The sequence below is a fragment of the Chryseobacterium gilvum genome, assembly GCF_025628965.1.
Taxonomy (GTDB): Bacteria; Bacteroidota; Bacteroidia; order Flavobacteriales; family Weeksellaceae; genus Chryseobacterium; species Chryseobacterium gilvum.
Genome location: NZ_JAOTEN010000004.1, coordinates 115,344 through 173,014 on the forward strand (window position 1 = coordinate 115,344; position 57,671 = coordinate 173,014).

Annotated in this window: 47 protein-coding genes and 2 tRNA genes (2 of these 49 cut by a window edge); 24 read left to right on the plus strand and 25 right to left on the minus strand. The window is 36.4% G+C overall.

Features of this window, described 5'->3' with window-relative positions; all coding sequences use genetic code 11:
* Positions 1-1,142: the 3' end of a gluzincin family metallopeptidase gene (locus N0B16_RS12460; RefSeq protein WP_262991274.1), read on the plus strand. The gene continues 1,678 nt to the left of window position 1, outside the view; only the last 1,142 of its 2,820 coding nucleotides appear in the window; its start codon lies beyond the left edge, outside the window; the stop codon is at positions 1,140-1,142.
* A gap of 57 nt (positions 1,143-1,199) precedes the next feature.
* Here the strand turns inward: N0B16_RS12460 and N0B16_RS12465 are convergent, their stop codons facing one another.
* Both N0B16_RS12465 and N0B16_RS12470 read right to left on the minus strand, forming a co-directional pair.
* Positions 1,200-2,057 carry a lamin tail domain-containing protein gene (locus N0B16_RS12465; protein ID WP_262991275.1) on the minus strand — a complete coding sequence of 286 codons (858 nt, stop codon included), beginning with the start codon at positions 2,055-2,057 and terminating at the stop codon, positions 1,200-1,202.
* A 196-nt stretch (positions 2,058-2,253) separates the two neighbouring features.
* Positions 2,254-3,111: a lamin tail domain-containing protein gene (locus N0B16_RS12470; RefSeq protein ID WP_262991276.1), complete on the minus strand. Its 858-nt coding sequence runs from the start codon at positions 3,109-3,111 to the stop codon at positions 2,254-2,256.
* Between the two features lie 319 nt (positions 3,112-3,430).
* Here N0B16_RS12470 and N0B16_RS12475 point away from each other — a divergent pair, with 319 nt between their 5' ends.
* Both N0B16_RS12475 and dusB read left to right on the plus strand, forming a co-directional pair.
* Positions 3,431-6,502 (plus strand): DUF8818 domain-containing protein, encoded by a 3,072-nt coding sequence (locus tag N0B16_RS12475; RefSeq protein WP_438265277.1) that lies wholly within the window; start codon positions 3,431-3,433, stop codon positions 6,500-6,502.
* A 97-nt stretch (positions 6,503-6,599) separates the two neighbouring features.
* Entirely contained in the window at positions 6,600-7,595 is a 996-nt protein-coding gene (dusB, locus tag N0B16_RS12480) for a tRNA dihydrouridine synthase DusB (RefSeq protein WP_262991277.1), read from the plus strand.
* Positions 7,596-7,646: 51 nt separating this feature from the next.
* On the opposite strand, the gene deoC is transcribed toward dusB, so the two are convergent.
* The 5 genes from deoC to N0B16_RS12505 form a co-directional block, all read right to left on the minus strand.
* Positions 7,647-8,390, minus strand: coding sequence for a deoxyribose-phosphate aldolase (deoC, locus tag N0B16_RS12485; protein WP_262991278.1), 744 nt, complete (start codon positions 8,388-8,390; stop codon positions 7,647-7,649).
* Positions 8,391-8,395: 5 nt separating this feature from the next.
* Positions 8,396-8,866, minus strand: coding sequence for an Lrp/AsnC ligand binding domain-containing protein (locus N0B16_RS12490; RefSeq protein WP_262991279.1), 471 nt, complete (start codon positions 8,864-8,866; stop codon positions 8,396-8,398).
* Positions 8,867-8,896: 30 nt separating this feature from the next.
* The gene (locus N0B16_RS12495; protein ID WP_262991280.1) at positions 8,897-9,829 is read right to left on the minus strand and encodes an endonuclease/exonuclease/phosphatase family protein; all 933 of its coding nucleotides are present in this window, start codon (positions 9,827-9,829) and stop codon (positions 8,897-8,899) included.
* 245 nt (positions 9,830-10,074) lie between these two features.
* Positions 10,075-10,746 (minus strand): tRNA (guanosine(37)-N1)-methyltransferase TrmD, encoded by a 672-nt coding sequence (gene trmD / locus N0B16_RS12500; protein ID WP_262991281.1) that lies wholly within the window; start codon positions 10,744-10,746, stop codon positions 10,075-10,077.
* Positions 10,743-12,005: an NAD(P)/FAD-dependent oxidoreductase gene (locus tag N0B16_RS12505; RefSeq protein ID WP_262991282.1), complete on the minus strand. Its 1,263-nt coding sequence runs from the start codon at positions 12,003-12,005 to the stop codon at positions 10,743-10,745. The genes trmD and N0B16_RS12505 overlap by 4 nt, the downstream gene beginning before the upstream one ends.
* 66 nt (positions 12,006-12,071) lie before the next feature.
* Here N0B16_RS12505 and N0B16_RS12510 point away from each other — a divergent pair, with 66 nt between their 5' ends.
* Positions 12,072-12,935: a glycoside hydrolase family 25 protein gene (locus tag N0B16_RS12510; RefSeq protein WP_262991283.1), complete on the plus strand. Its 864-nt coding sequence runs from the start codon at positions 12,072-12,074 to the stop codon at positions 12,933-12,935.
* On the opposite strand, the gene N0B16_RS12515 is transcribed toward N0B16_RS12510, so the two are convergent.
* Entirely contained in the window at positions 12,932-14,065 is a 1,134-nt protein-coding gene (locus N0B16_RS12515) for an 8-amino-7-oxononanoate synthase (protein WP_262991284.1), read from the minus strand. The genes N0B16_RS12510 and N0B16_RS12515 overlap by 4 nt on opposite strands.
* 45 nt (positions 14,066-14,110) lie before the next feature.
* A complete protein-coding gene (locus N0B16_RS12520; RefSeq protein ID WP_303647456.1) occupies positions 14,111-14,629 on the minus strand; it encodes a DUF1761 domain-containing protein in 519 nt (172 codons plus the stop codon).
* 115 nt (positions 14,630-14,744) lie between these two features.
* On the opposite strand from N0B16_RS12520, the gene N0B16_RS12525 reads away from it, so the two are divergent.
* The gene (locus N0B16_RS12525) at positions 14,745-16,637 is read left to right on the plus strand and encodes an ABC-F family ATP-binding cassette domain-containing protein (protein ID WP_262991285.1); all 1,893 of its coding nucleotides are present in this window, start codon (positions 14,745-14,747) and stop codon (positions 16,635-16,637) included.
* 89 nt (positions 16,638-16,726) lie between these two features.
* Here N0B16_RS12525 and N0B16_RS12530 read toward each other — a convergent pair whose 3' ends face one another.
* Positions 16,727-16,882, minus strand: coding sequence for a hypothetical protein (locus tag N0B16_RS12530; RefSeq protein ID WP_262991286.1), 156 nt, complete (start codon positions 16,880-16,882; stop codon positions 16,727-16,729).
* A gap of 24 nt (positions 16,883-16,906) precedes the next feature.
* Positions 16,907-17,962 carry a Gfo/Idh/MocA family oxidoreductase gene (locus N0B16_RS12535; RefSeq protein WP_262991287.1) on the minus strand — a complete coding sequence of 352 codons (1,056 nt, stop codon included), beginning with the start codon at positions 17,960-17,962 and terminating at the stop codon, positions 16,907-16,909.
* 183 nt (positions 17,963-18,145) lie between these two features.
* On the opposite strand from N0B16_RS12535, the gene N0B16_RS12540 reads away from it, so the two are divergent.
* From N0B16_RS12540 to N0B16_RS12550, 3 genes are all read left to right on the plus strand, one after another.
* Entirely contained in the window at positions 18,146-20,422 is a 2,277-nt protein-coding gene (locus N0B16_RS12540) for a TonB-dependent siderophore receptor (RefSeq protein WP_262991288.1), read from the plus strand.
* A 77-nt stretch (positions 20,423-20,499) separates the two neighbouring features.
* On the plus strand, positions 20,500-21,015 hold the full coding sequence (locus N0B16_RS12545; protein WP_262991289.1) for a hypothetical protein: 516 nt from the start codon (positions 20,500-20,502) through the stop codon (positions 21,013-21,015).
* A 134-nt stretch (positions 21,016-21,149) separates the two neighbouring features.
* Positions 21,150-21,740 (plus strand): hypothetical protein, encoded by a 591-nt coding sequence (locus N0B16_RS12550; protein ID WP_262991290.1) that lies wholly within the window; start codon positions 21,150-21,152, stop codon positions 21,738-21,740.
* A 93-nt stretch (positions 21,741-21,833) separates the two neighbouring features.
* Here N0B16_RS12550 and N0B16_RS12555 read toward each other — a convergent pair whose 3' ends face one another.
* Positions 21,834-22,469 (minus strand): peroxiredoxin, encoded by a 636-nt coding sequence (locus N0B16_RS12555; RefSeq protein ID WP_262991291.1) that lies wholly within the window; start codon positions 22,467-22,469, stop codon positions 21,834-21,836.
* 94 nt (positions 22,470-22,563) lie between these two features.
* Here N0B16_RS12555 and N0B16_RS12560 point away from each other — a divergent pair, with 94 nt between their 5' ends.
* Positions 22,564-23,454 carry a mechanosensitive ion channel family protein gene (locus tag N0B16_RS12560; protein ID WP_262991292.1) on the plus strand — a complete coding sequence of 297 codons (891 nt, stop codon included), beginning with the start codon at positions 22,564-22,566 and terminating at the stop codon, positions 23,452-23,454.
* Positions 23,455-23,476: 22 nt separating this feature from the next.
* On the opposite strand, the gene N0B16_RS12565 is transcribed toward N0B16_RS12560, so the two are convergent.
* The 4 genes from N0B16_RS12565 to N0B16_RS12580 form a co-directional block, all read right to left on the minus strand.
* Positions 23,477-23,968 (minus strand): hypothetical protein, encoded by a 492-nt coding sequence (locus N0B16_RS12565; RefSeq protein WP_262991293.1) that lies wholly within the window; start codon positions 23,966-23,968, stop codon positions 23,477-23,479.
* Between the two features lie 76 nt (positions 23,969-24,044).
* Entirely contained in the window at positions 24,045-25,235 is a 1,191-nt protein-coding gene (sucC, locus tag N0B16_RS12570; protein WP_262991294.1) for an ADP-forming succinate--CoA ligase subunit beta, read from the minus strand.
* Positions 25,236-25,478: 243 nt separating this feature from the next.
* Positions 25,479-25,871 (minus strand): DUF423 domain-containing protein, encoded by a 393-nt coding sequence (locus N0B16_RS12575; protein ID WP_262991295.1) that lies wholly within the window; start codon positions 25,869-25,871, stop codon positions 25,479-25,481.
* A 191-nt stretch (positions 25,872-26,062) separates the two neighbouring features.
* Positions 26,063-27,391, minus strand: coding sequence for a hydroxymethylglutaryl-CoA reductase, degradative (locus N0B16_RS12580; RefSeq protein ID WP_262991296.1), 1,329 nt, complete (start codon positions 27,389-27,391; stop codon positions 26,063-26,065).
* Positions 27,392-27,591: 200 nt separating this feature from the next.
* Between N0B16_RS12580 and N0B16_RS12585 the strand changes: the two genes are divergently transcribed.
* From N0B16_RS12585 to htpG, 8 genes are all read left to right on the plus strand, one after another.
* Entirely contained in the window at positions 27,592-28,851 is a 1,260-nt protein-coding gene (locus tag N0B16_RS12585; RefSeq protein ID WP_262991297.1) for a putative DNA modification/repair radical SAM protein, read from the plus strand.
* On the plus strand, positions 28,851-29,609 hold the full coding sequence (locus N0B16_RS12590) for a TIGR03915 family putative DNA repair protein (protein WP_262991298.1): 759 nt from the start codon (positions 28,851-28,853) through the stop codon (positions 29,607-29,609). The genes N0B16_RS12585 and N0B16_RS12590 overlap by 1 nt, the downstream gene beginning before the upstream one ends.
* 113 nt (positions 29,610-29,722) lie before the next feature.
* Positions 29,723-30,709 (plus strand): 6-phosphofructokinase, encoded by a 987-nt coding sequence (pfkA, locus tag N0B16_RS12595; protein ID WP_262991299.1) that lies wholly within the window; start codon positions 29,723-29,725, stop codon positions 30,707-30,709.
* A gap of 32 nt (positions 30,710-30,741) precedes the next feature.
* Positions 30,742-31,752: a type I glyceraldehyde-3-phosphate dehydrogenase gene (gene gap / locus N0B16_RS12600; protein WP_262991300.1), complete on the plus strand. Its 1,011-nt coding sequence runs from the start codon at positions 30,742-30,744 to the stop codon at positions 31,750-31,752.
* A 74-nt stretch (positions 31,753-31,826) separates the two neighbouring features.
* Positions 31,827-32,459, plus strand: coding sequence for a hypothetical protein (locus N0B16_RS12605; protein ID WP_262991301.1), 633 nt, complete (start codon positions 31,827-31,829; stop codon positions 32,457-32,459).
* Positions 32,460-32,701: 242 nt separating this feature from the next.
* On the plus strand, positions 32,702-33,889 hold the full coding sequence (locus N0B16_RS12610) for an oxygenase MpaB family protein (RefSeq protein WP_262991302.1): 1,188 nt from the start codon (positions 32,702-32,704) through the stop codon (positions 33,887-33,889).
* A gap of 144 nt (positions 33,890-34,033) precedes the next feature.
* A complete protein-coding gene (recA, locus tag N0B16_RS12615) occupies positions 34,034-35,041 on the plus strand; it encodes a recombinase RecA (RefSeq protein ID WP_262991303.1) in 1,008 nt (335 codons plus the stop codon).
* Between the two features lie 139 nt (positions 35,042-35,180).
* Positions 35,181-37,073, plus strand: coding sequence for a molecular chaperone HtpG (gene htpG, locus N0B16_RS12620; RefSeq protein ID WP_262991304.1), 1,893 nt, complete (start codon positions 35,181-35,183; stop codon positions 37,071-37,073).
* A gap of 126 nt (positions 37,074-37,199) precedes the next feature.
* On the opposite strand, the gene N0B16_RS12625 is transcribed toward htpG, so the two are convergent.
* Positions 37,200-37,709, minus strand: a complete 510-nt coding sequence (locus N0B16_RS12625; protein WP_262991305.1) for a hypothetical protein — start codon at positions 37,707-37,709, stop codon at positions 37,200-37,202.
* Positions 37,710-37,719: 10 nt separating this feature from the next.
* On the minus strand, positions 37,720-38,016 hold the full coding sequence (locus N0B16_RS12630) for an MGMT family protein (protein ID WP_262991306.1): 297 nt from the start codon (positions 38,014-38,016) through the stop codon (positions 37,720-37,722).
* Between the two features lie 81 nt (positions 38,017-38,097).
* Here N0B16_RS12630 and N0B16_RS12635 point away from each other — a divergent pair, with 81 nt between their 5' ends.
* Positions 38,098-38,244, plus strand: a complete 147-nt coding sequence (locus N0B16_RS12635) for a hypothetical protein (protein ID WP_262991307.1) — start codon at positions 38,098-38,100, stop codon at positions 38,242-38,244.
* A gap of 185 nt (positions 38,245-38,429) precedes the next feature.
* Here the strand turns inward: N0B16_RS12635 and N0B16_RS12640 are convergent, their stop codons facing one another.
* The 4 genes from N0B16_RS12640 to N0B16_RS12655 are packed head-to-tail and all read right to left on the minus strand — an operon-like array spanning position 38,430 to position 41,592.
* Entirely contained in the window at positions 38,430-39,401 is a 972-nt protein-coding gene (locus N0B16_RS12640) for a deoxyhypusine synthase family protein (RefSeq protein WP_262991308.1), read from the minus strand.
* A 27-nt stretch (positions 39,402-39,428) separates the two neighbouring features.
* On the minus strand, positions 39,429-40,091 hold the full coding sequence (locus N0B16_RS12645; RefSeq protein ID WP_262991309.1) for a hypothetical protein: 663 nt from the start codon (positions 40,089-40,091) through the stop codon (positions 39,429-39,431).
* A 45-nt stretch (positions 40,092-40,136) separates the two neighbouring features.
* Positions 40,137-40,529 (minus strand): alternative ribosome rescue aminoacyl-tRNA hydrolase ArfB, encoded by a 393-nt coding sequence (gene arfB / locus N0B16_RS12650; protein ID WP_262991310.1) that lies wholly within the window; start codon positions 40,527-40,529, stop codon positions 40,137-40,139.
* A 25-nt stretch (positions 40,530-40,554) separates the two neighbouring features.
* Complete coding sequence (locus N0B16_RS12655; RefSeq protein ID WP_262991311.1) at positions 40,555-41,592, minus strand: AMP-binding protein; 1,038 nt, start codon at positions 41,590-41,592, stop codon at positions 40,555-40,557.
* Positions 41,593-41,689: 97 nt separating this feature from the next.
* On the opposite strand from N0B16_RS12655, the gene N0B16_RS12660 reads away from it, so the two are divergent.
* The 5 genes from N0B16_RS12660 (at position 41,690) to N0B16_RS12680 (ending at position 50,534) form a co-directional block, all read left to right on the plus strand.
* Positions 41,690-41,760 (plus strand) — tRNA-Gln (locus tag N0B16_RS12660).
* A 134-nt stretch (positions 41,761-41,894) separates the two neighbouring features.
* Positions 41,895-41,965, plus strand: a tRNA-Gln gene (locus N0B16_RS12665).
* A 265-nt stretch (positions 41,966-42,230) separates the two neighbouring features.
* Positions 42,231-47,255: a translocation/assembly module TamB domain-containing protein gene (locus N0B16_RS12670; protein ID WP_262991312.1), complete on the plus strand. Its 5,025-nt coding sequence runs from the start codon at positions 42,231-42,233 to the stop codon at positions 47,253-47,255.
* 19 nt (positions 47,256-47,274) lie between these two features.
* A complete protein-coding gene (gene tamL, locus N0B16_RS12675) occupies positions 47,275-49,602 on the plus strand; it encodes a translocation and assembly module lipoprotein TamL (RefSeq protein WP_262991313.1) in 2,328 nt (775 codons plus the stop codon).
* 2 nt (positions 49,603-49,604) lie between these two features.
* Positions 49,605-50,534, plus strand: coding sequence for a YihY/virulence factor BrkB family protein (locus N0B16_RS12680; RefSeq protein ID WP_262991314.1), 930 nt, complete (start codon positions 49,605-49,607; stop codon positions 50,532-50,534).
* A 36-nt stretch (positions 50,535-50,570) separates the two neighbouring features.
* Here the strand turns inward: N0B16_RS12680 and argS are convergent, their stop codons facing one another.
* From argS to N0B16_RS12695, 3 genes are all read right to left on the minus strand, one after another.
* A complete protein-coding gene (gene argS / locus N0B16_RS12685; RefSeq protein ID WP_262991315.1) occupies positions 50,571-52,655 on the minus strand; it encodes an arginine--tRNA ligase in 2,085 nt (694 codons plus the stop codon).
* A 124-nt stretch (positions 52,656-52,779) separates the two neighbouring features.
* Positions 52,780-54,231, minus strand: coding sequence for a SusD/RagB family nutrient-binding outer membrane lipoprotein (locus tag N0B16_RS12690; protein WP_262991316.1), 1,452 nt, complete (start codon positions 54,229-54,231; stop codon positions 52,780-52,782).
* Positions 54,232-54,242: 11 nt separating this feature from the next.
* Positions 54,243-57,272: a SusC/RagA family TonB-linked outer membrane protein gene (locus tag N0B16_RS12695; protein ID WP_262991317.1), complete on the minus strand. Its 3,030-nt coding sequence runs from the start codon at positions 57,270-57,272 to the stop codon at positions 54,243-54,245.
* A gap of 132 nt (positions 57,273-57,404) precedes the next feature.
* Here N0B16_RS12695 and rnhB point away from each other — a divergent pair, with 132 nt between their 5' ends.
* A protein-coding gene (gene rnhB / locus N0B16_RS12700) for a ribonuclease HII (RefSeq protein ID WP_262991318.1) crosses the window boundary here: on the plus strand, positions 57,405-57,671 show its 5' portion. 318 nt of this gene lie beyond the right edge of the window; 267 of the gene's 585 nt are visible here — the first part of the coding sequence; its start codon is at positions 57,405-57,407; the stop codon falls past the right edge of the window.

Genomic DNA, 57,671 nt, shown 5'->3' on the forward strand with positions numbered 1-57,671 from the left:
ATAACAATTATATCTTTCCGGAGGCCAATTACGGTGATAATTTTCGGTATACAAAAGGTTTTTTTTCAAATGCCAAAAAAATTAAATTTAAGCTGATTAAAGATATCCCCAATCCTGAATTCAGTGAAGTGTATCTGAATCCGAGAATACGTTTCAGCAACACCTATGATAAATTTCTGATCGGGATGAATTTTAAAAATCAATCGCTGTTTGATCAGAAGTTCCTCTACTCGATTACTCCGTCTTTCAGCACCGGCACAGGAAAATTTACGGGATCAGGAGCAGTTTCTTATTCTTTTTTACCCGCTGAAAGCATTATCCGGAGCCTTACTTTTGGAATTTCAGGTTCTTATTTTCATTATGATTATGATCTTGCGTATAGAAAAGCGTCTCTGTATTCTAATATCAGTTTCAGAAAAAACCCAAGAAGCACAGTAAGCCGTGGAATTGCTGTTTCTTACAATTATTTTGAAAAAGATCTTAATGAAAAAATGATTGCTAACAGAGAATACGATAAATATAACCTCTGGAGTGTAGGATATGGCTACACAGACAATCAGATGATTCATGAAAAAAGCTTCAGCATCAGTACTTTGGGAATGCAGGATTTTAATAAAATTACAGCGGAAGGTTTTTACCGGTGGGAATTTGCTCCAAGACAGAAGCTGAGTTTGAGAGTATTCGGAGGATATTTTGCCAGAAATGAAACCCGCAACAATACTTTCGATTACGGGATTTCTAAAGTTTCAGATTATTCCTTTTCCTATAATCTTCTCGGGCAGAGTGCAACAGGCGGAATTTTGTCGCAGCAGTTTATTTTGGCAGACGGTGGCTTTAAATCTTTTATTCCCGGAACTGCCAATCAATGGATTACCTCATTCAACGTAGATTCAAGCGTCTGGAAAATTTTTCATATTTATGCCGATGCAGGACTGTATAAAAATAAAAACAGCTCTACTCAGTTTATCTGGGATAGCGGTGTGAAAGTACGAGTGATTCCCGATTTTCTTGAGATTTATCTTCCTGTGCAGTCGTCATTAGGTTTTGAACCCGGTTTTAAAGATTATGCAAAACGCATACGATATACGTTGGTTTTAAATTTAGGCACCATCATCAATGCCGCAAGAAGGGGTTGGTATTAAATAAGAAAACAGCTGTCTATCGACAGCTGCTAGCAATTAATTAAGTTTTTACTCTAATTAATCTTTTAAAATCTTTTGAGAAACCGGTTGATTGTTAACTGTTCCTGTAATGATATAATTTCCTTTCGCCAGTTCGCTTACATTCAGTGTTCCATTGTTTTTCACGGAAGAAGTTTTCACCAGCTGACCTGATAAAGTATACACTTTGATATCTTTAACCTCTGCTCCAAAAATAATTTCATCATCTTTTACCATAGAATTTTTAATAAAAGTATACCGCGGAGTATTGCTGTACATATCATTTACTGCTAAAGTTCCAGCTTGAGGCGATGCAAGTGCAACTGTAAAATCTACACTGTTGTTGTTTGTATCACCCGTAATTCTCGAAATTGAATTAAGAATTGACGGTGAAGGTGCCGCTCCAGATCCTTCATATTGATTTGCCAAGCCATAGCCTACAAAATCTAACACATTGGAAGCGGTAGGTCCTGTCACCTGTGTTGTATTACTTGCCAACGCAACTTTTCCTGAAGTTAATGCAATTCCCAGTCCTACTCCCACAACAGGACCTGATCCGTCAAAATTAAGGACTGTGTTAACAATTAGGTTGGGATTAACCAGATTAATAATACCACCGCCATCTGAACCTTCCTGAATCAAATAGGTTTGTCCGGGAGGAAGCGTAATATTCGGTAAAGTGTGGTATTGTGTAAATGCACCGGTAGCGGAACCATACTGTATGGTTGCCCCGTTGAGAGAAGCTGTGGTAGAGCCAATATTTTTCAGCTCTATGAAATCATTCGTAAGCGTGGCTCCTAGAATTCCTCCGCCTGTATAAATTTCATTAATTACAATCTGAGCATTAAAAAATGCAGCTATCGGAACAAGCCCGATAAAAGTAAATACTTTTTTCATAATAATAATATTTGGTTGATTTGATAAAAAAACAACAAATACAATACCATATATTCATAAATACCACATTATAGTTAAATTATATTAAAAATTAAATATCTATACAAAAAGCAAATATTACATAAAAAACGTAAATATTACATAAAAAGAGGCCACTTCAATGAAGTGGCCTCTTTTTTAATTTGAATTTTTTAAATTAGTCTTTCAAGATTTTTTGAGAAACCGGCTGATTGTTTACCATTCCTGTTACGATATAGTTTCCTTTCGGCAATTCAGCAACATTTAAAGATGCGTTTCCTTTTACAGCTGCAGACTTTACAATTTGACCAAACATATTATATACTTTCACCTCTTTCACATCAGATCCGAAGATAATTTCCTCATTCTTCACGAAAGTATTTTTGATAAAGCTTGATTTTGATTTGTTAAGATCTGAAACTGCTAATACAGTACCTGTAGCTTGAGGAGTTGGAGCTCCGGCCGCAAAGTCATTAACATTGCTATTGGTATCACCGCTTATTCTAGCAGTAGAGTTTGTTGCCGATGGAGCGGCAGCGGGAGCAGTCCCTTCATACTGGCTTGCTGTAGTACCGTAACCTACAAAATCAAGTACATTTGTACTTGTAGCAGCAGTTACCTGAGTAGCATTACTTGCTAAAACAACTTTTCCTGCAGCTGCAGCCATGGCTAATCCAACATTTGTATTCGTAGTTCCATCAAAATTAGTAATTGTTGTCGCTATAAAATTTGGTGTTGGCAAAGCAGCTGTCCCTCCAGTTCCGGCAGCTTCCTGAATCAGATAAGTCTGTCCCGGAGTCAAAGTAATTGTTGGTAATGTATGATATTGATTAAAAGTACCCGCAGCAGATGCATATTGAATGGTAGCATTCGTCAAGGTAACTGAAGAAGAACCTATATTCTTCAACTCAATAAAATCATTAATTAAAGTAGCACCACTATTACCACCTCCACCATACACTTCATTGATTACTATTTGTGCGTTCGAAAATGCTGAAATAGCAACCATTCCTAAAATTGTAAAGATTTTTTTCATAATATCTAATTTTAAATTTTAATTATTAATAATTTACACCGCAAAATTACTGCTATTTTTTTTATTTAAACAATAATCAGGTTAATTTTCTGTTAATAATGCTAAAGTCGCTACTGTTCACATTTTTTAGTTATTTTTACCACTTATTTTGGAAAACTTGCGGAATTCTGTTCTGATTTTCTTATTTCTTTTCATAGGCTTATTTACCAGTAAGGCTCAGATTTTCTCTTGGAAAAATCCAAATATTCCACAAGACTCTATAAAGAAAGACAGCATTCTCGCCGCAAGGCTTGAGCAGGATATTTTTGCGAAAGACACGATGGATTTTGTAAAGACCAGCAACAGAATTATTGTAGACGAAGCTGTTCTTGCCAGAAATGATAAAAAAAGATTTTTAGGCGAACTGAATTCTAAAGGTTCTATTATCCGTGGGATTACCTTTGGGAATAATCAGGGACAGTCGGTACAAAGTTCGATGGATCTGCAGATTTCTGGCAGATTATCAAAAGATGTTACCATTTTGGCAAGCATCTCAGATCATAACCTCCCGATTCAGGCAGATGGATATACCCAGACTTTAGAAGAGTTTGATAAAATCTATATGCAGCTTAATATAAAGGATAAATCTATTCTCAGAGCCGGACATCTGGATCTCGTTGATAACAAAAATTATTTTGCCAAATACCAAAGACGAAGTATGGGGCTTCAGTTTCAAACCGAATTCGGAACTGAAAACAAAACTTTTGTCGATGTATCAATGGGCGTTGCCCGAAGTGAATTTCACAGAATCCGTTTTCAGGGAGTGGAAGGAAATCAGGGACCGTATCGGCTTACGGGAAAAAACGGCGAACAGTTTATCACGCTGATTTCAGGTTCGGAGCAGGTTTTTATCGACGGTATTTTGATGAAACGCGGTGAAAATCAGGATTACATTATTAACTATAATACCGGAGAAGTCACTTTTACTAGCTTCAGGCCTATTTTTCAACAGAATTTTATTACAATATCATTTAATTATACCAACAGAAATTACTCCAGATATTTATTTACCGGAAGACTGGAACATCAGCGCGAAAAATTCATAGTTGGTTTGAACTGGTTTATGGAAAATGACAACAAGAACGCTCCTTTGGCTCTGAATTTATCCAAAGAAGACGAGCAGATTCTTGCCAGTGCCGGAAATGACCCCAATCTCATGTATGCACCTTCGGGAGTAGTGTCGGAGTTTGATGTGAATAAAATCCTGTACAGCCTTGTTCAGGACAGCAATGGAAATCATTATCAGTTTTCTACCGATGTAACCCAGACTTTATATCAGGTTTCTTTTACTTATTTTGGAGCCGGTTTGGGAGATTACAAACTTACCCAGACTACTAATAACGGAAGGGTTTTCGAATATGTAGGGCCAAACTCAGGAGACTACAGAGCAGTGAGAAAACTGCCCTCTCCACAAAAATCCCAGGTATATACCTTAAATTCTGAGTACCTTTTAAAGGATGGAAAAATAGGTGCCGATATTTCTCTGAGCAACTATGATCTCAATCTATTTTCTTCAAAAGATTCTGATCAGAACATAGGATATGCCGCAAGAATTTTCGGAAATAAAACCTTCACCAAAAACAATTGGAGAGGTACGCCGAGCTTTGAATATCAATATATCGACAGTCAGTTTCATATTCTGGACCGCATCAATGATGTAGAATTCTCCAGAGACTTTAACCTCGCGCAGGAATTTAATGGTAGAACCCAAAACAGATTCATTTTCAGCTTTTTAAATAAATGGAAAAACAATTCTGTTATCAATTACCGTCTTAACTATCTTGATGAGCAGGATTCTTATAAAGGGCTAAAAAATGATCTTGATTTCGGCTGGATAAAAGGTAATTTTTTCACCAAAGGAAGCATATCCTATCTTAATACCACTGCCACTTTACAGGATACAAAATTCATAAGAGGCGGTGCATCAAGTGAATATACCGGCAAAAAAGGAAGCTGGACACTGGGTGGAAGCATGGAACATAATGAGAAGAAATACAATGACACCCAATTGATGGATGTTACCAGTTTCAGCTGGAAAGAACTGTTTGTACAAAGAAAAATAGGAGACAGTACGAGAACAAAGCTGTTGTCTAAAATTTATATGAGAGACAATGATTCCGTGCGTGACAACAGGCTCCAGAATATGAACAGGATTTTGGGCTTCATGGCAGAAAGCCAGATCATTAAAACCGAAAAAACTACCTTAAACGCATTGCTTCATTACCGCAAATTCTTTTACAGAAACGAAGATGCAGATGTGAATCAGAATAAAGATTTTGTGGTTGGGAATATTTTGTACAACCAGCAGCTTTTCAAAAACGGAATGCGGCTGCAGGCTTTCTATGAGTTAGGAAACGGGCAGGAAGCGCAGCGGGAATTTCAATATATCAAAGTAACTGACGGACAGGGAATTTACAAATGGACCGATTATAACGGCGACGGCGTTCAGCAGCTTGATGAATTTGAAATTGCAGAATATTCTGATCTTGCACAGTACATCAGAATTTACACCAATTCTGTACGCTACATCCCTTCTAATAAAAACAAATTACAACTGGCGTTATTTGTGAATCCTTCTATTGTATTCAATTCTGAAAATAAATTTTTAAAACGCTGGAATTTTAATATTTCCCTCAACTCTCAGAATTCTTATTTTAAAAGAGACAAAGTTCTGGTATTTAATCCTTTCGAAAAAAGCGAAGATCAGATTCTTAAAAACCAGAATATTTTAACCTCCGTACAGTTTAACCCTACTGAAATATCCGGCTGGAACGGAAACTACCGCTTTATAAAAAATGACAACCTCATCAATGCCAATTTCAGCAATGAAGAAAGAAATCAGGTTTCGCATTTTGTAAACGTCGGGTATTGGTTTAATAAAGAATTCCGGGTAGACTGGGAAAATTCTGTGCACGAACTGGAAAATTCTTCCCAGCTTTTTGCCACAAGAGATTACAGGCTGCACAATTTTGAAACCAAGCCAAAAGCAACCTATAAATTCACAGACGCGATCCAGGCAGAGTTTTCTTCCGCCTATCGTGAAAAACAGCGTGTAGACGGTGAAGAACTTTTAAAAGCATTCGATATTACCGGAACCATACAGTGGGAACGTAAAAAAACATCAATCAGAGGAAATTTTTCTTTTATTAATAATAATTTTACCGGAAACAATTTCAGCATCGTCGGCAACCAAATGCTTGATGGTTTAAAACCCGGTAAAAACCAGGTGTGGAGTGTATTTGTACAACAGGCAATCAACTCTTTCTTACAGTTAAATTTAAACTATGAAGGCAGAAATTCCGGCGACAGAACGATTCACATCGGAAGCATGCAGGTAAAGGCGAGTTTTTAACAATAATTTTAAAATTAGCTATTCGCTGTTTTTCAAGCATAATACCCATAGAAATTTTCAAATTCATTAAAGTTCAGAATTTCATTATCTTTGCACCATGATAAAAATAGGCAATATACAACTGCCGGAATTTCCGCTTTTATTGGCACCTATGGAAGATGTAAGCGATCCTCCGTACAGAAGGCTGTGCAAAATGCACGGTGCAGATTTGATGTATTCAGAATTTATCTCTTCCGAAGGGCTGATTCGTGATGCAATGAAAAGCCGAAAAAAACTGGATATTTTTGATTATGAAAGACCAGTAGGAATACAGATTTTTGGAGGTGATGAAGAAGCCATGGCGATGTCTGCAAAAATTGTGGAAACGGTAAACCCTGATTTGGTAGATATTAATTTTGGATGCCCCGTAAAAAAAGTAGTCTGTAAAGGAGCCGGAGCCGGAGTTTTAAAAGATGTTGACTTAATGGTGCGTTTGACAAAAGCTGTTGTGCGTTCTACGAGTCTTCCGGTTACCGTAAAAACACGTTTGGGATGGGACAGTCATTCAATTAATATAGATGAAGTAGCAGAACGCCTTCAGGAAACGGGTATCAAAGCTTTGACCATACATGCAAGAACGCGCGGACAAATGTATAAAGGCGAAGCCGACTGGGAACATATTTCAAGGATTAAGCAGAACCCAAATATTGAAATTCCTATTTTCGGAAACGGTGATATCGATTCTCCGGAAAAAGCATTAGCATACAAACAAAAATATGCCTGTGATGGAATTATGATTGGCCGTGCCGCGATTGGATACCCATGGATTTTTAACGAAATCAAACATTTTTTCGAAACCGGTGAACATCTTGATGCTCCTACGATATCAGACAGATTACTGGCTGTGCGCCAACATGCAGAGTGGAGTGCAGAATGGAAAGGAGAAAAACTGGGACTGATTGAGATGAGACAGCATTACAGCAATTATTTCCGTGGTATCCCGCATTTTAAAGATTTCAGAAGAAAATTTTTAGAAGTCTATTCTTTGGTTGAGATGGATGAGGTGATTAAAGAAACCGAGGCATTTTATGAAGAATATTCTGAGAAAGTATAACCATTCTTTTAATAAAAAAAAGACTCATTCAAATTGAATGAGTCTTTTTTATTAATATCCCTCTGAAGAGCTTTCATGTTTGATGAGATCTAAAGCTGAAGAAGTTCCTATTCTTGCAACACCCAGCTTAATCATTTTCTCGGCATCTTCAAAAGTTTTTACACCGCCCGCCGCTTTTACAGGGAGTTTCCCTGCATTTTCAAGCATGATTTTGATTCCTTCAAAAGTGGCTCCGTTTGACTTTCCGTCTTTAGTTTCATAAAAACCTGTAGAAGATTTTACAAAAATCTGAGAAAGATCATTTTCAGAGAAGTTTGTTTCTGCCCATAAAGAGATCTGTCGGGTAAGATCTGCAATTTGGGAATCTGTCAGCGCAGCAATTTCAATAATCCATTTGGCTGTTTTATGATGCGTTATGCACAATTGCGTACATTGTATAAACTCCTTTTCTACTAATTTCAGATTTCCCTGAAGAAACGCGTTATAATTAATTACAAAATCAAGCTCATCTGCGCCGTCTGCAATGGCTTTGGCGGCTTCACTATATTTTTCATCAATAGAATATGACCCTTCATGAAAGCCAATCACTGTTCCTACCTGAACATCTGATTTTTTTTTCAGAATATACTTTTTGATTTCCGAAACATAATCCGGACGGATCATTACTGCAAAAATGGCATGATCAATAGCTTCCTGAGCAAGATCGATGTCTTTCTGCAATATTTCTTCTTCTGAAAGCCCGGATTGAGCAGGCGTTTTCAGATAAGTGGAATCCAAATAGCGGGCAATATTCATTGTAATTATACTTTAAGCTGTCTCTGGATGCTTTGTTCAAGAGAGATAAACGTTTCTGTTCTGGTAACGCCTTTCAGTTTCTGAAGCTGATTCAGAATTTCCATCAGGTGATCATTGTCTTTACAAAGCACTTTCAGGAAGATAGTATAATTTCCTGTGGTATAGTGTGCTTCTACCACTTCATTTACATTCTGCAGCGATTTGATCACATCAGGATAATGACTTGGCTGATCCAGAAACATACCAATATAAGACACTACCTTATATCCGATTTTTCGGGGATTAAGAAAAGAGATGGAGTTTTCAATCACTCCTGCCTGTTCTAATTTTTTGATTCTTTGGTGAACCGCTGTAGTCGAAATCCCAACTTGCTTTGAAATATAGGCCAAAGAACTTTTGGTATTGTCCATCAGCATATAAATAATTTCTTTGTCAAGCGGATCCAGATGATAGCTTACATTGGTTGAATTCTTCATTTTTAATTTATTTATGATATTTTATTTTTATTAGGTATTAAATACGATATATACCGGAAAGTGATCACTGTAACCTCCTAAATACCGCGTTCCTGCATACGTTCTAAAAGGCCTGCTGGAAAACATTTTGTTTCTGCTCCTGATTTTTTCAGGTTTAAAAACTCCGGCATCGTCAAAATATAAAGCACTGCTTTTTTCATATAAAGAAGATGAAAGCATGATCTGATCAAATAACAAACCAGATTTATAATGAAATGCAGAAAAATTTTCTTCAGAATACAATTTTTGAAAAGGATTTTTCAAAATCTGCACGGCATTGTGGTCGTAAAGAATGTTTTTGATGTTTTCTTCATCGGGATTTTCATTAAAATCACCACAGAGAATCACGCTTTCTTTTTCAGTATTGACAATATTGATGATCTTTTCCCTTAGCTGACTGAGGATATACGTGCGTTTTGGCAGATTAATGTCTTTTTCTCTTTTGGAAGGAAGATGTGCCACAAAAACATTGATGATTTCTTCCTTATATTTTACTTTTGTAAAGAGTACATCTCTCGTGGTATCGTAATTCTCTACATTCTCATCTATAATTTCAAAAAAGAAGGTAATTGCTTCGGAGTGTAGAATTTCTATTTTTGACTGATCATACAGCAGTGCAACATCTACTTTTCTTTCATCCATAGAATTATAATGCACAATGCCATATCTGGAGCCGAAAGGTTCCGTCCCGGTGAGTTCTTCCAAAACTTTTTTGCCTGAGATCTCAGATAACCCGATCATAAACGGCAAAACTCCTGCTTCCTCTTTTATTAACTGAAAAACATGCGCAATTTTAAAAAGCTTGTTTTTATATTTCCTTTCGTCCCAATTTCTAAGTCCCGATTTTGACGGGTCCGAATGGTGAACGGGAACAGGATCTGGTAAAAATAAATTTTCTACATTATAAAAAGCAAACAATTCCATTTACACAAATTTCTAATATTTAATTTAAAATGTAAATTTATTATTTTTTTAATGATTATTAAAGAATAAAGAGTTATTTTTTATATAAAACATTAATATTTATAATTATTGAAGTTATTTTATAAATTTTAAGGTATAATTTCAATGATTTTTTAATAAATTCTGCCATTTGAATGCAAAATAAAGAAAAAATAATCTTTAAAAAACTAATGAAGCGGTAAAATTATCGTATAGATTCTGAAAGATTACAGTAAATCGGGACGTTTTTCCTGAGTAATTCTTATGGCTTCCTCATGTCTCCACTCCTCAATTTTAGAAAAATTTCCGCTCAGGAGAATTTTTGGAACTTCCAGGCCTTTGTACGATTCGGGTCTGGTATAAATAGGCGGAGAAAGCAGATCATCCTGAAAGCTGTCTGTCAAAGCACTTTGTTCGTCATTTAAAACTCCAGGAACCAAACGAATAATAGAATCAGCCAGAACACAGGCTGCCAATTCGCCTCCTGTTAAAACATAATCACCAATTGATATTTCTTTGGTAATATGAAGGTCTCTTACCCGCTGATCAATCCCTTTGTAATGACCACACAAGAAAATAAGGTTATTTTTGATAGAAAGTGAATTGGCGATTTTCTGATTAAGTGTTGTTCCGTCGGGAGTCAGATAAATAATCTCATCATATGACCTTTGAGATTTAAGTTCAGAAATACATTTGTCTAAAGGCTCGATCATCATCACCATTCCTGCACCGCCGCCGTAAGGTTCATCGTCAATTTGTCTATGTTTATTGACCGACCAGTCTCTTAACTGATGAAAATGCACTTCCACCAAACCTTTATCTACAGCTCTCTTCAATATGGAAGTTCTGAACGGGCTTTCCATCAATTCCGGAAGCACACTTATAATATCAATTCTCATTGTTGGGTATTATTTCTCTTATTGGGCGAGATGATTAAACGTAAGGATGAATCTTTATTAAAATAGCTCCACATCCAGTTAAAAAACACGGCCAATTTATTTCGGACGCTCAAAATAAGCATTAAATGTAAAAACATCCAAAAATACCACGCTAAAAATCCCTGAAATTTAATAAAAGGTAAATCTACTACCGCTCTGTGTTTCCCGATCGTTGCTAAAGATCCCTTATCTTTGTACTCATATTCATTCCACTTGTCGCCTGCTTTTTTCAATAAATTTTTTCCTAAATTTTTTGCCTGATTGATGGCAACATTGGCCACTTGCGGATGAGATTGGGGATATTTAGGAGTTTCCATATAGGCGATATCACCGATGGCATATATATTTTCGTACCCTCTTATTTTATTGTATCGGTCAACAATATATCTGTTTCTGATCAGCTTTTCTGCAGAAAACCCTTCGATCACATTTCCTACCACTCCGGCTGCCCAGATTACATTATTAGAAGGAATCTGTTTTCCGCTTTTCAAAAACACTTTATCACCGTCATATTCGGTAACCACTTCCCCACTCATAAAATGTACCCCGAGTTCTTTAAGATACTGTTCAGATTTAGCCTGTGCTTCAGGGCTCATTACTGCCAAAGGTTTTTCGGTAGAACTTACCAGAATGATTTTCAGCTGGTCAAAATTCATATAAGGATAATCTCTGGGAAGGATTTCTTTTTTCATTTCTGAAAAAGCGCCTGCAAGTTCTACTCCGGTCGGACCGCTTCCTACGATAACGATATTCCAGTTTCCGTCGTCACTGCGTTTTTTTTCAAGAATCAGTTTCTCAAAAGTCATCAGAATATGATTTCGGATTCCGATGGCTTCCTGTGTATTTTTCATTCCGAAAGCTTTGCTTTCGAGATCTTTATTTCCAAAAAAATTGGTCTTACAACCTGTCGCAATAATCAGCTGATCGTAAGTGAATTCTGCACCGTCTGTAATCACTTTATTCTGCTCGGGAAGAATTTCTTTCACCTCTGTAAGTCTGAATTGTGTATTTCTGGATTGCTGAAAAATTTTTCTGAACGGGAAAGAGATATTGGAAGGTTCTATTCGCCCACACGCAACCTGATAAAAAAGCGGCTGAAACATATGGTGATTCACCCGGTCAAGAACGATTACCTTTTTATTTTTATTATTTAATGTTTTTGCAAGCTGAAGACCTGCAAAACCGCCTCCGATGATGATAACCTTTTCGCGTGTTTCCATAATACACAAATTTACAGATTTTATTTAGCATTTTAAAGCGCAAAAAAGTTAGTTTTGCAAAACTTTATGGCCTTAAAAAAACACTCCAAAAAAACTGTCAGAAACGTTCATAAAACCAGACGGAAGAATTATTTTTTCCGGCGTAAGGTCGTATTGCTCATCCTCGTTATTGCGCTTATCGGGACAGGATTGTACCTGAAGCAGTCGATCAGCTATTATTATGCATTGTACTTTAATAAATTCAGTCATAAAAAACTTCATAACAGTGAAAAGGAGGCTTTCAGAATTCAAAAAATTGTAAGCAATAATCTGGACAAAACCTATGGTTTTGATATCTCACATTATCAGAATAAAGAAGACATTAGCTGGGACAGCTTGAGCATCGGGAACAAAACCATCCCTCTGGAATTTGTGGTAATGCGTGCAACAATGGGAAACCGGAGTGCAGATAAACATTTCAGTGAATTCTGGCAACAGGCGAAAAAACACAATCTGATCCGCGGTGCTTATCATTTTTACAGGGCAGATGAAGATCCTGTTTTTCAGGCCAATAATTTTCTGGAAAACGTGAAGCTGGAGAGCGGTGATCTGCCACCTATTTTAGACATCGAAAAAATATCCCGGCGAAAATCTAATAAAAAACTGGTGGAAGATCTTAAAATATGGTGTAAAATTGTGGAGGAAACGTATGGTGAAAAACCGATCATTTACACATATTATCATTATTATAAAGATTTTTTGAAAGGAGAATTTGATGACTATCCGCTTTGGCTTGCCAATTATAATGATGTTCCTACCCCATCTCCTGATGACGAATGGAATTTCTGGCAGTTTTCCGAAAACGGAATTGTATACGGCATCAATACCAAAGTAGACCTGGATCTGTACAATGGCGGAATCTGGTCGCTTAAAAGGCTTACTTTGGATTAAATAGATTTGAAAGGTTTTCGCTGTATCCATTCAATTTTAGGATTCAGAAATGGGAATATCTTTTCCATAAAGCGGTTGATTAATCGGTTGTTATGTTTTATAAATCCGAAAATCTCTACCGGTTCTGCGCCAATTGTGGATTTTATCTCTAAAGCAGTTCTCCCGAAAATAATGCGGTGAAAGTGTTGATTGATCCCAAACTCTGTCATATCCAAAAGCATATTCAGATAGATTTGTTTTTCTTTCTGAATTTTTTTATCATACCCTAAAAAGTAGGTGTCAATATCCTGGTTATTAAGAATTAAAGTATAAAAACCAATCAGTTTTTTGTTAAAAAAATACCCGAAGACTTTGAAGTTTTCATTCAGAGATTCTTTAAGATTCTCAAAATGATCTTCGGGAAGAAAAAATGTATTGAAAGGAGCATTTTCAGCGACATTCTGATACAGAATATTCATTTCTTTCTGATATTTTCTAAGGTCTTCAATATATATCTCTGATTTTTCTATCCCCATGCTTTTTTTCTTTGCAGACTTGGCCCTGGTTCTGTATTTGGTTGAGAGAGCATTCAAATAATCATCAAAGCTAATCCATCGGTTTCTCAGATTGAGAATCATATTCGGCTGCACAGAAAATCTGTAAAACGATCTGATATTTTTACTTTTAAAATGGGTAATAAAATTTTCCTGATAATCTTTATACGTAATCAAAGATGTTTTTTTTCTTTTCTGAAGCTCAAAAGATGCTTCTGCGAGCAGATCAACAGTGTGAGTAATGGCAATTTCCGCCGGATCAAAGTAGAACCCGTTTTGCCCGGTCAGCATATTGTTTCCCAGAATCAGGATATCTTCTGTAAATGTTTTGGTAATATAATTTTTAATATTAAAGAAGGAATTGCCTTTCTGAAATGTTTTATGTTGTACAAAATTCAGATACTGGAATAACGCACCGCCAATAAGCCGTTTTTCTTTAAAAAAGGCAACAAAATAACACTTCATGTTTTCCGGGCATGCAAACTCTAAACTGTGAAAATACTCTCTGGATAGCAACACATTATGTTGGCCAACAATGGTATTCCAATTGCCGGGAAGTTCTTTGGAAGAAGTAAATACTGTAAATGTATAGATCATAAAAAAGGCTACTGGATATGCAACCTTATTATTTATTAATGGAAATTATTTCGGAGTGACCATATTGAAACCGTCAATGGCGTACCATCCACAGATAATTCCGCCCATAATGGTAATGGTAATCGTCCAGTAAGCAGAATTGATCATCACATATTTCCATGATTTTCTTTCGAACATTGCATTGATTGCAATTAATGGAAAGACGAAGAAAATCCCGGACATGAAAGAATGCAGCGCACCGTGGCCGAATGAACGGTATGCAGTGCCATAATCATTCATAAATGCCATAAAAGATGGCTTTGCCAGCTTTTCATCTCCCCCGATCATTCCCAGTGCTCCAAACTGATGTATGGTTACAAACTGTAAAAAGAAACCGATAAGCGCTGACAAAATAATTGAGAAAATAAACACAAGTCCCATGTTTGCGCTTTTCATCTTTTCTTCAGTGAGACCGCATTCTTTCATCCATACTTTTCCGAAAATTTTCGGGTTATACCAAATAAATCCCATCACTAAAGGAACAACAGATGCAAATAATATTGCCAAAAAGTTAATTTGTATCATAATTTTATGTTTTATTTTGTTTTTCAAATCTACATTAAAAATGGTTAGCAATTTATATTTATCATCTTAAACCTTTAATATTTCGTATTTTTGCCCCACAAAATTTCTATATCAAATGAATTACGTTGCGGCTGAGAATCTTACAAAATCCTACGGAATAAAAACTTTATTTAAAAATATTTCTTTCAACATCAATGAAGGGGATAAAATTGCCATTGTTGCCAAAAACGGAAGCGGTAAATCTACTCTCCTGAAAATCCTGATGGGAAAAGAAATTGCAGACAGCGGAACGGTAATCATTAATAAAGACATTCAGGTGGTTCTTTTTGATCAGGAAATTGATTTTGAATCTGATTTAACGATTGAAGAATTTATGATGACCTTAGACTCGGCTCCGATCAAGGCACTGAAAAATTACCATCAGTCGCTCTTGTCAGACGACCCTGATTTTATGGAAAAAGCTCTGGCTGAAATGGAAGTTCACAAAGCGTGGGATCTGGAAAATGAAATGACGCAGATTCTCTCTCAGCTGAAGATCACGGATCTCAGTGCCAAAATGGGAATGCTTTCCGGGGGACAGATCAAACGGGTGGCTTTGGCAAAACTTTTAACAGAAACCAGAGCAGAGCACCGACATACCCTCCTGATTATGGATGAGCCTACCAATCACCTTGATGTAGAAATGGTAGAATGGCTTGAAAATTATCTGAATAAAGCAAAAATAACTTTGCTTCTTGTAACGCACGACCGCTATTTTCTTGATGCAGTCTGCGGCATTATCTGGGAAATGGAAGACCAGAATCTGTATTTCCATAACGGTTCCTACGCGACGTATCTGGAAAATAAAATGATCCGGGAAGATAATATGAACTCCACCATCGATAAAGCCAACAATCTTTACAGAAAAGAGCTGGAATGGATGCGAAGACAGCCGAAAGCGAGAACCACAAAGTCCAAATCCAGACAGGATGATTTCTACGAGACCGAAAAAATTGCCAAAACCGATACCCGAAAAGAATCTCTGGAACTCGATTTTGAGATGAAAAGACTGGGAAATAAAATCCTGGAACTCAGAAATATTTCTAAAAGCTTCGGAGATAAAGTATTGCTGAAAGATTTCAGCTATCAGTTTCAGCGCGGTGAAAAGGTAGGAATTGTAGGAAAAAACGGTGCCGGAAAATCAACTTTATTGAATATCATCCAGGGCTTTGAACCTAAAGATTCAGGGGAAATTGAAACCGGAGAAACCATCAAATTCGGATATTTTTCCCAAAAAGGGCTTCAGTATAAAGAAGATGAACGCGTTATTGATTTCATTAAAGAAATTTCTGAAAATTTCCCTTTAGCCAACGGTAAAACCATCTCTGCATCGCAGTTTTTAAGACTATTTTTATTTGATGACCAAACGCAGTATTCTCCTATTTCCAAACTTTCCGGTGGAGAAAAAAGAAGGCTGCATCTGATGTATATTTTATATCAAAACCCTAATTTTTTGATTTTCGATGAACCTACGAATGACCTGGATCTTCCTACACTGACGGTGTTAGAAAATTTCCTGCTCAATTTCCAGGGAAGCCTAATCATCGTTTCCCACGACCGGTACTTTATGGACCGTATTGTAGACCACATTCTCGCTTTTGAAGGTGATGGAAAAATTAAAGATTTTATCGGAAATTTCTCAGAATACAGAGAAAATCAGAAACTGGAAGATAAAAATCCTAAACCTGTTGCTGAACAAAAAACCGCAGCTCCGGTTGCTGTACCTGTTGCCAAATCACAGACACCGAAAAAGAAACTGTCTTTTAAAGAGCAACGTGAGCTTGAAACAATAGAGAAGGAAATTCCTGATTTTGAAGATAAAAGAGCTCAAATATTAGAGCAGCTCAATAACGAAACAGATTATGATACCATTGCAAAACTTTCTGCCGAATTGGAAAACCTTTCCGAAAAACTGGAAAATCACGAAATGAGATGGCTGGAAATCCAAGAAATGATTGGGGAAGCGTAAGGATAAATCATATTAAAATATTAACAGCTGTTCAGATTTAATCGACAGCTGTTTTTATATTTAAGTTAATAATGATCCTCTGTACAAACTTATTTTTTAATCATTGCAGAAATACTGTACAGCAATAAAGCAGTTCCTAAGATCAGAAAGCCATACTTCAGATATGGATTATCTTCGACGAGTGTAATCCCTATTCCTACAAACAGTAATCCTATAATCGTAAAACTCGAACTTCTTTTTTTCATATTAGCGATTTTGTACATATTAGATTATAAATCAATTATTTTTCCTTTTTCTGCACTTTCAAGGGCTGCTTCAATGATCTTCATATTTTTTACCACTTCATTTCCCAATGATGGCAGAGCGTATCCGAATACGATATGTTCATAAATCTGCTGATAATAATTCATATAATTTCCGGGCAGACTCTGGGTGGAAAGCTTCATGGTTTCAGAATTTTCATTGAGATAGCTCAGTAATCCGTCAGATTCTGATAAAGGCCGTGTCCATTCTTTTCCGTATACAGGGATTGCTCCGGCTACAAGCTCGCTTTCCTGCTGGTCTGTTCGCTCCTGAAGAAAACTTCCTTTATCACCATGGATTTTATAGGCAAAATGATCTTCTTTCGTAAAAACAGATGATTTTAATCTTACCCTCAAATGATCTTTATAATAAAGCAGAACTTCGAAATAATCATTGGCAAACTCTTCTCCTTTCATGGAAAAAACATCTGCAAAAACACGTTCCGGAATCCCGAAAAGCTGTGTAGCCTGATCAGTTAAATGTGACCCTAAATCATGCAACGAGCCGGAACCCTTCTGTTCCGGATTTTCTTTATGGTCTTTTCCGCTTGGCGTGGTACGGAACCGGTCAAAACGGATTTCTACTTCTTTTAAATTTCCTAAAATACCTTCAGACAAAATTTTCTGTACCTGAAGATAATCTCGGTCAAACCTTCTGTTTTGATAGACACTGATAAAAAGATTCTGATCATCTGCAATCCTGATCAGCTCTTCAGCTTCTGCAACCGTTACGGTAAAAGGTTTTTCGACGATTACATTTTTCCCTGCCTCAAGAGCCATTTTTGTATATGCAAAATGAGTCTGCACCGGAGTATTGACTATAACCAGTTCTAGATCTGCATATCTTAGCATTTCTTCTACTGATCTGAAGATAATAGCATCCGGATATTTCTCCTTTGATTCTTCTTTGCTTCGTTCCACGACCGCAGACATAAAAAATCCCGGATGTTCTTTTAAAAAGGGAGCATGAAATATTTTTCCGCTCATACCGAATGCACAAAGCCCAACTTTCACCAATTGCATACTGTTATTTTTCAACAAATATATCTATAAAAAAATGTTTCACCGAGTGATCAAAACCCTTTATAATGATTCAATATTAAATAAAATGACAAATATCACAATATTTGTTTTTAATAATTCTAAATAAAAGGAAACAAATACTTACTTTTGCCGCATTATTTAAAATCACTCTAAATAAAAACAATGAATAAACCACTGATAACTTTAGGATTTCTTGCGCTTTCTCTATCATTATCTGCTCAGATGAGATATAATACGGAAAGCGATACGATCAGAATTCAAATCATTGAAGATGTCAACCTGCATAAAACGGGAAATCCCAACAAGGCAACTCCCCAATCTACTAAATCTAATCTTACGGTTATGGAAATGCCGCAGCCTATTGCGATAGTAACCCATGAAATTATTGAGCAGCAGCAGGCAAAACAGCTGAGTGACGTTTTACAGAATGTGAATGGTATTTACATAACCTCATCCAGAGGAAATTCTCAGGACAGCTTTGGCGGACGTGGTTTTATCTTAGGAAATGACAATATTTTCAAAAACGGATCCAGAGTAAACAGTGGAGTCTTCCCTGAAATCAGCGGTTTAGAAAGAGTGGAGGTTCTTAAAGGAGCCAACGCAATGCTGTATGGAAATACTGCTGCAGGTGGCGTCATTAATATGATTACAAAAAAACCGAAATTTAATTTTGGAGGAAGCATGGGAATGAATGCCGGAAGCTGGAATTCTTATAAACCAACGGTTGATATATATGGACCTTTATCTAAAAACATTGCATTCCGGGTAAACGGCACTTATGAATATGCGGAAAGCTTCAGGGATGTGGTACAATCTGAAAAATACTATTTCAACCCTTCATTTTTATTTAATTTAGGTTCAAAATCACAATTGATTGTTGAGGCAGATTATCTTAAAAATGATTTTACTCCAGATTTTGGAATCGGGTCTATTACTGAAAAAGATCAAAGCTACAGATTGAATGATGCGGTATCCAGAAATGTTTTTTTCGGAACAGACTGGCAATATCAAAATGTACAGCAAGTTTCTACAAATGTTACCTTCAACCATCAGTTAAGCGAAAACTGGTCTTTGAACGCTACTGCTTCTTACCAGAATTATACGAAAGATTATTTTTCTTCTGAAAGAGTGCAATGGGCTTATAACGGTGCGAATGCAAACCGGCTTTCATGGAACAGGCCTTTTGGTAAAACATACAACGAGCAAAACTATACTTCCGCACAGGTAAATATTAACGGGGAATTCAATACCGGGAAAATCAACCATAAAGTTTTGATTGGTTCTGATGCAGATTACAGCCAGGCAGATTCTTATACCTATACTTTAAGCGCTACCTCAAATATTTTATATTTGGATGATCCTTCCACATGGGGAAGTATTGATATGCCAAATTCTACTCTTAATACCAGAAACAGAATCAATACAAGGAGAATAGGAATCTATGCACAGGATTTTATCAGCTTGACAAAACAGTTTAAAGTTTTAGCAGGTTTAAGATGGTCTTATGTAGAAAATATGCCGACATTAACCACGCGTTTTACATTTAATGATAAATTTGAAGTAGCAAACTCGGCAACTTCGGATAATGCATTTTCTCCGAAAGTGGGAATTGTGTATATGCCAAATGATAATTTTTCAGCTTTTGCCACTTATACCAACTCGTTTGTTGCCAATTCAGGATATACTTCAGATCAGTTTGGTACAGTAAACACTAATCAGCCTGTTGCGCAGGTTCAAAACCAACTGAATACTTTATCAAGACAAAGCATAAAACCCACAACAGTAGATCAGTATGAAGTGGGGATTAAAAAGAATTTCTGGAATAATGCTGTGGCGATCAACGTTACCGCTTATCAGATTATGTACAATAATTATTATCAGACCTATTGGTTTGCCTCTGTGCCAAATGGTTTGCCGGTCAACTCGTCTGACACCAATCTTAAAGAATATGCCGGAAATATGAGAAGCCGTGGCGTGGAACTTGACATTACAGGAAACCCGACGCAGAATCTCTCAATCATCGGAGGTTTTTCTTATAATAATTCCGTGTATGTAGACACCCCTGAAAAGGGATATGTGGAAAAACAAAGACTGGTAAGAACACCCGCAACAACCGCCAATGCATCTGTTTTTTATAAATTCACAGACTATGTAAAAGGTTTAAAAATCGGCGCGGGAATTTATTACATCGGAGACAGAATCGCAGGATGGAATGATTCAAAATCTACCGATTTGAGCAGAAATGGAGTTACCAGAATGTTTGACCTGAAAGATTACACCACCGTTTCGCTTTCCGCGGGATATGAATGGAGTAAATTCTCGATCCAGGGGAAGGTAGGAAATTTATTTGATGTGGTTAATTATAATGTTCATGAAAATTATTCTGTAAACCCTATTACACCACGCAATTACTATTTTACATTAACATACAGACTTTAATCAATAATAAACTATGAATAGAAGTGGAAACTGCGATTATGCAGTTTCCACTTTTGAAATTTAAAAACAAATAAGATATGGATAAAATCAAAGACACCAGAAGTTTTATGAGAGTTACGCACCGTTATCTCGGATATTTTCTTTCCGGGATTATGCTTATTTATTCGATAAGCGGAGTTTTGCTCATTTACAGAGATACCGATTTCCTGAAAAACGAAAAAAAATACGATAAGATTATTGCCAAAAATCTCGACGGCAAAGCGCTCGGAAAAGAACTTAAAATGAAAAATCTGGAAGTGGAAAAAACAGAAGGAAACATTTTAAAATTCAAGCAGGGAACGTACGATTCTTCTACAGGAAGGGCAAAATATACCAAAAAAGAACTGCCGTTTGTTTTAGATAAAATGACGAAACTTCACAAAGCACAGTCAAAAGATACGTTATCACCACTCAATGCATTCTTCGGAATTTCCCTGTTTTTCTTCGTTATCTCAAGTTTCTGGATGTTTAATACGAAATCCAAGGCATTTAAGCGCGGAATAAAATTTGCGGTTGCCGGGATTATTGTTTCTATTATCCTGTTGTTCATTTAAAGTATCAACTTCCCGAAAGCTTTATTTAAAGAGAAACTATGACCTATATCATCATTAAAGAATCCTGAGTGGCACATTTATTGAATTTACTGATTTGTCAAAATAATGAACATTAAATATTAAATTATAAATCTATGAAAAAACTAATTTTTACAGGAATATTGGCTGTTGCAGGATTAGCCGGTACAGCTAAAGCTCAAATTCAGCAAGGGAACTGGCTGGTTGGAAGCAGTTTGTTATCAAGCAATTTCGGATTGAATACCGGTGGTGGGTACAGCATCGCTTTACAACCAAAAGCAGCTTATTTTGTACAGGATAATGTTGCAGTTGGAGGATATGTAAACTTAGGAATCAGCAAGGTAACCAACGGAAGCCCGACAAGATTTGATTATGGCGTAGGAGCAATGGGACGTTATTATCTTTCTCCAGGTGAAAAAGGAGTAGATAATTTATTGAACCACGGTAGATGGTTTTTTGAAGGTAATTTAGGAGTAGGTGGTTCATCTGTAGAAAACGGTAACTCTACCACAGGATTAGACTTTGGAGTAGGACCTGGTTATTCTTATTTTATTACACCAAATATCGGTTTGGAAGGTTTAGTTAAATATCAAGGTCAATCAGGCTTTGGTAATGAAGGATTAAATTCAAACATTACGTTTAATGTAGGTTTCAGTATTTACTTGCCCACTTCTAAAGGAAGAGAAGTGATCAACGATGTGAAATAATTTTACCATCATATATACAAAAGCGGCCCGAAAAATTTTCGGGCCGCTTTCTTTCAATTAAACCAAACTATATAAATAAATAAAAAATCAAGCTCACTTGTTGGGTTGCGGCGTGTACCGCAGATACGGTTTTATTTCCGTCACTCCTTTAGGGAAAATAGTTCTGGCCTCTTCTGTAGAAACAGATGGCGGGACAATGACATCATCACCGTCGTTCCAGTTAACTGGAGTGGCAATTTTATAAGAATCTACCAACTGTAAAGAATCCAAAACACGGATGATTTCGTTAAAATTTCTGCCCGTAGAAGCAGGATACGTAATAATTAAACGCACTTTTTTATCAGGGTCAATAATAAGTAAAGAGCGGACTGTAGCCGTAAGAGAAGCATTGGGATGAATAAAATCATACAATTCTGATACTTTTCTGTCTTTATCTGCAATGATCGGAAACTGCACCTGCGTATTTTGAGTTTCATTGATGTCTTTGATCCAGTTCTTATGATCTTCTACTCCATCTACGCTCAACGCGATAACCTTTGTGCTCCTCTTATCAAACTCATCCTTCAGTTTTGAGGTATATCCTAATTCTGTCGTACAAACAGGAGTATAATCTGCAGGGTGTGAAAATAAAATCCCCCATGAATCTCCTAAATAGTCATAAAAATCTAAACTTCCCTCTGATGAATCTGCCTGAAAGTTGGGTGCGATATCTCCTAGTTTTATTGACATAATGATTATTTTATTAGTCTACAAATTTAATAGACTTTTTGATACTGGCAAAATTTTTGCTTAAAAATTATTTTAAATCTTAACGATCATATTCATGCAGAAAAAAGGATTGAGCTATCTTGAAGTTGTTTATAATGTTTTGGAAAACTGGTATCTGAAATTTGCAGAGCTTACGCCGAAATTAGTGGTAGGGATTATTGTATTTTCATTTTTTCTCATCACCAGTAAATATCTGAGTATTTTTGCCGTAAAAATTTTCCATAAATTATTTCCGAAGAGCAAAAAAGAAAGTTCATTGGTCACTTTAATTGGTGTTTTCCGCTTTCTGATTATGATTATGGGAACTTTCATCGCGTTAGAAATTATGGGTTTCAGTGGGTTTCTCTGGAAATTCATCGGAAGCTTAGGCGTTGCAGGGGTTATTGCAGGGGTTGCCCTGAAAGATCTCGTCTCGAGTATTTTCTCAGGAATGCTGATTGGTATCGACAAGGCTTTTAAAGTGGGAGATTATATCACCATCGGAAATCATTCCGGGACGGTACAGGAAATTGGTTTTTTAACAACCAAACTCATTACAGACGACGGTAAGAAAGCGTACATCCCGAATCAGGTCATTTTTAACGCTCCTTTTTACAATATTACAGCGTCTCCGCAGCGCAAAATTATTCTTGACTTTGAAATTCCGGCGGATGAAGACATCAGTACTGCTCAGAAAGGGATTTTAGAGGTAATAAAAAATTTGGAGCATGTAGACCGCTTAGAAAGTGTTGAGGTTATTCTTACGACCCTTAAGCAGGGATCTTTTAACCTGCAAGCAAAATTCTGGATTGAAGTGGGCGCAAATATGGGCCAGCTGAAAAGTGAAGCGCTGATCAGAATAAAACAGCAGCTTGATTCAGATAAGATCCTTTTAGTAACTCCAACAACGATCAACATTACTAATGGCGAAAGTTTATTAGGTGATACTACTACTCCCCAAAGCTAAACATTATAGTTAAAGAATCGTATTATTTTTTGCGTTTCAATTTGACGCTGTCTTTTTTCGGCATTTTTGCTACGGAATCATTCTGCATTAACGGTGCTCCCAAAACATAATTGGTATTTTTTATAGTATCCTGCTCTGTATCTGCGACTAAAACACCGGTTGTTACAGAACAGGAGTCGTCTTTTGGTTTAGAGCACCCTGTCAAAAAAAGAATAAAGGCAAGAACGGAACCTGTTATTTTATTATTCTGAAGAAAAGACGGGATATATTTAAAAAATCTGGCCTTGATTTTTTCTGATGGATTTGAATTGCTGTTCGTTAACTGATGATTATAAAACCTTCCGCAAAGGTGATCTTCGTTTTTATCTTTAAAAATTTGCTGAATTTCTTCCGGGGTTTTCTGGGTAAAGTCAATCACACATTTATTGCAGACATCACAGAATTTACCTTTTTCCTGAGAAGTCATTAATTCCCAGTTTTCTGAGCACGGATTTGGAATGTGTATATTTTTCATCAGATATGATTTAATGCTAAAAAATAAAAAACCGTTCCAAAAATGAAACGGTTTAAATGTATATCAAATTTCAGTCTTATGCTAAAACTTCTTTTACTTTATTAGCAGCTTCTTCCAAAGTAATTGCTGAATGTACAGGAAGGCCTGAATCATCAATTAATTTTTTAGCTTCTACAGCATTTGTTCCCTGCAATCTTACGATCAACGGAACAGGAAGGCTTCCCATTGCTCTGTACGCATCTACAACCCCTTGAGCAACTCTGTCACATCGTACGATACCTCCGAAGATGTTGATCAAAATAGCTTTTACGTTTGGATCTCTCAAGATAATTCCGAAAGCAGTCTGTACTCTTTGAGCATCAGCAGTTCCACCCACGTCCAGGAAGTTTGCCGGGTTACCGCCGGACAATTTAATGATATCCATCGTTGCCATTGCAAGACCGGCTCCGTTTACCATACAGGCGACGTTACCATCCAGTTTCACGAAGTTTAGACCTGCTTCACCCGCTTCTACATCGATAGGATCTTCTTCTCTTGTATCTCTCAACGCTTCAAGATCTTTGTGACGGAACAATGAGTTCCCATCCAAAGTTACTTTAGCATCTACTGCGATAATTTTGTTATCAGAAGTTTTTAATACAGGGTTGATCTCAAAAAGGGAAGCATCAATTCCTACATATGCGTTATATAGTGAAGTAATGAATTTTGTAAATTCTTTGAACGCATTTCCTTCAAGACCTAAGTTGAAAGCAATTTTTCTTGCCTGGAAACCTTGAAGACCTAAAGTAGGATCAATCAATTCGTTGTGGATTAAATGAGGAGTCACTTCTGCAACGTGCTCTATATCCATCCCACCTTCTGTAGAATATACGATGGTGTTTTTTCCTTCCGCTCTGTCTAGAAGAATAGAAACATAAAATTCTTTCGTTTCAGACTCTCCCGGATAATAAACATCTTCTGCCACCAATACAGAATTTACCAATTTACCTTCAGCAGACGTTTGTGGAGTGATCAATTGCATTCCGATAATGTTCTGAGCGTTTTCTTTTAGTTTATCCATGTTTGGAGAAAACTTTACACCGCCACCTTTACCACGGCCCCCTGCATGAATCTGCGCCTTTACGACCCAAGCTTTAGCTCCGGTTTCAGCGGTCAATTTCTCAGCAGCAGCTACGGCTTCTTCTACATTATTCGCTACAAAACCACGTTGGATTGCTACTCCGTACTTTGATAAAATCTCTTTTGATTGATACTCGTGAAGATTCATATTATTTTTATTATTTTATTTTAAAATTTAAAGGTTGACAAATTTACTAAAAAGACATGGAAGTTCAAGTTTATTGACTTAAAATTATTACGAATGATCGATTTCAAATTCCAGCATTGATATTTGAATTCAAATTAAGCAAAATGTAATTCATAAAAACTTTTAAGATGTTTCAAAAAGCTTAGCATTGAATTGCTAATACCAACCGTTTTGACGCTCGCTTCGTTCGCGCCTTATCCCAAATTATACTTTAAATTCTGTTTTTAGCAAAATAGAAATCAGCATTCCCCAGCTTACAATCATCAATAATCCTCCCAACGGAGTAATGGGACCTAAAAATTTCAGGTTAACGCCTAAATAATCCTGAAGACTCAGAAAATAAATGCTGAAAGAAAAAAGTATGGTTCCTGCAATCATAAAAATAGAGATCCATCTTTGTGATGAGGTGTCAAATTTTAGAATATACCCTATAATTAATAAAAAGAAAGCCGCATACATTTGATATCGCACCCCTGTTTCAAAACTTTCGAGTCTTTCTACAGATAAAATTTTCTTCAGAGCGTGTGCACCGAACGCTCCTAGAATCACAGACAGCATTCCGTACACGGCGCCAAAAATTAAAGTAATTGTTTTCATTTATAATGTATTTCAACAGGTTTTAATCAAACTTGTTTATTTATAATTTAAAATCTTAAATAGTAATGATACAGCTCCGATCGCTATAAAAATCCAAGCAAATTTTTTGTTTTGAGCAAATCCGGGATTTTGAGTTACCTTCAGAAAAATTCCAAATGCCAACATTAAAGCGGCGATAATAATCCCAAACATTATTGGTTTCTTAATCTGTTAAATTCATTGATCACCTCGTGGTGGGTAACCGTTTTATCTTTAAAATAGGTCACAAAATGCTGCTTTTCATCTTCTGTAGCGCCCATTTGATTCAAAATATTAAATAAATGCATTTTCATGTGCCCTTTCTGAATACCTGTTGTAACCAACGAACGCAACGCCCCAAAATTCTGAGCCAGCCCTGAAACCGCTAAAATACTCATCAGTTCCTGCGCAGATGGTTTTCCAAGAAGTGCAAGAGAAAATTTTACCAAAGGATGAAGATTGGTAAGACCTCCTACAACGCCCACAGAAATCGGAAGATCAATCCAGAACCTGAAAATCCCGTGATCTGTTGTACAATGGGTTAATGAAGAATATCTTCCGTTTTTCGCGGCATAAGCATGTGCGCAGGCTTCAGTCGCTCTGAAATCATTGCCGGTTGCAATCACCACTGCGTCTACTCCATTCATGATTCCTTTGTTGTGAGTGGTTGCTCTGAAAGGTTCTATTTCGGCAATCGTAACAGCCTGCTTGAATTTTCGGGCAAATTCTTCATTAGAAATTCCGCTGTCATCTTTTAAATCTTCAATGTTACAGGAAACTTCAGCTCTTACGATACAATCCGGAGTAAAATTGGAAAGAATATTCATCACAATCTGCAGAGAATCTTTTTCCGCCTGATCAAATGCCTCACTACTGGCAACTTCCTGCTTCAGGGTTTTACCAAACTGTTCGAGACAAGAATTGATAAAGTTGGCTCCCATAGAATCTACCGTATCAAAACTCGCTTTAAGCTGGTAATAATTTGGCATTTCGGCTGTTTTATCAATAAGTTTTATATCTAAAATCCCGCCGCCACGATTTCTCATATTGGCAGTAATTGCATCTGTAGCTTCCAGTAATTTTTTCTTTAAACTGAAATTAAAAAAATGAAGCAGCTTGTGAGGCTCCACATCAAATATAAAATGCGTATGTCCTAATTTTTCGGTATTGATAATGGTCGTTTTAAAACCGCCCTTATCGATCCAGAATTTTGCCGCTTTTGAAGCAGCCGCAACTACTGAGCTTTCTTCAACCGCCATGGGAAGCGCCAGTAATTTACCATCAATCAGGAAATTGGGAGCAATTCCGTAAGGCATGTAAAAATTGGAAATCGTATTTTCGGAAAATTCATCGTGAAGTTTCTGAAGATCGGTATTATCGTTCCAGTATTGATTAAGTATATGTTGATATTCCTGGTCTCCGTTAAGATATTCATTAACAAGCCAGTCAATTTTTCCTTGTTTGGTCAGTTTGGAAAAACCTTCAATCGGTGTATGATTCATAGGACACTTTTATTTTTACTATTTTTTAATGTGAATCGCTTATTCGCGATTTCATAGTTTAACTTAGTGAACCGTAAATATAGCGATTTACCACATACCGTTGTTGATAACTTCAATCAAAAAAGGTTGATATTTATCAATTTTGGACCTAACTTTGAGCAATAAATGATATCTAATTCTAACATTTTGAATCCAAATTCATGAATTTTGACCGCCTGAAAGAAAAACTTGAAATCCTTGCGGATGCTGCAAAATACGACGTGTCTTGCTCATCAAGCGGTGGAAGCCGAAAAAATAAAAAAGGTGCTTTGGGAGACAGTTCTGCAAGCGGAATTTGTCATACCTATACAGAAGACGGGCGATGTGTTTCGCTACTCAAAATTCTTTTGACCAATCACTGCATTTATGACTGCGCGTATTGTGTTTCCAGAAGTTCGAATGATATTAAAAGAGCTGCTTTTACCGTAGAAGAAGTGGTAGATTTAACTATTAATTTTTACCGGAGAAATTATATCGAAGGCCTTTTTTTAAGTTCAGGGATTTTCAAAAATGCGGATACCACGATGGAACGATTGGTACGTGTGGCAAAAAAATTAAGGCTTGAAGAAAATTTTAATGGATACATTCATTTAAAATCAATTCCCGGCGCAAGTGATCTGCTGATGCAGGAAGCTGCACTGTATGCAGATCGATTATCGATTAACTTAGAAATCCCTACCGAAAGCGGACTGAAATTGCTGGCTCCCGAAAAAAATAGGGAAGACATGCTGAATCCGATGAAGTATATTCAAAACGGTATTGCTTTGTACAAAGATGAAAAGAAAATTTTCAGAAAAGTTCCGAAATTTGCTCCAGCCGGTCAATCTACACAAATGATTGTGGGTGCTACCAATGAGAATGACCTACAGATCATCAAAGTTGCTGATCATTTTTATAAAAATTACAATCTTAAAAGAGTGTATTATTCCGGCTACGTTCCGGTTCTGGAAGATAAAAGACTTCCGGCATTGACTACCGAAGTTCCGATGCTTCGTGAAAACAGATTATACCAATCTGATTGGCTTATGCGCTTTTACGGTTTTAAAGCGGATGAAATTTTAGATCCGAATATGCCTTTTTTAGATCTTGAAGTAGATCCGAAAATGAGCTGGGCATTGCGCCATCTTGATCAGTTTCCTATTAATTTGCAGACTGCAGATTATCAGATGATTTTGAGAATTCCGGGAATTGGGGTTAAAACAGCAAAAAAAATCGTGAGTGCAAGACGATTTCAGGTTTTAAATATAGATCATCTTAAAAAATTGGGAGCAGCCGTAAACCGTGCTAAATATTTTATTGATTTTAACGCCGGAAATATATATTTGCGCCATTTGACAGATATCAATCTCAGAAAACTAATCATTGGCGGAAGTACTTCTAAATTCCAGAATCAGTTTTCGCAGCAATTGACACTTTTTTAATGACTACTGTACTCTACGATGGAAGTTTTGACGGACTTTTTACTGCCATATTCGAAGTTTTTGAATATAAATATAAAGACGTTGAAATAGTGAGCCGACAGAGATTCCATCAGGAAAATATCTTTGCCGATATTCATAAAGTGATTACCCAACAGGAAAAATCTGAAAGGGTTCTCAATAAATTAGAAGAAAACATCGGTAAATCAGGAATTCATGAGCTGGTTAAAGTTTTTCTATCAGAAGAGCCGGATTTAGAACAGCTTATTTTATCCGTAGTACGGCAATCTATGCAACATCCGAAAGAAAATATCCTTCAGAATTATACGGATAATGCGATTCTGAAAATATCAAAAATATCAAAATCAATTAGCAGGGAGCGACATAGGATGACTGCTTTTGTACGGTTTGAAAAAATGCAGGATGAAGTTTTTTTCGCTAAAATAGATCCTGATTTTAATGTATTGCCTTTAATCAGAAAACATTTTAAAGACCGTTACCAGGATCAGAAATGGATGATCTACGATCTAAGAAGAAATTACGGCATTCTGTATGATCTCGAAACCTGTGACTTTTTTTATCCCGAAGAAAAGATAGATTTAAACCTATATCAGCAGAAATTTCATAATGAAGAACAAAATTATCAGACGCTTTGGCAACGATATTTTACCAAGACGAATATTGTGGAGCGTAAAAATTTAAAACTTCATATTCAGCATGTCCCTCGAAGATATTGGAAGTATTTGACAGAAAAAAGTTAATTTTATACCTCTTTTTGTACTTCTTTAAGATTTTACGGAATGAAACTTATTTTCAAGTTACTACCGTTATCTGAACTTGTTTTCGTAAATTTGTGTTCGAAATTTTTTACTCAATGAAAGAAAGTGCTGTAAAAAAAATTGCAGTTCTTACTTCGGGAGGCGACTCTCCGGGGATGAATGCAGCATTAAGGGCAGTTGTAAGAACCGCTAATTATTACAATATCGAATGTTATGGCGTGAGAGAGGGCTACAATGGCCTTATTCATAATGATTTCCTGAAAATGGGGCCTCGTTCCGTAAAAAATATAATCAACCAGGGTGGTACTATTCTAAAATCTGCCCGTTCCAAAGAATTCATGACCGAAGAAGGCCGCCAAAAAGCGTATGATAACTGTGTAAGATTAGGCATTGACGCTTTAGTATGCATCGGCGGAGACGGTACGTTTACCGGCGCAAAGATATTTAATGAAGAATTCGGAATCCGGGTTATTGGTGTACCGGGAACCATTGATAATGATATTTTCGGGACCGATAATACAATTGGCTATGATACCGCTTTGAACACCGCAATGGAAGCGATAGACAAAATACGTGATACGGCAACCTCTCACAACAGGGTTTTCTTCGTAGAAGTGATGGGCCGTGATGCGGGATTTATCGCATTAAACAGCGGATTGGCAACCGGTGCTCTGGATATTTTAATCCCTGAAAGAAAAGACAGTATCGATGAACTTTTTACCAACTTCAGAAATGCAGAAAAGACAGGGAAAGCTTCAAGCATTGTTGTAGTCGCAGAAGGTGAAAAACTTGCTAACGTATATGAATTAGCAGAAAAAACAAAGCAGGAATTCCCGGATTATGACATTCGTGTTGCAATCTTGGGACATATGCAAAGAGGAGGTTCTCCGAGCTGTGCAGACCGGGTTTTGGCAAGCAGATTAGGATACGGAGCCGTTACCGGATTAATGGAAGGGCAAACCAACGTAATGGCCGGAATGCGTTCTAACGATTTGGTGTACACCCCCATAGAAGAAGCCATTAAAAAACATAACGAAATCAATAAAGACCTTTTACTGATTTCAGAAATCTTAGCAATCTAAATATTTTATATAATTAAAAAGTCAAAAACATTATGTCAACAATTAAAGTAGGTATTAACGGGTTTGGTAGAATCGGTCGTCTTGTATTCAGAGCAATGACTGAAAGAGACAACATCGAGGTAGTAGGAATCAACGACCTTATCAATGCAGAATACATGGCTTACATGTTAAAATATGATTCTGTGCATGGGATCTTTCCTGGTGAAGTATCTGTAGAAGGTAATGATCTTGTGGTAAACGGAAAAAAAATCCGTGTAACTGCAGAAAGAGACCCGAATAACTTAAAATGGAACGAAGTAGGCGCAGAATATATCGTAGAATCTACCGGTTTATTTTTAGATAAAGAAAGTGCTGCTGCACACCTTAATGCAGGTGCAAAAAAAGTAATTCTTTCTGCTCCTTCCAAAGATGACACACCGATGTTTGTAATGGGGGTAAACCACAAAGAACTTACGGACGATATCAAAATTTTATCCAACGCATCTTGTACCACAAACTGTTTGGCTCCTTTGGCTAAGGTAATTCACGATAACTTCGGGATCGTAGAAGGTTTGATGACTACAGTGCACGCGACAACAGCGACTCAGAAAACAGTTGACGGCCCTTCTGCAAAAGACTGGAGAGGTGGTAGAGCTGCTCTTAACAATATTATCCCTTCTTCTACAGGTGCTGCAAAAGCGGTAGGAAAAGTAATTCCTTCATTAAACGGAAAATTAACCGGAATGTCTTTCAGAGTACCAACTGTTGACGTTTCTGTAGTAGATTTAACAGTAAGAATCGAAAAAGCGGCTTCTTACGAAGAAATATGCTCAGTAATTAAAGCGGCTTCTGAAGGTGAATTGAAAGGTATTTTAGGATACACTGAAGATGCAGTTGTTTCTCAGGATTTCATCGGAGACAAGAGAACTTCGATCTTTGATAAAGACGCTGGAATTATGCTGTCTCCTAACTTCGTGAAACTTGTTTCTTGGTATGACAATGAAATGGGGTATTCTAATAAATTAGTAGATATGTTGATTCATTCAGCTTCTCTTTCTAACTAGAAAATTGAGCTTAATTATAAACCTTCCGAATTGGAAGGTTTTTTTGTTTAAATTTCATACAAAAATTAATAATCATGTTTGATGAGCTTATTAACAGATATTCTCAATATTCCGATAGTGAATTGATGAAAGTTTATTTGAATAAAGACGGGTACACAGAAGATGCTAGAAAAGCTTTAGAAATTGTTGTGGACCGCAAAGGTGGAATACAAACGCTTAATGAACGTTATGATAGAATTGTAGAAAAAGAAAACGAAAAATTGAGAATAAATGACGATGTAATCAAGTTTTATAAAAATGGATTTACTAAAAATGATATTAACTCACATTTAAAATCAGAAATATTGTCTACAAGTGAGCTGCAAGAAATTTTAGATGAGACTATTCATTCACTAGAATCAACAAAAAAAGACTTGGAAATTAATTCTGGCACCGTTATCGGAAGTCTTTTAGGGGGAACAATTGGTGGAATTGTTGGTGGGATTTTATGGGGATTACAAATGATCTATTCTGGTCATATATTTTACATTTTCGCGATAGGATTGGGAATAATTTCTTACGGTTTTATAAAACTTTTCACAAACCAAAGCAGAAGTAATACTGTGGTTTTTATAGCTATACTGTTATCTGTAATCTTTGCAATGTTTTTAGGATCTTTTATTTATGAACTTTTGGGTTATCAAGGTCCAGACAAATATTTGAAATAATTTGGATAAGTTTACAATTTCAAATTCAAAATCAAATTCTTCAACAATATATGCAATGGTTTCTCAGGATTCATTGGAGATAAAAAGATTCAGCTTCTTTATAATCAGAATTCAATCCATTATAAATAAAGCCTTCCCAATCGGAAGGCTTCTTATTACAACAATATTTAATGATTGTGTTATAATCATTAATTGCGTCTATTTTCGGCGTAAAACTTGCACTTTTAATTCAGATGTAAACCATGATGCTACAGCCAAGATTTAAAGATTCAATTCATTTTAAAAACTTTTGGGAAAAAGGAAACGGAAAACAACTAATCGATTTTTCCGGTGCGGAAGTCAGCTTTAAAAATTTTGAAAAATTTTCTCATTATTTTTATCATGTTGATGAATTAGGCGATGACGTCATTGCTGAAGTTTATTTTACCAAAAAATTTCACGAAGCATCAAAAGAAATTGAACAGTACATCCGGAACGGCGTTTCAGAAAATGACATTGCTCCCGAAAGTGTAAAAAAACTTTTTAAACAAACTCAAGCGAAGCCCGACTGGTTAGACTATAATCTGATTAAAAGCGGTGCAGAACTTTGTATGCGCTGCAATGTAGATTCACTGATCTCTTTACGTGATTACTGTTTAATGGGAGGATATGATTATGCCTACCTCAATAAACCCCTGATTGTCACCGAAGCCCTGAAAAAAGGAGCGGTGAAACGTCTTTCGGAAACGTTGGATTTTTGGGTAAATGTCACAAGGTATGATGCTTTGGAAATTCACAAAAAAGGATATGAATTTGCCATCAAAACCAGGTTGATTCATTCTTATGCAAGACTTTCCATTAAAAAACACTACAAAAACTGGGATACTGAAAATTGGGGAGAACCCATCAATTCCTGGGATATGATGGCAACTTATATTGGCTTCAGTCTTGTTTTTCTTCACAGCCTTCATAAACTCGGAAACACTTTTACCCTTGAAGAAGAAAAAGGCATTTTCCATCTTTGGAAATATGTGGGATATCTTTTGGGAATTCCTGAAGAACTGTTACCCGATCATAAAAAACAGGCTGTGGAATATTTTTATTTGTGGACATCTATTCAGCCGCCTTCCGATAAAGATTCCGTTTTACTGGCCCATTCCCTTCTTGACGAATCTCTGGAAAACCCTATCCTAAAATTCAAGTTTGAAAGAAGAAACCTGCGCTATCTCCATATTTGCTGCACCTGGTTTTTACTGGACCATGAAGTATGCAAAAGGCTTCAGATTCCTGATGTGCCCATGAAAAATGGATTTCCAAAAACAAAGAGAATTTTAAATAAAATCTTTGATTTTTGCATGAGCCGGGAAAGCAGGATACAGAAAGGAAATAATGATCAGTTAAAAGTTTTGAAGGATTATTTAAGAGTCGCCAAAGATTCAAATTTCCATTAAATCAATCCAATCTATGCTTTAAAGATTTTATAATTAAATCGTGAATTTTATATTTTTTTTAACGCTAAAATCATCATTCAAAAGCAAATATTATTAGCTTTTCACATTAAAATTTCGTATTTTTGATCCATTATTTTAACAACAATGAGCAATATAGACGATAAGAAAAAAGCACTTGCATTAGTGCTTGATAAATTAGATAAAACCTACGGAAAAGGAACTGTAATGACATTGGGTGACGATTCCGTAGACCACACCATAGAAGTGATCCCTTCAGGATCTTTGGGATTAGACATCGCACTGGGAGTCGGTGGATATCCAAGAGGAAGAATCATAGAAATTTATGGCCCTGAATCTTCCGGTAAAACCACTTTAACCCTTCATGCTATTGCTGAAGCTCAAAAAGCAGGCGGAATTGCCGCTTTTATTGATGCAGAGCATGCTTTTGACAGAGGATATGCGGGAAAGCTGGGAATTGACCTGGAAAACCTAATCATTTCTCAACCGGATAACGGCGAACAGGCTTTGGAAATCGCCGATAACCTGATCCGTTCCGGAGCTATTGATATCGTAGTGATTGACTCTGTAGCTGCATTAACACCAAAAGCAGAGATCGAAGGTGAAATGGGAGATTCTAAAATGGGTCTTCATGCGAGATTGATGTCTCAGGCGTTGAGAAAATTAACAGCAACCATTTCGAGAACAAAATGTACGGTAATTTTCATCAACCAGCTGAGAGAAAAAATCGGAGTGATGTTCGGAAATCCTGAAACAACAACTGGGGGTAATGCTTTGAAATTCTACGCTTCCGTAAGAGTAGACATCAGAAAAGCAAGTGCACCGATTAAAAACGGAGATGAAGCTGTCGGAAGCCGCGTAAAAGTGAAAATCGTGAAAAACAAAGTAGCGCCGCCTTTCAAAATGGCAGAATTTGATATCATGTATGGTGAAGGTGTTTCAAAAACCGGTGAAATCCTTGATGCTTCAGTAGATATGGGAATTGTGAAGAAAAGCGGATCTTGGTTCAGCTACGGTGATACAAAGCTCGGACAAGGCCGTGATGCCGTAAGAGATGTTTTAAAAGACAATCCTGAACTGGCTGAAGAGCTTGAAAATAAAGTGAAAGAAGAGATTATCAACAATAAAAAATAGTTTGTTGATTTAAATACTAAAAGACAGCCGCGGTGCTGTCTTTTTTTGTTATTCATAGAGATAAATATTGACAAAATGTCACGTTCATTCGCATGGTATTTTTTTTGCGAAGCTTACCACAAATTAAAACTAAATTATTATGACTAAAGGAAATATTAACGTATCAGTGGAAAATATTTTTCCATTAATTAAAAAATTTCTGTACAGTGATCACGAAATATTCCTGAGAGAATTGATCTCGAATGCAACCGACGCTACTTTAAAACTAAAACATTTAACGGGCATCGGCGAAGCAAAAGTGGAATACGGAAATCCAAAGATTGAAGTAAAGATCAATAAGGAAGCAAAAACACTTACAATCATTGATCAGGGAATCGGGATGACCTCTGAAGAGGTTGAAAAATATATCAATCAGGTGGCATTTTCGGGTGCGGAAGAATTTTTGGAAAAATATAAAGATTCGGCAAAAGATTCCGGGATTATCGGCCATTTTGGATTAGGGTTCTATTCAGCTTTTATGGTTGCTGAAAAAGTGGAGATTATCACAAAATCGTATAAAGAAGAACCGGCAGTTCGCTGGATCTGCGACGGAAGCCCGGAATTTACTCTCGAAGAAACCACGGATAAAACAGACCGGGGAACAGAGATCATTCTTCACATCGCAGAAGATTCCCTGGAGTTTTTAGAAGAAGGCAAGATCCGAGAATTGTTGTTAAAATACAATAAATTCATGCCCATTCCAATCAAATTCGGAACCAAAACCCATACGCTTCCTCTTCCGGAAGACGCTCCTGAAGGAACAACGGCAGAAACCGAAGAGGTTGATAATATCATCAATAACCCAACTCCGGCGTGGACGATTGCTCCGGCTGATCTGCAAAAAGAAGATTATACAAAATTCTATCACGAGCTGTATCCGATGCAGTTTGAAGAGCCTCTGTTTAATATTCACCTTAATGTAGATTATCCTTTTAACCTGACCGGAATTTTATTCTTTCCGAAATTGGCCAATAACCTGAATATCGAAAAAGATAAAATTCAGCTGTATCAAAACCAGGTTTTTGTAACGGACGAAGTGAAAGGTATTGTTCCTGATTTCTTAATGCTTCTTCGCGGTGTGATCGATTCTCCGGACATTCCGCTGAATGTATCACGTTCTTATCTGCAGGCAGATGGTGCCGTAAAGAAAATCTCTTCTTACATCACCAAAAAAGTAGCTGATAAAATGGCTTCTCTCATCAATGAAAACCGTGAAGATTACGAGCAAAAATGGAATGATATTAAAATTGTGATTGAGTACGGAATGGTTTCTGAAGAGAAATTCTTTGAAAAGTCTGATAAATTTGTACTCTATCCTACCACCGAAGGGAAATATCTTTTGTGGAACGAACTGGAAGAAAAAATCAAGCCTGCACAAACAGATAAAGACGGAAATCTGGTGATTTTATACGCTACGAATGCAGACGAGCAGCACAGTTACATCCAATCTGCGAAAGATAAGGGCTATGAAGTTCTTCTTTTAGACTCCCCTATTGTTCCGCACGTTATTCAGAAACTGGAAACGTCAAAAGAGAAAATTTCTTTTGCGCGAGTAGATGCAGATCACATCAATAACCTTATTAAGAAAGACGAGCCTGCGATTTCAAAATTAAATGATACTGAAAAGGAAACGTTGAAAAAAGAAATTGAAAATGCCGTTAATGACCAGAAATTCAGCGTTCAGCTGGAAGATCTTGACAGCTCTGAAGCTCCGTTTATCATTACCCAGCCTGAGTTTATGCGAAGAATGAAAGACATGCAGGCAACCGGCGGCGGCGGAATGTTCGGAATGGGAGGTTTCCCTGAGATGTATAATCTTGTAGTCAATTCCAACAGCGAATTGGCTTCCGAGCTCCTGAAAACTGAAGATACGGAAGATAAAACCTCAAAAATAAAGTATGCGTTGGATCTTGCAAAACTTTCTCAGAATTTGCTGAAAGGGAAAGATCTTACCGATTTTATACAGAGAAGCTATCAGCAATTGAGTAAGTAAATTTCTCAATATTTATATTTTGAGTTTCGGCGGTGGCTTTGCCACCGCCGAAACTTTATACCAACAAAATATATGAATCAATTGCATCAAAATTCCATATAAACTATCTTCTTATAAACTCCAGCATTACTTCCCACAATTGTATTCTTTTTCAGTGTACATTTTTACTCTGTAAAGAAATTCTTTTTCCAGCTTAGAGCTTTTGGTTATTTTTTCAACCTTTGTGAGCCAGTCATTACGATACGTCTTTGAAGTTTTATTTTTATAATCTTTTATGAGAATGGCATTTGTTTTTTCGTCCCAATTTCTTCCGCCTCTTTCACTGTTTTCACCGTAAGTTTCACTGATACTGTATAATGTGCGTATTGAATCATCTTCAAATATTATTTGTTCTTTAATAGTCGTTAATTCTCCATGATGCTCGATTTCTAAAAACTTCAACTTACAGCCTAAAAAATACGAAGCTTGTGGTGTAAGTCCGTCATATTGAAAATCAAATTTCCTAGCTTTTGATAATCGAACAGAATCTGAAAATCCTGAGCTTAAAGATTTAGATATTTCATTTGATTTTTTTATACAACTTAGATTAATAATTATTAAAAATAAAGCCAAGATGTTTAAAATATTTCTACTCATCTTAAACCTGTTATAATTCTTCAAGCGGATTCCAAAACAGCGTTTTGAAATTTTTGATCCTGAAATTTTCCACTACAATTCCTTCTGCTTCAAGCTTTTCCTGAAATTCAGGCACCGATAATATTCCGGAACTTGAAATCACACGATGCGCCGGAACATCTTTCGGACAGCCACCCATTGCTTTACCGACATGACGGGAATGATTGGGAAAACCCACTGCTTTGGCAATGGCTCCGTAACTTGAAACGCGTCCTTTGGGAATCAATCTGGAAACTTCCCAAACCTGCTGTTTAAATAGTTCGTTCATTTTTTAGATTTTTCTGAAACAAGCTTTCCAAATCATAACTTGCATTATTTTTGGATTCTCAACTATGCTAAAGATAAAGATATGAAAAAATCATTTTTCCGTCTGCTGAATAAGATCAATAAAAAAGTTTTGCCTAAACTAAGCGATAAAGATCCGTCGAAGCTTACTAAAATACAAAAAGCAATTGTAGCCTATCGTTATTTTGTCGTGATCAACTCTATGGACTGACTTCGCGTGAGGGATATGGAGGGCGCGAGCGAAGCGAGCGGTACAAAGTACCGGAACGAAGTGAAGCCCGGAGAAGCCCGACCCGAGCGTTGGACTTAGCATTGGAGCGGGACACGCCCAAATAAAATATATAAAAAAAACGCTCCAAATAAATGAAGCGTTTTTATTTCTTTTAAATGAAAATCTTAATTTTCTAAAATATAAGAGAACATCAAAGGTGCACAAATGGTTGCATCACTCTCAACGATAAATTTCGGTGTTGTAATATCCAATTTTCCCCAAGTGATTTTTTCGTTCGGAACCGCTCCGGAATATGAACCGTACGAAGTGGTAGAATCTGAAATCTGGCAGAAATAAGACCAGAACGGAATATCATGCATTTCCATATCCTGGTACAGCATCGGAACTACACAAATCGGGAAATCTCCCGCAATACCTCCTCCAATCTGGAAGAATCCTACTCCTTTTCCTGATGAGTTTTTCGTATACCAATCGGCTAAATACGTCATATATTCAATTCCGGACTTCATGGTTGTTGCCGTCAATTCTCCTTTAATACAATACGAAGCAAAAATATTTCCCATGGTGGAATCTTCCCATCCAGGAACCACAATTGGAAGGTTTTTCTCTGCTGCCGCAATCATCCATGAATTTTCTATCGGAATTTCGTAATACTGCTCCAAAACTCCGGAAAGAATCATTTTATACATAAATTCGTGCGGAAAATATCTTTCCCCTTTTGCTTCCGCGTCTTTCCAGATTTCAACGATATGTTTCTGTAGTCTTCTGAACGCTTCTTCTTCAGGAATACAGGTATCGGTAACCCTGTTTAAGCCTCTTTCCAATAAATCCCACTCATCCTGAGCCGTTAAATCTCTGTAATGCGGCACTCTTTCGTAATGAGAATGCGCAACCAGGTTCATTAAATCTTCTTCCAGGTTCGCTCCCGTACAAGAAATAAAATCTACCTTATCCTGACGAATCATTTCGGCTAAAATTTTTCCTAATTCTGCAGTAGACATGGCTCCTGCCAAAGTGATCATCATTTTTCCACCTTCTTTAAGATGGGCAACATATCCTTTGGAAGCATCTACCAAAGCGGCTGCATTGAAGTGCAGATAATATTTTTCTATGAACTCTGTAATCGGTTTGCTCATTTTTTTAAATTTTTACAAAGATAAAATTTAAAAACGGAAAGTGGCGGCTGCACTTAAAGAAACTCTGCTTAATCCTTCTTTCTGATCTTCATCAAAATTGTACGTGACACCATTGTATTTCATTTTACTGAGCGTTCCTCCGGTTAATCCTAGTTTTGGGCCGATTAGAAAGTTTCGGGAGATTTGATACTGATATGCAAAATCAATCTCCGCACCCAAATTGGAACCTGTTCCTTTTACAGAGCCAGTTTTTGTAGTATACGTAATAACTCCTAATGCTAAATCTAAAAACAGCTTATGTCTTGAAGGCTCGTTGTAATTTGAAATCAAAAAGCCAGGGCCGAAAAATGTGATATTATCTTTTGTGCTTACCGCCGCCGAAACGACATTTCCAGAGTTATTGACTACCGATATTCTTCCATTACTTGATGCGCTGTAATTGGAATATTTAACCCCAATTGCTACCGGTCCGTTCAAATGATAATATGCACCGATGTCAAAGTTGAAGCCTTTTTTCAGATCTTTGATATAATTTTTTTCATCATTGGTAAGTCCGCTTGGCAGCTCGGCAGTACGCCATCCAAATCCTACAGCAGGAATGATGGAGATTTTTGGTTGTTTTGAAGTTTCCTGTGCAGAAAATAGAAATGGGATCAGAAAAGCTCCGGGAAGCAATAGTTTTTTTAACATTATTTTTAATTTCCACAAAAATAATATTTTTCCTGAGATAGAGAATTAAAATTTAAAGCGCCTATTTTCTTTTTTGTCTGAATGCTGCTTTTTCTGTTGAATACGCTTTTCTACAGACGATCTTGTAGGCTTTGTTTTGGCTCTGAATTTGGGAATAATTAAAGCATTCTGAACGGTCTCGAGAATTCTCTCGGTCGCTATTTTTTTATTCTGAAGCTGGGTTCTGCTTTCTGACACATTAAAATATAAAAATCCTTCTGCATTGATCCTATTTTTTAATTTTTCGTGAATCAAAGATTTTTGCCTGTCATTGAAAAATTCGGAATCATCAATTTTCCAAAGTACTGTAACCGCGGTTTCTACTTTGTTGACGTTCTGTCCTCCTGCTCCACTGCTTCGGGAAGTTTTATAGCTGAGTTCTTTTGAAAAATCTATCATACGCTTAAATTGAGATCAAAACTGATCAGTACTTACTGTTTATATATTTTGTCAGTTCGGTACGGTCTAATTTTCCGTTTGGGGTTCTTGGAATTTTTTCAGTAAAAAAAATCTGTTTCGGTTTATGAAACTTCTTTTCAAATTGAATTTCTGATATTTTATTTTTCAGATCTTCAGATTCGATCCCTTCAACAACCATTACTAATTTTTGCCCTAAACTTTCATCATTCAGTGCAGAAAAAACAACTTCATTAGAAATTTCCTTTTTTACTAAAGCTTCCAGCTGTTCTGGAAAAATTTTAGCCCCTCCGGAATTGATTACGTTGTCTATTCTCCCCAAAAATCTAAACTGATCTTGATTTTTAATTTCAACTAAATCATTCGTTTTTAAAACTTCAGCATTCAGCATTGGCGCAAAAATAGTCAGGCAACCCCACTCATCTTGTGATATTTCTATATTTTTAAATACCGTGAAATAAGTATTGTCCGTTTTGGGGTACATTTCTTTTAATGCAATGTGAGAGAGCGTTTCAGACATGCCATACGTTTCATATATTTTTGTCTGAGCACCGGATTGTCTGAGCATCTGAACAATTTTTATTTTCAGAGATTCTGAAACAGCAGCCCCTCCAATAATGAGATTTTTAATATGGTGAATTTTATGCAAAGAATTTTCAACCTGCAAAGGCGTCATCGCACAAAAATCTATAGTTGAATTTAGATTTTCTAAAGGCTTGAGAAGCGGTTCAGCTATCATCAGATTCAGTTTTCTTTCAAAAGCCCGCACGATCATCATTTTCCCGGAAATATATTCTACAGGAAGACAAAGGAGCGCTGTATTTCCTTTTTTCAGCCCAAGAAAATCGCAGGTCAACTTTGCAGAATTCAGCATTTTACTTTTTTCAATCTCAAAAATTTTTGGAATCCCGGTAGATCCGGAAGTCTGTACAGGTACACATTCAGCATCTGAAAGCCATTCTTTAGCAAAAAGAAAGACTTTTTTTTCAAATTCTGTCTGCGGGTGTAAATTATTAATTTCGAGATTATTGAAACGGATCGTCATATTTTCTACAGCTAAAAACAGATGTAAATGTAAAAAAAAATAAAAAACGATTTGCATGTAAATAAAAAAACTGTAAATTTGCATCACCAAAATAAGCAGACCTATAGTGTAACGGTAGCACTCCGGTTTTTGGTACCGTCAGTCGGGGTTCGAATCCCTGTGGGTCTACAAACCATCCTTTTTCAAGGATGGTTTTTTATTTGAGTTCAAAAATTAATTGTCTATTTAATTTCATATTCAAAAAACAGAAAAAATTTGCACATCAATAAAAAAAGCTGCAAATTTGCACCACCAAAATAAGCAGACCTATAGTGTAACGGTAGCACTCCGGTTTTTGGTACCGTCAGTCGGGGTTCGAATCCCTGTGGGTCTACAAACCATCCTTTTTTCAAGGATGGTTTTTTTATGGGTTAAATCTCAATATTATTATTTTGAATAAAAAATTAATAAGCCCCTATTAAACAAGTACCATATTTATCAATATTCTTCTCAAAAATCTTCGGTTGGCAGGCATATTGCAGGTATTTCCAATGAAAGCCTTCAATCAAACATCATAAATAATCACAAAAGCACGTATTAATTTCCGAGTTTCATAATTAATAATTGTAATTATTTATATTTGTCTAAATCACAATACATTGAAACTGAAAATAAACAGAAGAAAGATTTTAAAAGGTATTGGTATCACGATAATTTCCATTATAGCACTGGTTATCATTTTGGTATTAAGTCTGCGACTTCCTGCCGTTCAGAATTACGTTAAAGAAAAGCTGGTTGTTTATCTCGAAAAAAAAATTAAAACAGAAGTAAGTTTAGATAAAGTATACATCGGATTTCCTAATAGTCTTGTGATGGAAAACCTTTATTTAAAGGGCCAAAAAACCGATACACTTCTTGCCGTCAGAAAGCTTGATGTAGGTCTAGACATGTGGCAGCTGATCAAATCTAAAGCCGATATCACCTCTGTAGATTTGGAAGGAGTACGTGCGAATATCGTTCGAAATCCGGGCGGAACATTCAATTTTGATTACATTATTGATGCTTTTGCCACCTCTGAAAAGCAGGAAAGCACTTCAAAGCCTTTTATCATTTCGCTGGATAAAATAAAATTAGAAGATATAGGATTATCTTTTGATGATCAGCAATCCCGTAATGACATCAATGTTTATTTTAAATCTTTTGACACAAGAGTCAAAACTTTTGATCTTCAAAATAATACTTATGCTGTTAATGACATCAATTTTGACGGATTAAAACTAAAGCTCAAACAGGATCTGGTAGAGGAAGTATCTAAAAATGTGGAGCAAAAAGTAGATTCGCTTAACCGTAAAAAGCCGATGAAATTGGAACTAAGCGGCATTAAGCTCACGAATTTTGATGTTGATTATGGTGACAACAATACCAAGACATTCGCAAAAGTTCTTTTTAAAGAATTAAGCACCAATATTAATAATCTGGATCTTGAAAATAATTCTTACAACGTTGGAAATATCTATTTAACCGGTGCAAATATCAATGCAAACCTGTTTCTTCCGGCTTCAAATGCAAATACTGAAGGGAATACAGACCAGAAATCATCAGCAAATCAGGGCGAGGAAAAAGCAATGAAGCTCCTTCTCGGTAAACTGATTTTTGATCAGGTAAAAATTGCCTATAACAATACGGCAGTCGCTCCTACCCGAAACGGAATGGATTTTAACCACCTGAATTTTGCCAAAATGAATCTCGATGTGCGAAATTTTAAAATGGAAAACAACCAGTTTGCGGGAAGTGTAAAATCAGCTGAAATTCAGGAACAGAGAGGGCTAAATATTCAGAAGTTCAATACCGATTTTGTTTACGAAAAAGAGCAGGCCTATCTTAAAAACTTATATCTGCAGACTCCAAAAACGGTGTTAAGAGATGAGATTATTCTCAATTATAATTCGGTTGAGCAATTATCTGTAAATCCGGGATCTGTAAAAATTTCAGCCGATATCCGGGATTCTAAAATCGGTTTTTCTGACATTCTGAACCTGGTTCCTACCCTGAGAAATACCGCTCCGTTTAATAAATATCCAAATGCTATTGTCAACATTAATGCTATCCTGAAAGGAACTATCAATGATCTGGCTATTCAGAATCTTAAAGTTTCAGGTTTAGACCGGTTGAAAGTTGCCGCTTCAGGAAGAATTAAAAATGCGATGAATCCGGATCAGTTGTATTATGACCTGAATATCGCAGAAATTTCCTCCTCCGCGAAAACCATTTTCAACCTGGTTCCCAAAAATACCATCCCGAGTACTATTTCTCTGCCTTCTTTCTTTACCATTAAAGGAACTGCAAAAGGCACAACCAAAGTCGTAGATACCCGTTTGAGATTGACTTCTACCCTCGGAAATGCAGGTATTATCGTTACAATTGATATGCGTAGAAAAAACCGTGAGCGATATGATGTGAAAGCCAATCTTCAAAACTTACAGATCGGAAAAATCATTCAGAATAAAGATTTAGGAGCCGTTACCGCACAGATCTCTGCAAAAGGTGAAAGTTTTGATTTCAAAAATGCCAATGCCAATCTGAAAGGTTTTGTACAGTCTGCCGTCTACAAAGGGTACCGTTATCAAAATATGAATCTTACTGGAAAAATCAATCGTGGTGTTTATCATATTATTTTAAATTCAAAAGATCCGAATGCCAATTTACAGTTAACGGCTTCCGGAGTGTATAATGACAAAAACCCGACAGTAAAAGTCAACGGAAATATCAACAAATTAGATTTAAATAAATTAGGATTCTACAGTTCTCCCATGATTATTGCCGGAGGAATTGACGGGGACTTTACAAATCTTGATCCTGATCATTTAAACGGATATCTCAATCTTAAAGATTTTGCAATTTCAGATACTAAAGAAGTGTATCCAATCCAGGAAGTGAATCTAAAAGCACTTTCTACAAAAGATTCTACAAAAATTACTTTCAATTCACAAATTGCAGATGTAGAACTGACAGGAAAATATAAACTGACTCAGATTTTTGGTGCTCTCCAACATACTGTCAATCAATATTACCAATTTCAGAAACCAGGTAAAACCCAGAAAATTGATGGCGGCCAGTATTTTACATTTAACGCTAAAATAAAAAATGATGACCTCATCAGAAAGTTTGTTCCGGAATTGAAAAGTTTTGAAACCATCAATTTGAATGGAAATTACAATGCAGATTCTCAGCAGATTTTGGTAGATGCACAGATTCCGCAGATTCTTTATGGAACGAATTCGTTAGAAAATACTTCGTTGAGGATTACTAATGAAAACCAAGCTTTACAATATAACCTTAATGTGGCTTCCTTAAAAAGTGAAAGTTTTGCCTTACAAAAAGTCAATATCAACGGAGATGTCGCCAATAATATCATCAATTATAACATTACTACAAAAGATGATAAAGACGCAACGCAGTTTTTAATTGCCGGAAATGCAAAATCGATGAACGATATCACAGAGATTTCGTTAAATCCGGATGGCTTAAAACTGAATTATATGGACTGGACCGTTGCCGAAAACAATAAAATACAAATTGGCAGCCGCGGAATTTCAGCAGATAATTTCAGACTATCCAGTGCAGGAAGTGAAATTCTTCTGCAGTCTGAAAGCAGTGCTCCTAATAGTCCGCTGAATGTTTCCTTAAAAGACTTTAAGATAGAAACCATTACAGAAATTATTAAAAAAGATTCGTTACTGGCAAAAGGAACGATCAACGGGACTGCGCAGCTGAAAAATATAACCAAAAACATGACCTTTACTTCAGATATTACGGTTTCTGATCTGATCGTATACGGAAGCCCGGTCGGAAATCTTGCGGTGAAGGTCAATAACAATGCTCCTAATCTTCTGAATGCAGATATTGCCCTTTCAGGAAATAATAATGATGTAAAAATTACCGGCGATTACAACACTTCTACTAGCCGTTTTGATCTTGATCTTAATATGAATCAGCTTCAGATGAAAACACTTCAAGGGTTTACTATGAATGCGATTACCGATACGGAAGGTTATATTTCAGGAAAACTAAAAGTGACGGGAGATACAAAAACTCCCAACATTTTAGGAAATCTGAAAATGAATAATGTAGGTCTGCAGATTGCAAAAACAGGAAGTGATTTCAGAAACATCAATGATGATATCGATTTTACAAACCGCGGGATTGAATTTGATCAGTTTAAAATCAACGATAAAGACGGAAATTCTCTTGTGATAGACGGGCAGGTTCTTACACAAACTTACAGAGATTTTGCATTTAATCTTGATGTAAATGCCAAAGATTTTAAAGTTGTAAATTCTGAAAAATCAAATGACGCGATGATGTACGGAATTCTTGCCATTGACGCGGCGTTACAGGTACGCGGAAATCTTGACCTGCCTAAAGTGGACGGAAGATTGTCTGTCTCTAAAAATACGGATTTCTCATTTGTTCTGCCGCAATCAAGTCCATCGTTACAGGAAAGAGACGGGATTGTAGAATTCATAGATCAGGATCAGGTTGCTTTAAATAAAACCATTACGACAGATTCACTCGATTCTCAGACTAATTTTAAAGGAATGGATGTGAGTGTAAATATTGAAGTTGATAAAGAAGCCAAATTATCAATCATCATTGATAAAGCCAACGGAGATTTCGTTAATCTTCAGGGACAGGCGGAACTTACCGGTGGAATTGACCCTTCAGGAAAAACAACTTTAGTAGGCGTTTATGAAGTGGAAAAAGGAAGCTATGAACTTTCCGTAAGCCTTCTCAAAAGAAAATTTGATATCGAGAAAGGAAGCACGATTACCTGGACCGGCGAACCTACAACAGCTACTTTAGATATTACCGCCGTATATAAAACCGAAGCAGCACCGATTGATTTAGTTGAACAGCAGATCGGTTCCATGACGGCCGCCGAAAGCAATATGCTGAAGCAACGAATTCCGTTTAATACGTTACTGAAACTGAAAGGCGAGCTTCTGAAACCGCAAATTTCGTTTGATATTACCACAGCAGAAAAAAATAATGCAGTCGCTTCTTCTGTTACTGAAACCGTAGATGCAAAACTCGAGCAGTTAAGAAGAGAAGAATCTGAAATGAATAAACAGGTTTTTGCCTTATTGCTTCTCAACCGTTTTATCGGTGAAAATCCTTTCCAGAGTAATTCCGGATTATCCACAGAAACTTTGGCAAGGCAGAGTGTGAGTAAGATTCTTTCGCAGCAGCTGAATAATTTAGCTTCTGACTTAATAAAAGGAGTCGACTTAAATTTTGACCTTGAGTCTACCGAAGATTATTCTACGGGTGTACAGAACACAAGAACCGATCTGAACATCGGCATCAGCAAAAAACTTCTGAACGACCGTCTGAAAGTATCTGTGGGAAGTAATTTCGGATTGGAAGGCGAAACAAGACAAAACGAAAGTGCTACAAATATTGCAGGAGACGTCACCGTAGATTACAGCCTTTCCAAAGACGGAAGATATATGTTGAGAGCGTATCGTAAAAATGATTATCAGGTTGCTCTTCAGGGACAGATCATCGAAACCGGTGTAGGATTTATCATCACTTTGGATTATGATAAATTCAAAGATATTTTCCGGAAATCAAGGAAAAATAAGAGACAGAATAAAGATAGCCAGGTTGTAGAATTTAAATAATTATTGTTATTAAATCAATATGAAAAGCAGACTCAACATATTTCTAAAATATTTTTTGATCGCAGGATTCGCCTTTGTGATTATTTCGTGCAGCAATACCAAATTTCTAAAAGAAGGGCAGTTATTATATACCGGAGCCGAAATTAATATTGAAAATGATACCCTTCCGAAAAAAGATAAAAATGAACTAAAAGCCGCACTGGAAGAAAATCTTACTCCAAAACCCAACTCTTCTTTTCTGGGACTTAGACCAAAACTTTATGCGTACAATGCAACCAAAGAACCTAAAAAACAAAAAGGAATCCGATATTGGCTGAAATATAAATTCGGGGAAGAACCTGTATTACTGGGAGATGTAGACCGGGAATTCAACAAAGATATTATTGAAAATTATTCTGAAAACAAAGGATATTTCAATGCAAAAGCAACCTACGATACGGTATCAAAAAATAAAAAAGCCAAAGTTATTTATACGTTAAAACCGGGAGCAAGATATTTAATCAGCAATGTGAATTTTCAGGCAGATTCTTCTGTTATCAATCAGGAAATTCAGAAAACGAAAGAAAAAACTTTACTTAAAAAAGGAAATCCTTTTGATCTTGATGTTATTAAGGCTGAACGAGAACGCATTGACAATAATCTAAAAGAAAATGGTTTTTATTATTTCAATCCGGATAACATAATCGTTCAGGCAGACAGTACGGTGAGTAAAAACCACACGGTGGAGATGAATGTGAAATTAAAAGAAAATACTCCGGATTTAGCAAAAGCACAGTTTACCATAGATAAAGTAGTCGTTTTTCCTAACTATAATATCCGTGATGTTAAAAAAGGAAAATATAAAATCCCGATGAATCCGGATTCGCTATCGGGCTACGCGTATGGCGATATTTTTGTAGTAGATCCTGATAAAAAATTTAAACCTAAAATTTTTGACCGCGCTCTTTATTTTGAAAAAGGAGACCTGTATAATAGAAAAGATCATAATCTTACGCTCAACAGATTGATTAGTCTGGGTGTTTTTAAATTTGTAAAAAACGAATTTGTCGTTTCAGATTCTTTACAACACAAGTTTGATGCGTATTATCTTTTGACCCCGAAAGAACTGCAATCATTACGTCTGGAAGCTTTAGGAAGAACCAATTCTGCAAATTACGCAGGAAGCGAACTTAACCTGAACTGGACGCACCGTAATTTTTTCCGTGGTGCAGAACAGTTTAAAGCTTCTGTTTACGGTGCTTTTGATGTGCAAATAGGCGGCCCGAAAGATGCTGAAAACATTTTCAGAGCCGGAACCAATGTACAGTTATCCATCCCAAGAATTGTCGCACCATTCCGTTTTAATTCTTCCAGCGCTTTTGTGCCGAGAACCAATATTATTTTAGGATACGAATTTCAAAACAGGACCACTTTATATACTCTCAATAATTTTAATGCATCATTTGGCTACACCTGGAAAGAAAATGTACGGAAAGAACATGAGCTGAAGCTGATTGACATCACCTTTGTAGATCCAGCCAATGTAACCCCGAAATATCTTGAGAGTATAGGAAACAGTCAATATTTAAAACGAGCTGTAGAACCTCAGCTGATCTACGGACCTACTTATTCTTATACTTACACGACCACCATGCTTCCGAGAAAAAATACATTTTATTACAAAGGTATGCTTGATTTGGCAGGAAATATTACCGGGCTTTTAACAGGAGCCAATTATAAAAAAGGAGAAGTAAAGGAGATCTTCGGAGTTCCGTTCAGTCAATATGCGAAGATTGAAAATGATTTCAGATTTTATCACAAATTTGCTGAAAAAACCTCTATTGCAACCCGGCTGATCGCCGGTGCCGCAATCCCATACGGGAATTCAGAAAACATCCCTTTTGCAAGACAGTTTTTTGTGGGCGGAAGCAACAGTATCCGTGCTTTCAGAGCAAGAACTTTAGGCCCGGGAAGTTATGACCCGAGAACACAGGAAGCCGGATTTTTATTTGATCAGTCGGGTGATATTAAGCTGGAGCTGAACGCAGAGTACCGCGCCAATCTTTATAAATTCCTGAATGTTGCCGTATTTGCAGACGCAGGAAATATCTGGCTGGTCAACGAAGATCCGGACAGACCCGGCGCAAAATTTTCAAAAGATTTTTTAAGTGAAGTTGCAGTAGGTGCAGGTGTGGGTTTACGGTTAGACTTTTCCATTTTACTATTGAGACTTGATTTAGCGATGCCGTTAAGAGTTCCTTATTATGAAAAAGGAGATCGATGGGCTTTTGACAGGATCAATTTTGGAGACGGAAGCTGGAGGAGAGATAATCTTATTTTAAATATAGCAATCGGATATCCTTTTTAATTATGATAAAAGAAATTCAGTTTTTTTGGAAGGCTTTAAAAGAAGCTTTTGCAGAATGGAACAGTTCTTCCGCATCTAATGACTCGGCTAGTTTAGCATATTATGCTATCTTTTCAATTCCGGGATTGCTGATTATTATCATCTGGATTGCCGGAAATTTTTTTGGTGAAGAAGCGATACGCGGACAAATTACTTCACAAATCAGCGGACTGATGGGAAAAGATGTCGCCAAAAGCATTCAGGATATGATTGCCGGAGCATTGATTGATAAAGAAAATATTTTTATGAAAATCGTGGGAATTGGATCACTTGTTTTTGGTTCTACTACCCTGTTTTTCCAGTTGCAAAAATCTCTTAACAATCTTTGGGATGTAGAAGCTGCTCCGAAAAAAGCTTTGGTGAAATTTCTTCTCGACCGGGCCAATTCTCTAGGAATGATTTTGATTTTAGGTTTTTTATTGATGATTACGATGGTTTTATCGTCATTAATCAGCCTGTTTAATAATTTTATCACCAATTATTTTGGTCTGGAAACTTATCTTATTGTAGAAATTATCAATTTCACCATCGGTTTTGGCATTGTTGTATTGCTTTTCGCTTTAATGTTTAAGGTATTGCCCGATGTAGAGATAAGCTGGAAATCGGTCTGGAAAGGAGCTATACTTACTTCGGTACTGTTTACGCTTGGTAAATTCTTGCTGAGTTTATATTTTAGTGAATTAAAACCTACTTCCGCTTTTGGAGCTGCCGGAACCGTTATTTTAATTATGATGTGGATCAATTATTCCTGCATGCTTATTTTTTTCGGGGCCGAATTTACAAAGGTGTATACCTACAGAAAAGGGTATAAAATTGTCCCTTCAAAACATGCAAAGTGGAGCAATTCAAAACTGTATAAAGACAGTCAGCATGTAGAGTCTGAAAATAAATAATAATAAAAAAGCCTCTTTATGAAGAGGCTTTTTTATTTACATTCTGTTAACCGTTTTTATTCCCAGCAAATGTAAAGATTTTTGGATAACTTTACCTGTAAGATCAGAGAGATTCAGACGGAACTGTTTTACCTCTTCATCCTCAAGCTTTACAATGACATTGCTCTGGTAAAATGAATTATACGCTTTCACCAGATCATACACATAATTGGCAATCAAAGCCGGACTTAATGCTTCAGCCGCTTTTTCTACTACCGTTTTATAATTGGCCAAAAGCATAACCAGTTCTTTTTCAAAATCATTCAGAACAACATCAGAAGTTTCCTTATACCTATAATCTGCTTTTGCTTTTAATGACTGAATACGTGCATACGTGTACTGAATAAAAGGGCCTGTGTTTCCGTTAAATTCTATGCTTTCTGCCGGATTGAAGAGCATTTTTTTCTTCGGGTCAACTTTTAGCATGAAATATTTTAGAGCACCGATTCCTATCGCTTCGTAAGATGCTTCTTTTTCTTCTGCAGACTGGTTTTCTAATTTCCCTAATTCCTGGGACTTCAGTTTTGCCGTATCGTACATTTCCTGCATCAGATCATCTGCATCGACTACCGTTCCTTCACGGGATTTCATTTTACCTTCCGGAAGCTCTACCATTCCGTATGACAAATGGAACAATTGCTCTGCCCAAGAATAGCCTAATTTATGGAGGATTTTAAATAAAACCTGAAAGTGATAGTCCTGCTCATTTCCAACCGTATAAATTAATTTCTGAATATTATTTTCTTTAAACCGCTCAACAGCCGTTCCCAAATCCTGCGTCATATATACTGAAGTCCCGTCTGAACGCAGCAGAAGTTTCTGATCTAAACCTTCATCCGTAAGATCACACCAAACCGAGCTATCCTCTTTCTGATACAAAATACCTTTATCCAAACCTTCCTGAATAAGGTCTTTTCCTAATAAATAAGTATTGCTCTCATATTGCACCTGATCAAAATCTACTCCTAATCTCTGATACGTTTCATTAAACCCTTTGTATACCCACGAATTCATTTTGTTCCATAGGTTTCTTACATTTTCGTCTCCATTTTCCCAATCAAGAAGCATTTTCTGAGCTTCCTTCATGATTTCTGTTTCAGGTTTACAAATTTCTTTTATATTAGATTTCTCAGCTTCAATTTTACCCTCAATATCTAATACATCTTTTAAAATATGTACAAAAGTTCCAGACTGCTGCTTAATAATTTCCAATTCTTGTTCATCAAAAATATCCTCTACCTTCTTGGCAACTGTAGAAATTAATAAATCGTTCTCTAATGTAATTTTAAATTGCTTATCAAACTCTCCGTGAAGTGTTGACAGCTGTGATAAATCTAATGCCTGGAGCAATTCTTTTTTCTTAGCTTCTAGAATCTTTATTTTTTCATTTAAAGCCCGTACTTCATTTTTCTTTGGGGTATCAAATTGATCAAATTGATTAACCCGGAAATCTTCATAGATCATTTGCGTCTGTATTTTCAGTTCTTTATCAAACGCAACGTAATAGTTTCCCACAAAATGATCGCCTTTGATATGCGTCGTTTCAGGAGTTTCACCGTTCCCGAATTTTTCCCAGGCCAACATTGATTTACAGATATGAATTCCTCTGTCGTTGATGATTTGTGATTTGATAACATCATATCCCGCTTCCTTAAGAATCTGTGCAACGGAAAAACCTAAAAGATTATTTCTGACATGGCCTAGATGCAGAGGTTTATTGGTATTGGGTGAAGAATATTCTACCATTACCGAAGAATTTTTCTTGTGGATGGTTTCCAGCTGATCATAAACCGCTTTAAACTGATCAACAAAAAACTGATTTTTCACCTTTACATTTAAAAACCCTTTTACGACATTGAAACTTTCAACCAAATCTGTCTGTGTGGTCAATGTTTGTCCCAACTCCATTCCTATGGTTTCAGGATTTTTTTTCAGCTGTTTTACCAGAGGAAATGTAACGATGGTAAAATCTCCTTCATATTCTGTTTTGTTTTCCTGAATTTCCAAATTAATATCTTTTAGCTGATATACATTCAGAATGACTTCAGCCAATTTTTCTTCAATACTATCTTTAATATTCATGGTCTAAATTATTTTTTAAAGGTTTTATAGAATAACCTTATTCATCTCTCACTTTGAAATACAAATATACGGAAATAAAAAAACCGCCCGAAGGCGGTCAAAATATATTAAAAATTTGTTTGCATTAGAATTTATCCCAGAAGATTTTTGTGGTTAGCAAATCTCCTCCGATGGCTGAAGATGCTGCAGCTACATTTGCTGCATTGGTTTGATATTCACTTGCAGGATAAGCCATGCGAACAGGAACACTGTTAATGGTCGCCGCGGTCGCTGGCTGTAATGCCGGAAAATCTAGTCTTCTCCAGAAATTCCAAGAGGTTAACGGCTGATTATACATAGCTACCCAGGCTTGGGTACCCACTGACTGTTTCCAGTTTGCAGAATTATAGGGATGAGCTGCAATGTATGCTGCAGCATCCGAACTAATTCCCCAATCTGCAAATGATGAAGTAATCGCATTGGTATAATTTGTAGTTGCACTACCTCCGATCCCCCAACGAGCACTTGCTTCAGTAAGATAAAATGCTACTTCCGTATAATTCATTAAAATTCCAGGTGTAGTAGTAGTATAGGCAAATGTTCCAGGTGCAGAAAATTGAGAAAAAGAAGCAGGTTGCCCAATAACTTGTCCGATATAATTGCCCGTAGTTCCTACCGGTTTAAAATACTTAGATATTCTTGTATCGTTATTGGCATTCATATAATCAATTAATGTTTTACCTCCTACAAAGTCATTTCTGTTGTTGGCTTTTACATTTTCATAAATTGGGCTATAGTTAGGTGAACCTGTTAAATATTGAAGCTTACAATCATCTGCAGATGATGTGATTACCCCATTATTGATTGCAGTAGTTGCAGTTTGCTGAGCTAATGTAGGGTTAGAGTCTGCAATCGCAATTCCTAATTTAAGTAAAAGAGAATTACCAAAAGTTTTCCAAGAATCCAGATCCCCTGAATAGAACAAATCTGCTGAAGAAAAATCATCGGAAGCAGAATTAAGATCACCTGTAACATCAATACTCGCAATGTCCTGTTGTAATCTTGTAATCAAATTAGTATAAATATCTGCACCATTATCGTATGCAGGTGCAACATTATTTCCAAGCTGGTTTGATTGAGAGTATGGGATATTCCCAAATGTATCAACTAGATTTTGATAAGTATATACTTGCATAATATCAATTACAGCCAACTGATTTTTCTTAATCGTAGGCCAAGTAAGTACTTCCGAAGGAACAGGCTGATAAGCATTTATTAAATCTTTAGCTTTAACCAAACTGTTCAGTACATTTACATAATTATCAATATAAATCTGGTTGGAAACGTTTCTGTTTGTAAAATTATAGTTACTTTCTTCCACATAAGTTGTTTCCTGCCAATATTGCATTGTCAATCTAAAATTATTTTCATTGACACTTGGTGTATTAACATAATCACTTAATTCTTTCTGAGCATTGGTAACTAGAGTAGATGGAATGGTTGTATACGCTGAATGGGGGTCAGTATTAATATCCTCTGTTGAACAACTGACTAATAATGTCCCTAATAATATCGGTATTATTATGATTTTTTTCATTTTCCTTTTTTTTAAAAATTAACTTTTACATTAAATGAGAAATTTCTCGTTGTTGGCATAACTCCGGATTGGTATCCTTGTAAATTCCCTGAAGACAAACCTGCTTCCGGATCGGCATAGGGTAAATTTTTATGAATAATCCAAAGGTTGCTGCCGATAACACTAAATGACATCCCTTGTATAAATTTAGAGCCTAAAGTTTCTTTTGACAATGAGTACGTAATTGATGCTTCTCTTAGTTTTACATAACTTGCATCATACACAAATGCAGCAGCAGGAGGATCGGTATTAAGAACCTGACTAGACTGTGATTTGTCTAATCTTACATTATTTACCGAATAAGTTCCGTTAGAATTCTGTATTACACCCGGTAATATAACCCCACCACCTTCTGCTAAAGTATTTCGCACAGGATTTCCTAAATCATTAAGCCCTGCCGACTCTGGATAAAGTCCTGTTCCATAACCATATGACTGATCTAAAGAAAATACTTTACCCCCTTGTTTGGCATCAATTAAGAAGCTTAAAGAGAGGTTTTTATAACTAACCGTGTTTCGTAGACCCCCGAACCATTTAGCCTGATAACTTCCCAAATTATTATTGGTACTTGTTGTTTTAAGATAAGCACCTGTATCAGGATCGATTACTTTCTGTCCGTCTGGTGAATATATAAAATCAGAACCGTAAATTGTTCCATATAATCCTCCTACAGGAGCATTTAAAGTAACTCCACCTTGTGAAGTATTGGTCTGTAAAGCTAAGTTATCTACTCCACCTTTAAGTGCTGTAACAGTTGTTTTAGGATTAGACCAGTTTGCTACTAAATTCCAGGAAAAATTTTGAGATTTAATTGGAGTCAATCGTAACGAAAGTTCAAATGCTTCTGTTCTCAAATTTCCAATATTTTGCTTTTGTAATGTAGTTCCTGATGCGTATGAAACCAATACATTTGAAATTAAATTTTCCGAATCATTCTTATACCATGTTGCATCAAATCCAATTCTGTTTTTAAGGAAAGAAGTTTCTATCCCAAATTCCATACTTTTTAGCTTCTCAGCTACTAGATCTGGATTTTTTAAGATACCGTTAAATTGATAAGTAGGTAAGCTGCCAAATGGAGAGCCTGCTAAATAAGTATCTATTAACTGATTAGCATCTGTATCATTTCCTACAATTGAATAGTTAGCACGTGCTTTACCAAAACTCAACCATGGTGCTTTGATTAAGTTTGAAAACACAACACTTCCCGAAATCGAAGGGTACCAGTATACATTATGCCCAGCCGACAATGCGGTTGTCTGATCTCTACGTACTGTTCCTTCGATATAATAAGTACTTTTATATCCCAAGCTTGCTTGTCCAAAAACACCTATGACCTGTTTGCTGGTATCACTGGTTAAATTAAGAGGTCGTTCTTTAGAATTTGAAATGTCAAAATAGTTGGGAACGCTCAAACCGCCTACAGTAGAATGTACATCTGAATAGGAAGAGTTATAGCGGATGTTGGTTCCTAAAACTGCATTCAAATTTAAATCTTCTGTAAGATCTTTTTTGTAAGTACCTATAAAGTCATAATTTCTTTCAGATAATCTGTAATTACCTATATTATATCCCGAAGGTTGAGCAGTGTTGATATTTAATCCAAAAATATTAGGAACAGATCCGTTTGCTTTTCTTTCTTCAGTAGTCATACTGTAGCTATCGTTACTTAATCTTACTAAGAAATTTAATTCTTTTGAGACATCATAGCTTAAAGCAACATTTCCACTAAATCTGTCTCTTGAATCATTCTGATAATTTTGATAGCGCTGAAAATAAATATTATCCCAATATTGTGGAGAAAGATCGGTAGGATCAGTAATATTCCATGTATAATTTTGATGAGATATATTGTAAAAGTCTTCTTGCTGCTTCAAATCAACATTGGTTGGCCACCATTGTCTGAAGCCAGACATAATATTTCCATTATATCCGGTATCATTACGACCTCTTGTTTTTTGTGTAATATAATTCGCATATAATGAAGCCGTTAAATTATCTGTTATTTTATAAGATGCATTACCTCCGAAATTATTTTTTACCAAAGAGCTATTCGGCATAATGTCTGTCGCATCCAAATTGGTATAGTTGATTCTATACGTTGCCACATCACTTGCTCCACTAAGAGAAAGGCTATTGGTAAAGTTGGTTGCATTTTTGAAAAACGTTATTGGACCATTTTTAGCCATTGTCCATGGAGTTGCTTTTCCAAAATTAGGAGATCCCGGTATAAATGCATCATATTGATATACCAACAAATTTGGATCATATCTCGGTCCATACGACGCATCACTTCCGAAGCCTACAGCAAGTCCTCCATTATAACTTCCCCATTCATCTTCACCGAAATATCCTTCTCCATATTCAGTTTGATATTTAGGAAAGGTCGATCTGTCGATAGTAGACATTGTTATCGAACTGGAATATTCTAAACCGATTCCTTTTTGGTTTTTTTTACCTTTTTTCGTAGTAATAATAATCGCTCCATTTGCAGCTCGGGAACCATACAAAGCAGCGGCGGCGGCACCTTTCAACACGTTGATCGTTTCTACATCGTTTGGATTTATATCCGAAGCCGCATTACCATAATCAACCCCATACCGACCAGTTGTCTGGCTGGAAGTATTGATATTGTTGTTGATAATCGGAACTCCGTCTACAACGAATAATGGCTGATTTGTTCCTGAAAAGGATTTAAAGCCTCTCAAAACAACATTGATAGATCCTCCAAAGTTTGTACTTTGTTTAATATCCATCCCAGCAACCTGTCCTGATAAATTGTTTAGAAAGTTAGGTGTCGGATTTTTATTTACATCTTCACCTTTTACTTCTTGAGTAGCGTATCCTAAGGATTTCTTTTCTCTCTTAATCCCAAGCGCAGTAACAACTACACCTTCAATTTCTTGTGTTTTTAAGGTATCACCTGGTTTTGTTTGTGCGTTAGCAACAATAAAAGACGATGACATTACTACAAGTAATATACCTGCTGTTAGTTTCTTCATATTATATTAATTTAGTGTTAACAAAGTTGTAAAACTTTATTGATATTTCAAAATAAAAAGATAAAAAAATACTATTTTATCCATATAGATTATATTTTTATTAATTTTACAGCTTCAAAAATGTTAATTTTTATGGAATTAATAAGAAAATGGTCTACATTTTACATCGAGGCAGGATGTGATGAGGTGGGAAGAGGTTGTTTGAGCGGTCCCGTTGTAGCTGCTGCGGTTATTTTAGATCAAAATTTTGAACAGGATCTCATTGATGACTCTAAAAAGCTTAATGCAAAAACAAGAATCAGCCTTGACAGCTATATAAAAGACCATGCAGTGTGCTTTGCAATTGCAGAACTCTCTCCGACGGTAATTGATGAGCATAATATCTTAAACGCAAGTATT

Coding starts and splice junctions, on each gene's coding strand:
- N0B16_RS12465 (WP_262991275.1), bottom strand. CDS start 2,057: ATGAAAAAAGTATTTACTTTTATCGGGCTTGTTCCGATAGCTGCATTT.
- N0B16_RS12470 (WP_262991276.1), bottom strand. CDS start 3,111: ATGAAAAAAATCTTTACAATTTTAGGAATGGTTGCTATTTCAGCATTT.
- N0B16_RS12475 (WP_438265277.1), top strand. CDS start 3,431: ATGGATTTTGTAAAGACCAGCAACAGAATTATTGTAGACGAAGCTGTT.
- dusB (WP_262991277.1), top strand. CDS start 6,600: ATGATAAAAATAGGCAATATACAACTGCCGGAATTTCCGCTTTTATTG.
- deoC (WP_262991278.1), bottom strand. CDS start 8,390: ATGAATATTGCCCGCTATTTGGATTCCACTTATCTGAAAACGCCTGCT.
- N0B16_RS12490 (WP_262991279.1), bottom strand. CDS start 8,866: ATGAAGAATTCAACCAATGTAAGCTATCATCTGGATCCGCTTGACAAA.
- N0B16_RS12495 (WP_262991280.1), bottom strand. CDS start 9,829: ATGGAATTGTTTGCTTTTTATAATGTAGAAAATTTATTTTTACCAGAT.
- trmD (WP_262991281.1), bottom strand. CDS start 10,746: ATGAGAATTGATATTATAAGTGTGCTTCCGGAATTGATGGAAAGCCCG.
- N0B16_RS12505 (WP_262991282.1), bottom strand. CDS start 12,005: ATGGAAACACGCGAAAAGGTTATCATCATCGGAGGCGGTTTTGCAGGT.
- N0B16_RS12510 (WP_262991283.1), top strand. CDS start 12,072: ATGGCCTTAAAAAAACACTCCAAAAAAACTGTCAGAAACGTTCATAAA.
- N0B16_RS12515 (WP_262991284.1), bottom strand. CDS start 14,065: ATGATCTATACATTTACAGTATTTACTTCTTCCAAAGAACTTCCCGGC.
- N0B16_RS12520 (WP_303647456.1), bottom strand. CDS start 14,629: ATGATACAAATTAACTTTTTGGCAATATTATTTGCATCTGTTGTTCCT.
- N0B16_RS12525 (WP_262991285.1), top strand. CDS start 14,745: ATGAATTACGTTGCGGCTGAGAATCTTACAAAATCCTACGGAATAAAA.
- N0B16_RS12530 (WP_262991286.1), bottom strand. CDS start 16,882: ATGAAAAAAAGAAGTTCGAGTTTTACGATTATAGGATTACTGTTTGTA.
- N0B16_RS12535 (WP_262991287.1), bottom strand. CDS start 17,962: ATGCAATTGGTGAAAGTTGGGCTTTGTGCATTCGGTATGAGCGGAAAA.
- N0B16_RS12540 (WP_262991288.1), top strand. CDS start 18,146: ATGAATAAACCACTGATAACTTTAGGATTTCTTGCGCTTTCTCTATCA.
- N0B16_RS12545 (WP_262991289.1), top strand. CDS start 20,500: ATGGATAAAATCAAAGACACCAGAAGTTTTATGAGAGTTACGCACCGT.
- N0B16_RS12550 (WP_262991290.1), top strand. CDS start 21,150: ATGAAAAAACTAATTTTTACAGGAATATTGGCTGTTGCAGGATTAGCC.
- N0B16_RS12555 (WP_262991291.1), bottom strand. CDS start 22,469: ATGTCAATAAAACTAGGAGATATCGCACCCAACTTTCAGGCAGATTCA.
- N0B16_RS12560 (WP_262991292.1), top strand. CDS start 22,564: ATGCAGAAAAAAGGATTGAGCTATCTTGAAGTTGTTTATAATGTTTTG.
- N0B16_RS12565 (WP_262991293.1), bottom strand. CDS start 23,968: ATGAAAAATATACACATTCCAAATCCGTGCTCAGAAAACTGGGAATTA.
- sucC (WP_262991294.1), bottom strand. CDS start 25,235: ATGAATCTTCACGAGTATCAATCAAAAGAGATTTTATCAAAGTACGGA.
- N0B16_RS12575 (WP_262991295.1), bottom strand. CDS start 25,871: ATGAAAACAATTACTTTAATTTTTGGCGCCGTGTACGGAATGCTGTCT.
- N0B16_RS12580 (WP_262991296.1), bottom strand. CDS start 27,391: ATGAATCATACACCGATTGAAGGTTTTTCCAAACTGACCAAACAAGGA.
- N0B16_RS12585 (WP_262991297.1), top strand. CDS start 27,592: ATGAATTTTGACCGCCTGAAAGAAAAACTTGAAATCCTTGCGGATGCT.
- N0B16_RS12590 (WP_262991298.1), top strand. CDS start 28,851: ATGACTACTGTACTCTACGATGGAAGTTTTGACGGACTTTTTACTGCC.
- pfkA (WP_262991299.1), top strand. CDS start 29,723: ATGAAAGAAAGTGCTGTAAAAAAAATTGCAGTTCTTACTTCGGGAGGC.
- gap (WP_262991300.1), top strand. CDS start 30,742: ATGTCAACAATTAAAGTAGGTATTAACGGGTTTGGTAGAATCGGTCGT.
- N0B16_RS12605 (WP_262991301.1), top strand. CDS start 31,827: ATGTTTGATGAGCTTATTAACAGATATTCTCAATATTCCGATAGTGAA.
- N0B16_RS12610 (WP_262991302.1), top strand. CDS start 32,702: ATGATGCTACAGCCAAGATTTAAAGATTCAATTCATTTTAAAAACTTT.
- recA (WP_262991303.1), top strand. CDS start 34,034: ATGAGCAATATAGACGATAAGAAAAAAGCACTTGCATTAGTGCTTGAT.
- htpG (WP_262991304.1), top strand. CDS start 35,181: ATGACTAAAGGAAATATTAACGTATCAGTGGAAAATATTTTTCCATTA.
- N0B16_RS12625 (WP_262991305.1), bottom strand. CDS start 37,709: ATGAGTAGAAATATTTTAAACATCTTGGCTTTATTTTTAATAATTATT.
- N0B16_RS12630 (WP_262991306.1), bottom strand. CDS start 38,016: ATGAACGAACTATTTAAACAGCAGGTTTGGGAAGTTTCCAGATTGATT.
- N0B16_RS12635 (WP_262991307.1), top strand. CDS start 38,098: ATGAAAAAATCATTTTTCCGTCTGCTGAATAAGATCAATAAAAAAGTT.
- N0B16_RS12640 (WP_262991308.1), bottom strand. CDS start 39,401: ATGAGCAAACCGATTACAGAGTTCATAGAAAAATATTATCTGCACTTC.
- N0B16_RS12645 (WP_262991309.1), bottom strand. CDS start 40,091: ATGTTAAAAAAACTATTGCTTCCCGGAGCTTTTCTGATCCCATTTCTA.
- arfB (WP_262991310.1), bottom strand. CDS start 40,529: ATGATAGATTTTTCAAAAGAACTCAGCTATAAAACTTCCCGAAGCAGT.
- N0B16_RS12655 (WP_262991311.1), bottom strand. CDS start 41,592: ATGACGATCCGTTTCAATAATCTCGAAATTAATAATTTACACCCGCAG.
- tamL (WP_262991313.1), top strand. CDS start 47,275: ATGAAAAGCAGACTCAACATATTTCTAAAATATTTTTTGATCGCAGGA.
- N0B16_RS12680 (WP_262991314.1), top strand. CDS start 49,605: ATGATAAAAGAAATTCAGTTTTTTTGGAAGGCTTTAAAAGAAGCTTTT.
- argS (WP_262991315.1), bottom strand. CDS start 52,655: ATGAATATTAAAGATAGTATTGAAGAAAAATTGGCTGAAGTCATTCTG.
- N0B16_RS12690 (WP_262991316.1), bottom strand. CDS start 54,231: ATGAAAAAAATCATAATAATACCGATATTATTAGGGACATTATTAGTC.
- N0B16_RS12695 (WP_262991317.1), bottom strand. CDS start 57,272: ATGAAGAAACTAACAGCAGGTATATTACTTGTAGTAATGTCATCGTCT.